Origin of the sequence: Pseudomonas medicaginis, assembly GCF_965119365.1 — a bacterium.
GTDB lineage: Bacteria > Pseudomonadota > Gammaproteobacteria > Pseudomonadales > Pseudomonadaceae > Aquipseudomonas.
Genome location: NZ_OZ221631.1, coordinates 2,916,264 through 2,973,934, shown reverse-complemented (window position 1 = coordinate 2,973,934; position 57,671 = coordinate 2,916,264). Strand labels below are relative to the sequence as shown.

Here is a 57,671-nt window from a genome sequence, read left to right as displayed (position 1 = left end):
TGTGCCCGCGCAACATCACGCAGCGCACGAGCATTTCGCAAGCTAACTTCAGGATAGGTACCGAGCGAAATACGGGGTTGCTTATCCGCCCAGGAAAAGCGGAAGTGCCAGCACTTGGCGCCTTTGGTATTTACGAAAAGGGCAAGGCCGTTGTAGTCAGGGAGGGTGTAGTCCTTTGCACGGGGTTTGGCATGCCGGACTGCAGAGTCGGTGAGAGCCATCTTACAATCTCCGTCTCGTTTGAATAGAGGAGATTTGTACGGTTTCCAGTGAGGTGAGTATCACGAAAAAGCGATTTATCAAATGCCGAATTGATGTACTAAATAACGTACTGAAAAATTGTGGCTATTGATGTATCCGAATGGACTTTACTGGAATAAAAAAAGAGGCCGAAGCCTCTTTTTTGGGCTTCTACATACTTCAATAGAAGTCTATAGAAAAATAATTGGAGCGGGAAACGAGACTCGTATCTGGTGTCCGACCCATTGAAATCTAAGGGGTTTCTTTTCTTGCCAGAGCAGGAAAAGACTTGATTCTGGACTTGTTCTTGGGGCGTATCAAGGGCCAAGAACAGGTGGCTTTGGACTATGCGATTTGGTTCGTCCCCACAGGTAATTGGACGTAAGCGGCCCGAAGCCCATCACAGTCAATCAGCCGTACGCCTGCCGTGCCGGCCAGCTCTTTTTCTGCGAGCTGACTACTGAGCTAAGCCTTAACTCCTTGTGCCTTTACAGACAGGAAATTTGGAGCACCCCCAGAACGAGAGTGTCAGATTTTTTATGTGCGAGCGGTGATGGCGTACCGTGAGGCAGGCCTTCATTCGATAGTCGACACATCCCCTTTCCCGGGACTGATGAGCAAACCTCATGAAGCCTTGCCGATTTACCCGTCTAGTCCTCAGTCGTTAGCGCGCTTACTGTTCCCCAACGCAAGCTTGGGAGAACGAAATGCACAAGCGCACACTTGGCAACAGCACACTTGAAGTGTCGGCACTCGGCTTTGGCTGCATGGGTTTGAGCCATGGTTACGGCCCGGCGACGGACACTGCGCAAGCGATCGCGCTGATTCGTTCGGCGGTCGATCTTGGCGTGACTTTTTTCGACACCGCCGAGGTCTACGGGCCGTACTTGAACGAGCAAGTGGTGGGCGAAGCCCTGGCACCAGTGCGCGATCAAGTGGTGATCGCCACCAAGTTCGGCTTCACCTTCGGCGACGACAATAAACAGCAGATTCTCAACAGCCGCCCCGAGCACATCCGGGTTGCTGTCGAGGGTTCATTGCGTCGACTCAAGACTGATTACATCGATCTGCTGTATCAGCACCGCGTCGATCCGGACGTGCCCATCGAAGACGTCGCTGGGGCGGTGAAAGATCTGATCAGCGAAGGCAAGGTCAAGCACTTCGGCCTGTCGGAGGCTGGCGCGCAGACCATTCGCCGTGCGCATGCGGTGCAGCCGGTCACAGCGCTGCAAAGCGAATACTCGCTGTGGTGGCGCGAGCCCGAGCAGGAGATCCTGCCCACGCTTTGGGAGCTGGGCATCGGCTTCGTACCGTTCAGTCCATTGGGCAAAGGGTTTCTCACCGGCACGGTGTCGGCGGAGGCCACTTACGGCAGCGACGACTTCCGCAGCATCGTCCCGCGTTTCAGCCAGTCGGCGCTGCAGGCCAATCAGGGTCTGGTGGTGTTGATCCGTCAGATTGCTGCGCAGAAACAAGCGACACCGGCCCAGATCGCGCTGGCCTGGCTGCTCGCGCAGGCACCGTGGATTGTGCCGATTCCGGGCACGACCAAACTGCATCGCCTGGAAGAAAACCTCGGCGGCGCGGACATCACCCTCGACGCCGCCGAACTCAAGGCCATTGATACGGCGCTGGCGCGGATCCGCATCGAAGGCGAGCGCTATCCCGAGGCCCTCAAGGCGCGCGTCGGCCGATGAGCAACGATCACGATCCGCTACGGCGCACGGTGATCGCCGCACTGGCCAGCGCCCCGCTGCTGTCGCTCGCCGACACGCAAGGCGCCCGTGAAACGCCGCGTTCCGGCTCGCGGATTCTGGTCGCGTATTTCTCGCGCTCGGGCAATACCCGCGTGGTCGCTGGTCTGATCCAGCGTGGACTGGGTGCCGATCTGTTCGAGATTCGCCCCGCCCACGCCTACCCCGAGGACTATCTGCAAACCGTGGAACAAGCGCGCCAAGAACGTGGCAGTGGCTTCGAACCCGACCTGCAAAACACGGTTCACGCCCTCAGCGACTACGACACGATCTATCTCGGCTTTCCGATCTGGGGTGAAACCGCCCCGCCGATCGTGCGCGCATTCCTCAGCGCCCATGACCTGACCGGCAAGACCCTCATCCCCTTCAACACCCATGGTGGATATGGCCTGGGCAACAGCCGCCGTGTGCTGGTCAAGCACGCGCCGAAGGCCAAAGTGCTGGAAGGTTTTGTGATGGAGGGTGAGCAGGAGCGCAAGACCATGGAACGCGTGAACGGCTGGCTGAAAGATCACCCTCTCACGCATTAATCGAATTCTGTACGGGGTAACTCCATGAAAATCCGCACGTTGGGCAATGGCCTGGAAGTGTCCGCCTTGGGTCTTGGCTGCATGAGCATGACGTCGGCCTACGGGCCGGCTGCCGACCAAGCCAGCATGATCACGCTGATTCGATCGGCCCACGAGCAAGGCGTCACCTTGTTCGACACCGCCGAAGCGTATGGCCCGTTCGCCAATGAAGAGCTGCTGGGCGAGGCCTTGCAGCCGATCCGCGAGCAGGTCGTCATCGCCACCAAGTTCGGCTTCGATATCGACCTGATCACCGGCGCACGTGGTGGCGGCACCAACAGCCACCCGGAGCATATACGCGCCGTGGCCGAAGCGGCGTTGAAGCGTCTGCGTACCGATTGCATCGACCTGTTTTATCAGCACCGCGTTGATCCCCAGGTGCCCATCGAAGACGTGGCCGGCACCGTCAAGGATCTGATCGCCGAGGGCAAGGTCAAGCATTTCGGCCTTTCTGAAGCGGGTGTGGAAACCATTCGCAGGGCCCACGCGGTGCAACCGGTCACGGCGGTGCAAAGCGAATATTCGCTGTTCTGGCGTGGCCCGGAGCTGGAACTGCTAGCCGTGCTGGAAGAACTGGGGATCGGCTTCGTACCGTTCAGCCCGCTGGGCGCCGGTTTCCTCACCGGTCAGATCGACGAGAACACGCAGTTCGACGCCAGCGATTTCCGCAATTTCGTCCCGCGCTTTTCCCCTGAAGCGCGCAGGGCCAATCTGGCGTTGGTCGATGTGGTGAAAGCCGTCGCGCAACGCAAACACGCCACGCCGGCCCAAGTGGCACTGGCCTGGTTGCTCGCACAAAAACCGTGGATTGTGCCGATCCCGGGCACGACCAAACAGCATCGCCTGGAAGAAAACCTGGGCGCGGTCGAGTTGCAATTGACCGGCGACGATCTGCGCGTGATCAACGAACAGATGGCGCAGATTCAGGTGCACGGTGAACGTCTGCCGGAGCCGGCTCTGAAAATGACCGGACTCTGAGTCTGCCCAACGCGGCGCCATGTGCGACGTCGCTTTCCCTGTCTGACCGGAGAACCAATCCGATGAACCGATTGATTGCGCCACTCGTTGCTTTGTCACTGATGGCTGCAGAGTCCCAGGCCGCCAGCGAAATCCGCATTACGCCAAACGGCACTCAGCCCTTGATCAAGGGCGCGGCGCAAAACTTTACCGGCACGGTGCGCGTTGATGGTCTGTTCAAAGGAGATGCGCCCGCGCGTATTGGCGGCGGCACGGTGACCTTCGAACCCGGTGCACGCACGGCGTGGCATACCCACCCGCTGGGACAGACGCTGATCGTCACCGCTGGCGTCGGCTACGTGCAGCAAGAGGGCGGGCAGCGTCAGGAGATCCGTCCGGGCGATGTTGTCTGGATCCCGCCGCACACCCGTCACTGGCACGGCGCTACGGCAGGCAACGGCATGACCCATATCGCCATCGCAGAGGCTGAGGATGGTAAGACCGTCATCTGGGCGGAACAGGTCTCGGATGGGCAATACGCCGGTAAATGAAGTTACCTAATGTGTCGAAGCTGCCCGACCGGCACGATCGCGGCAAAACCGCCACGCAACCTCGAGGCCCCGTAACAACAGGCCCGCACCGGGATTCCAGCGGTTATTGCAACGTCGACTCATGAGTTCTGCTCAGGAGTCCATGCGCAATTTCGGGGTTAATCGCCACAACCTTCCTCCTTACGATCCAGCGACGCCGCAGCCCCCGCAATGGATGGAGCCCTTCACGATGATCACTGACACCCGCAACAGCACTGCTCTCCCCACACTCATGGCGCTCTGCCTGAGCGTCGGGGCGATGTTCAGCGTCACCACTCAAGCAGCCGAGGCTTCGTCCACCATGACCAGCACACCCGCCAGCGCAGCCAGCTTGTCGAGCCAGCAACAAGCCATTCCACTGATCGCGGCGTTCATGGCGAGCAGCGACATGCCCAGCCTCAACACGGCGCTCAACCAAGGGCTTGATGCCGGCCTGACCATTAGCGAAACCCGCGAAGTTCTCGTGCAGCTCTACGCCTACGTCGGCTTCCCGCGCAGCCTCAACGCCTTGAATGAATTGATGACCGTGGTGCAGGCGCGCAAACAGCGCGGCCTTGACGATGCGCCGGGGCGTGAGCCGAGCCGGGCGATTCCGGTCGGGGATGAGCTATTGGCAGCGGGTGCGGCGAATCAAACGAAAATCTCCGGCGCCCCGGTCAAAGGCCCGGTGTTCGAGTTCGCCCCAGTGATCAACCAGTTCCTGCAAACGCACCTGTTCGGCGACATCTTCGAGCGCGACAACCTCGACTGGCAAAGTCGCGAACTGGCGACCGTCGGAGCGCTGGCGGCAACGCCGGGGGTCGAGCCTCAGTTGCGCTCGCACATGGCGGCGAGCCTGCGCGTCGGTCTCAGCGCGGCACAGTTGCGCGAAGTCACTGAGCTGCTGAAAAAACATGGCGATGCGCAGACTGCCGAGCGGGCCAATGTTGCGCTGACCCAAGCCCTCGCGGCCTCGGGGAAATAACATGAAATCTGCAAAGCATTTGCTTAGCGTCACGCTGTTGAGCCTGTTGGCGGCCTGCGCGAACCACTCCGAAGGCCCGCTGCTGATCCAGAAACAAGGCAGCTTCGCCGCCGGTGGAACGATGACCACGGCACCGGGCACCTTCAACCCGCGCCAACCGATGACGCCCAACGGCCAGACCTACCACGGTGACCACGCCTACGCCTTCTATCAAATCCCGGTGGACGCGCGAAAACTGCCCATCGTCATGTGGCACGGCGCGGGTCAGTTTTCCAAGACCTGGGAAACCACCGCCGATGGTCGCGAGGGTTTTCAGAACATCTTTCTGCGCCGCCACTACGGCGTCTATCTGATCGATCAGCCCCGGCGTGGTGATGCCGGGCGCAGCATGGTCGAGACCACCATCAGGCCTGTGCCGGACGAACAACTGTGGTTCAACCAGTTCCGCATCGGCCTGTGGCCCCGCTACTTCAACGGCGTGCAAGTGGCACAGGACGCCCAGACCCGCGAGCAGTTTTTCAGGACAATGACGCCGAACACCGGGCCGTTTGACATGGGCGTGGTCTCCAATGGTGTGTCGGCGCTGTTCGACAAAATCGGCCCCGGCATCCTGTTTACGCATTCTCAGGGTGGCGGGCCGGGCTGGTTGACGGCGATCAAGAACGACAAGGTCAAAGCCATCGTGGCGTTCGAACCGGGCAGCAGCTTCGTGTTTGCTGACGGTGAAGTGCCGGCGCCGATCCCCAGCGCGTTCGACACGGTGCAAGGCGCAGCGGTGCCGATGGAGCGATTCATGGCTCTGACGCGCATTCCGATTCTGATCCTGTACGGCGACAACATCCCGGAACAGGCAGTCGATCTGCCCGCCCAGGACAGTTGGCGCGCACGCCTGGAAATGGCCCGACTGTGGCGTGACGCGGTCAATCGCCACGGCGGTGATGTGCGACTGATCCACCTGCCGGAGATTGGCATTCACGGCAACACCCATTTCCCTATGTCGGATTTGAACAACGTGCAGATCGCTGACCTGGTCGCGCAATTCCTCAAAGAAAAACAGCTCGACTGACCCAAATACTTTTGCAACTGCCGCCCTTTTTTTGCTCAGGAGCTTCACGTGAAGAACACCCTCAAAGCCACGTTCATGTCGGCATTGGTCGGCCTCTCGGCAGGCGAAGCCTTGGCCGCCGACTACAAGAAGAACCCGTTCACCCTCGTTTACGACGGCGCCATCAGCAAAAACGAACCGGGCAAGGTCAACATCCATCCGGTGAGCTACAAGCTCAACGGCCTGGACATTGCTGCCAACGTCTACACCCCGGCCAACTATGACGCGAAAAAGACCTACCCGACCGTGGTCGTCGCGCATCCCAACGGCGGTGTGAAAGAGCAAGTCGCCGGTCTGTATGCCCAGCGCCTCGCCGAGCAGGGCTACATCACCATCACGGCCGATGCGGCCTATCAGGGTGCCAGCGGTGGTCAGCCGCGCAGCATCGATAAACCGGCGTATCGCATCGAAGACATTCACGGCATGGCCGATTTCGTCAGCCAGTTCGCTGGCGTGGATGACAAGCGTCTGGGCCTGCTCGGCATTTGTGGCGGCGGTGGTTATTCGTTGGCGGCGGCGCAAACCGACAAACGCTTCAAATCCCTGGCGACGGTGAGCATGTTCAACTCGGGTCGAGTACGCCGCAACGGCTACAACGACTCGCAAATGGACAGCGTCCAGCAACGTTTGCAACAGGCATCAGCAGCCCGCGCGCAAGAAGCAGCGGGGGGCGCGGTGCTGTATTCGGGGGATGCCAACCTCACCGACGAGCAGATTGCCAAACTGCCCTTCGAACTGTATCGCCAAGGTTATGAGTACTACTGGAAAACCCACGCGCACCCGAACTCGACCTTCAAATACACCACCAGCAGCCTTATCGACCTGATGCGTTTCGACGCCACCGACCATATCGAGTTGATCAATCAACCGTTGCTGATGATCGCCGGCAGCAAGGCCGACAGCCTGTACATGACTCAGGATGCGTTCCCCAAAGCCACCGGCACCACCGACAAGGAGGTGTTCATCATCGATGGCGCCACCCACATTGAAACCTACTGGGTGCCGCGTTATGTCGATGCGGCGATCGGCAAACTGACGGATTTTTACGCACGCACCTTGTGATCAGCGCGCCAAGGGTCGCGCATCCGTGCGCGACCTGCTTTCATGGAATAATCACGCGCTCCTCATGAGAGGCTCTCATCAATGTCCCGCCCCAATCTCAACGACCTGCAAGCCTTCGTGGTCATCACCCGCGAAGGGAGTTTTACCCGTGCTGCCGCGCAACTGGGCGTTTCGCAGTCAGCGCTGAGCCACACTCTGCGGGCACTGGAAACCCGGCTGGGCGTGCGCTTGCTGACGCGGACTACGCGCAGTGTTTCACCAACGGAGGCGGGCCAACGCCTGTATCAAGCGATGGCGCCGCGCTTTGAAGAAATTGAACTGGAACTGGCTGCAGTCAGCGAGTTTCGCGACACCCCCGCCGGCAATGTGCGGATTCAGGCGTCCGAGCATGCGGCGAACAATATTCTCTGGCCAAAGCTGCTGAAGGTGCTGCCCGACTACCCGGACATCAAGGTCGAAATCACCGTCGATTACGCCCTCGCCGACATCGTCGCGCAGCGCTATGACGCGGGTGTGCGACTGGGTGATCAGGTGGCCAAGGACATGATCGCCGTGCCGATCGGGCCATCGTTACGCATCGCAGTTGTCGGCTCACCCCAGTATTTCCAGCATCGGCCTTACCCGATAGAACCGGGAGATCTGGCGGCGCACAACTGCATCAACCTGCGCCTGCCGACTCACGGCAGCCTGATGCAATGGGATTTCGAAAAGGATGGCCACGAACTCAAGGCCCGCGTCGAAGGCCAATGGACATTCAACAGCAGCGTGCCAATTCTGCGTGCGGCCGTGGCGGGATGTGGCTTGGCTTTCCTGCCAGAGGACATGGTGGCGAAGGAGCTTACCGACGGTAGCCTTGTGCGGGTGTTGGAAGATTGGTGCCAACCCTTTGCCGGTTACCATCTCTACTACCCCAATCGCCGTGAACATTCGTCAGCGTTTGGCGTTGTAGTTGAGGCGTTACTCTACAAGAGCTGAGTCATCGACCTTCAAGGCGTCTGAATTTTTCCCGCCCCCTCAAACCCAGAATCAGCAGATAATTTTGATCGACTGCGTCGGGCGCGACCGGCTGCAATGGGTGGTTTACTGTTGATTATGAGTGGCAGCTATAGGCCCAGAGTGTGTTAAAACGCGCTCTCAAACCCTTGCTATGATTTCTGAGCATTTTTGTCGCGAGGATCGCCTATTAAACGCTTTATCCAAGGTGAACATCGAGGCCAAAGTACCTTCCCCCCGAGACCCTCGACGGCTACGTCAGCAATACCAATCCGGTGCGCGCAGTCGATGTCTTTGTTGACGAACTTGACCTGATATCGTTGGGTTTTGATGGCGCTTTTCCAGCTGATACAGGCCGGCCTGCTTACCATCCTGCAATCCTGCTGAAAATCTATATATACGGCTATGTCAACCGTAATCAGTCTAGCCGGCGCCTGGAGCGAGAGGCCCAGCGCAACGTCGAACTGATGTGGCTGACTGGCCGCTTAAGGTCCGATTTCCAGACCATTGCCAACTTACGAAATGGCAACAGCAAGGCCATCCGAGGCGTCTGCCACCAGTTCATGGTGCTGTGCCAGCAACTGAGATTATTCGGAAAAAATCTGGTTGCCATTGATGACAGTAAATTCAAGGCCGTCAACAACCGCGACCGCAATTTCACCAGCGCCAAACTGAAGCGGCGAATGGAAGAAATTGAATCGAGTATCAATCGGTATCTGAGTTGCGCTCGACGAAGCCGATCGGCAAGAACCACCGATCGCACAGCCCAAGGCTGCTCGTCTTCAAGAGAAAATCGACAAGCTCAAAACTCAGATGAAAGAGTTACAGGTCATTGAAACTCAGCTCAACGAATCGCCGGATAAACAGGTCTCACTGACCGATCCAGACGCCCGTTCCATGATGACGCGCGGCACGGGAATCGTCGGTTACAACGTTTCCTGACCATAAACGAGTACGTTGCGGTTGGAAAGCGGAGAACGCGCGGAACGCAGCTCGTCAGACGCAAATCCCAAACATGGGCTCGCAGGCAAAACGGCATAATATGCCAATAATCGAAAGAACCTGTTTTTATCCAAAGCTGGAAAACGTTGTTCTGACCCTCACCAGGAACAGGTCATCCATGATCTGGTTCAGTCCGGCCGCTATCAGAATGTCAGCGAAGTGATGCGAGAAGGTTTGCGGCTATTGGAACAGCCTGTCGCCGAAGACGCCGCCAAAATCGAGGCCCTGCGTCAGGCGACCTCGATCGGCATAATGGATCTCGATCGCGGACATTCACTCAATTAAATGAAGGGGATCTGGAGCAATACCTTGGGGGGTTGAGCCAGGAGGCCAGCGTCCCCGCGAGGGAGAAACTCTGAAGATGCCGCAGTATCGGATTTCCGATGCAGCACGCGCCGATATTGTCGATATTCTCAGGCTCTCCCAAACGCAATTCGGCGACCAAGCACGTCAGCGCTATCAGGCGCTGATCCTCGCCGCGCTGCAAGTTATCGCCGGCAAGAATTTGTTCATGAGTCGCGCTCAAGGTGTTTGCGTTGTTTGCCTGGCCCCGAGCGAATGAACGTTGTCCTGGTGAAGATCATCCAGGACTGACTACCGGAAAAGCCCGCCAAAAAAACTAATCAATTTTGATGCGTTGCTCATTTTTGATTTATGTGTCATTAATCCTCCACGCACCGCTTTTCCCTTTTCTCCAACAGCAAGAAGCCGAGATGAACAAGAACAATAATCATCGACTACCGGAATCAGTGGACGTGTTGGTCGTGGGCAATGGCCCCGTGGGAGCAACCATGGCTGCGCTGCTTGGGCGCCACGCAATACAGACCCTGGTGATCGACAAGGTGCATGACATCCTGCTGATGCCCCGTGCCATCGCCCTGGACAACGAAGCTCTGCGGATCCTGCAGTTGGCCGGCCTGGCCGAGGATGCCTTCGAGAAGATCGTGATTCCCGAGGTGCGCATGCATTGCCCGATGCTCGGGCAGTTCGGCCGCGCCAATACCGCGGGCAGCCTCGATGGTCATCCGAAGCTGGTCACCTTCTATCAGCCGGATCTGGAGCGCTCTATGCGCGACCAGTACCGACGCTTCTCCAACGTAGAAAGCCTGGGCGGGCTGCAACTGGATCACTTGAGTCAGGATGGCGACGGCGTGCTCGCTCAGTTGAGCGACGAAGCGGGCCAGTCCCACTCCGTGCGCGCCCGTTATCTGGTCGGTGCCGATGGCGCCAGCTCAAAAGTGCGCAGCCTCATCGGCCAGGACTTCGGCGGACACAGCTACACGGAAGACTGGTTGATCGTCGACGTCTGTGGCCGGGAGCGCAAAGCCATCGACCATGTCGAATTCCTCTGCGATCACCGACGCCCCACACCGCACATGCCAGCTCCGGGCGGCCGGGAGCGTTGGGAGTTCATGCTGCGCAAGAACGAAACCCGTGAACAGGCGGAAAATGCCGAACACATCGCCAAGCTCCTCGCCCCCTGGATCGACCCCGACCAGCTCACCATTGAACGCAAGGCGGTGTACCGCTTCCATGCGCGCTGCTGTAGGAGTTTTTACAGTGGGCGAGTATTTCTGATTGGCGACGCGGCTCACATTACGCCGCCTTTCGTCGGTCAGGGCCTAGTGGCTGGCCTACGCGATGCCGCCAACCTGGCCTGGAAACTCGCCTGGGTGCTGCGCGGCCAGGCAGCTCCGACAATCCTCGCCAGCTACGACAATGAACGTCGACCGCATGCCCAGGAGATGATCGATCTGGCGAAGTACATGGGCCGCCTGATCATGCCGCGCAACGTGGTCCTGGCCGCGCTCGGTCATGGCCTGATGCGCGCGCTCAACCTGATTCCTCCCGTCCGACGCCATTTCGAAGAACTCGATATCAAGCCAAAGAATATCTTCAAGAACGGTTTGTTCATTCGTCAGGCCCGCAAAGGTCCGGTCCAGCGCGGCGGGCTTTTCCCCCAAGGCCTGATACGCAGCGCCGACGGTCTTATCCAGCCGAGTGACGAGGTCCTGGGTGACAGCCTGACCCTCGTCGGCCTGGGCACCGATCCACGCAGGCATCTGACAGCCAAGACACACCGCCGCTGGACGGCCGTTGGAGGTCGCTATCTGCAAATTGGCCTACATGGCCAACGCAGTGACACTGACACCCCCTTCGTCGAGGACATCGGTCAACGCCTGATGTCGATGGCGCCACCACACACGTTGCTGGTGGTACGTCCCGACCGCATCATCATGCATGACGGCCCGGCTCGACACGCCGAGGCCCTGGTCGCCGACTGTATCGAGCTGCTTGGACAATGAATGGCTCTGCCACTCGGGGTGACAGTCCTCTATCATCGGCGTCATTGTTCAGGTGAGCCAGACGATGAATAACACAGACGACGCCGAAATCACTCCACCCCCGCTCACCCGCGGGCACAAGAAACGCGAGCGTACGCGGCGAGAATTGATCGATGCCGCCGTGCGCCTGTTCGCGCGCAAGGAAGTTGGCGAAATAGCCCTGCTCGATGTCGCCGCCGAAGCGGAGATGGCCAGCGGGACCATCTATAACTATTTCCGCTCTCGCGACGAAGTCGTCGAGGCGGTCGGACTCGCGCTGGCTGACGAGTTCTCCGAAACGATCTCTCGGCGCAGCATGGGCATTCGCAGTGGCGCCCAGCGCCTGGTGACTGGCGTGCGCATGTTCATTCGCCGAGCCATCGACGATCCGCAATGGGCCAGCGCGGTGATTCGCGTGGTGCATTTCGATCAGGCGATGCGCTCGAAGATCGCCGGCTATGTGCTCGCCGATCTACGCGCCGGAGGGGAAGAAGGCTCGTTCACCTACAGCGACGAAGGCGTTGCCCTCGACTTGGTGGTGTCCTGCACCCTCGGCGCCATGCGCAGTGCCGTCGAAGGCCGTAGCGTAGCCGAGCACGACAGTCTAGTGAGCGAGATGGTGCTCAGAGCGCTCGGTGCCACCACGGCCAAAGCCCGCAAGCTCGCCCGGCAGGAACTGCCGGGCTGAGCGTCGCTCAGTCGCCAGCCACCCACTGCCGGTAGCGGCGCGTTTGTCGCCGCAGCTTGAGCTGGCTGCCGATAAGCGCTAGCAACGGTGAAATCCGCGGATCGGTGCGCCGGCCTCTGCCAAGCAAGAGCAATTGTTTTTTCACTACTGCTTGGGCGGCCGCTGCGGCGAACGCCTTGTTCTTCCAGTTCACCGTCACAGGCTGCACCACGATATCCTCACCCGCCTTCCAGTATTTGGGCAGCGTCGGATCGACCGCCAGCGCAGTCGCCAGGCCAACCATCGACACCGCCCCCTCCACAGCCTGTTCGGCCACCGCCCGGCGACGGATCCCACCGGTGACCATGACAGGCATACGCGCGACGGCCGCGATGCGCTCGGCGAATTCGAGAAAATACGCCTCTCGTCTCAATGTGCTGCCGTCGCGGGTCTGCCCCTGCATTGCCGGACTTTCATAACTGCCGCCGGAAAGCTCCACCAGATCCACCGCGCACTCGTTGAGCATCCGCACCACGGCATCAGCATCCTCGACATCGAAGCCACCGCGCTGGAAGTCCGCCGAGTTGAGCTTGACCGCCAAACAGAATCCAGGGGCGACCCGGGCACGTACGGCCTCGACAGTGCGCAGCAGAATGCGCGCCCGATTTTGCAGACTGCCGCCCCAATGGTCCTTACGTTGGTTGGACAGCGGTGAAAGAAACTGACTGAACAAATAGCCATGGGCGGCGTGAATCTGCACCCCGGTAAACCCGGCACGCTCTGCCAGCACGGCCGTGGACACGTAGCGGCCAATCAGTTGCTCTATCTCTTGTTCTTGCAGCGCCAGCGGCCGGGCGAACAGCTTGGAAAAGCCTGGGATATCCACGGCGATGGCCGAGGGACCTCGGGCCGGTTGCCCCATACTGGCCATCAATTGCCGGCCCGGATGATTGATCTGCAACCAGGCCTGAGCCCCGCGACTGCGACAGGCGGACGCCCAGGCAGTGAAACGGTCGAGATGGCGTTCATCTTCCAAGACCACCCCCGCCGGTCCGGTCAAGGCATGGCGATCGACCATCACGTTACCCGTGATGATCAAACCTGCGCCGCCCTCCGCCCAGGTGCGATAGAGGCGAATCAGCGCCTGGCCCGGCGCATGGTCGGGATCGGCCAGGTTTTCCTCCATCGCCGCCTTGGCGATGCGGTTGGGAATGACCGCCCCGTTGGGCAGGCGCAGGGGTTGAAACAGCTTGCTCATGTCAATCAATCCTTCAATAGCGGCGACGGAGATGGCGGCGGACGAATCACTCAGCGAATGGCAACAGCACACCAGCAGCAACAATTGAACACAAATGTTCAATTATTGCAAAGATGTCAGGTATCAGCGAGCAAAAAAATAACAATTGACCAATTTTGAACACTGATGTTCAATTAGCACAACTTGATTATGGAGGCAGTCCCGTTGGCTCAGCTCAATCCCGCGCAGCGTCGCATTCAACAAGCCGCCCTGCGTCTGTTCGCCGAAAAGGGCGTTACTCAACTGAACATCAGCGATCTCGCCCAGGAGGCGGGTGTTGCCCGCGGCACTATTTACAACAACGTGGAGACGATGGAGCTGTTGTTCGAGCAGGTGGCCAGCCAACTGAGCATGGAAATGCATGAGCGCATCAGCAAGAGCTTCGTCAACCTGGAGGACCCTGCCGAACGTTTGGCCAACGGTATTCGTTTCTTCATTCGTCGTACCCACGAAGAGCCGCAGTGGGGAGCTTTCCTCAACCGCTTCGCCCTGAGCAATGCTTCGCTGCGCGAGATGTTCTACAGCCAGGCGACATCCGATGTACTGATGGGTTTGCATAAAGAGCGCTATCGATTTCGTCAGGAACAGTTGGCCACCGTTATCTCGCTGATCGCCAGCGCCACGCTGGGCTCGATGTTCCTGGTGATCGAGGGCATCAAGACCTGGCGCGACGCGGGCAGCCACACTGCTGAACTGGTCCTGCGAGCACTGGGAATACCTGAAGAGGAAGCACGGCAACTGGCGACCGCCGAACTGCCGCCCCTGCCCGCCCAGGACTGATTGTTTACCTGACACCCCACGATCCCGCCTTACGGGATCGATGGCCCGGCTTTGCCTGAAAAAAGCCACGGAGAACAACAATAATGGCACCACCAAGCGTTCCACCCGTGCTCGTTACCGCACAGCCGGCACGGCATCCACAGCCGACAGTGAAGGCCCAGGCCCTGGGTTACTTGATCTTCGAGCGTCCAGATCTGGACCTGGCCGAGCGCTTCCTGCGTGACTTTGGGTTGCGCCCCGTTCAACGCGGACCTAAAACACTCTATTTGCGCGGCACCGGAACAGCCCCTTACTGCTACCGCGTGCACCAGGCCGAGCGGACGCGCTTCCTCGGTTTCGGCTTGGCACTCGCCTCACGCGCCGATCTTGAGCGCATTGCGCGCCTACCGGGCGCCTCGGCGATAGAGGCGCTAGACGGCCCCGGTGGCGGTAAGCGGGTACGCCTGACCGATCCGTCCGGTTTCCTGGTGGAGGCCACTCATGGCCAGCAACCCGTCGAGAGCCTGTCGCACCGTGCGGCGCTGCCATTCAATCTGGTCGACGAACAACCGCGCATCAATGCCACCCAACGCCCACCGATAACTCCGCCCGAGATCATCAAACTGGGTCACGTCGTGCTCGAGGTCGCCGATTTTCAAGCCACCTGCACTTGGTATACCCAGCACTTTGGCTTCATTCCCAGCGATGTGCAGGTACTGCCGGATGGCTCACCGGCGGTGGCCTTCCTGCGCCTGGACCTAGGCGAAACGCCCGCCGACCACCACACCTTGGCGCTTGCTCAAGGCTTCATGGCGACCTATAGCCATAGCGCCTATGAAGTGGTCGATACCGACGCCGTCGGCATGGGGCAGCGCGTGCTGCGCGAATGCGGCTGGAAACACGCCTGGGGCATCGGTCGGCACATTCTCGGCAGCCAGATTTTCGATTACTGGCAAGACCCCTGGGGCGACAAGCACGAGCACTACTGCGACGGCGATCTGTTCACTGCGGATCGACCCGCCGGGTTACATGCGATCAGTGCCGAGGCAATGTCGCAATGGGGCCAGCGGATGCCCAGAAGCTTCACCAAACCCGCCATCAGCCTGTCCAGCTTGTGGGCGCTGATGCGCAACCTGCGACGCAGCCCCGACTTGACCCTGCGCAAGCTGATCACGCTTGCGCGAATGTTCGGCTAGGGCCACCAGCATGCGCCACTGGAGCCGCCGCCCCCTGCTCAAGACCGGCCTCATCCTGGCCGGTGGCGCAATGTTGCCAACCTGTGTCGCTGCAAAAGAACAACAAAGAATCTTTGCTTGTGTGCATTCAACTGCTTCACCGGGAGTCCCTATCATGCCTGTTCATATCGTCCACTTCGAACACCAGAATGAAACCCAATGGGGCGTGATTCGCCAGGGACGCATCACGCGTATTCCCGGCGAATATGCCAGCACCGGTGAACTGATCCGCCAGACCCGAGTCGAGGAACTGGCCCGGTTGCAGGGCGGTGAACTGGCACTCGAAGGCGTGCGGTTGCTTTCGCCCATCACCCGCAACCAGCAGTTTATCTGCCAGGGCGCCAACTATCGGCAACACATGATCGAATCCGGCATGGACCCCGACGTGAAGAACTTCAATATGATCTTCACCAAGGCGACCAGTTGCATCGTCCCGGCGGACAGCGAACTGATCAAGCCGGGCGAAGTACGTTTCCTCGACTACGAGATCGAGCTGGGCCTGGTGCTCAAGCGCGAAGTCAGCAACAAGGAAACCGTCACTGACGCCAACCTGCACGAATTCATCGCCGGGGTGGTGATCGTCAACGATTATTCGGCACGCGACATCCAGATACCACAGATGCAATTCTACAAGGGGAAAAGCTATCGCACCTTCGGCCCGGTCGGTCCTTACTTGTGCCTGCTCGAAGAGAAGGACATGCCGCTGCTCAAGAAACTCGAACTGCGTCTGACGGTGAACGGTCAGGTACGCCAGCGCGACAACACCGGCAACCTGGTCTACGAGCCGGCGCAAACATTAACGGAGTTGGCCGGTGTGCAGGATCTAGCCGCTGGCGACCTGATCGCCACCGGTACGCCGGCGGGCTGCGCGTTGTCCGTTCCGTCCCAGGCCAAACAACGCATCGGCGCGCTGTTGCCGGAGGCGCTGAAGTGGAAAGCCTTCATGAAGACCCAGGAAGGACGCAGCAGCTATTACCTCAAAAAAGGTGACATGGTCGAGGCCAGTATCTGGAGCAGCGACGGCGAGATTGACCTCGGCGTACAGCGCAACCTGGTCGTGGAGCAGAACTGATGGCCGTGAAATCTCTGGCGGATATCCACGCCATCGAACGCATCCCATTGGAACAACAGGGCCTCGCCTCCAGCACGTATGCGGCCCTGCAACGTTGCGCGCAGGAGCATGCGCAAGCGCCGGCCCTGAGCTTTGTCCTCGATGCCAAGGCATTCGAGCGCACCCACGACTGGAGCTATGCGCAGTTATTTGCCGACATCACCCGCACGGCAAACGCCTTCCACGATCTCGGTATCAGCCCGAAGGACGTGGTGGCCTTCCTGCTACCCAACCTGCCGGAAACCCACTTCACCATCTGGGGTGGCGAGGCAGCCGGTATCGTCATGGCGATCAACCCATTGTTGGAAGCGGCGCAGATCGCCGAACTGTTGCGAGCGGCCAATGCCAAGCTGGTGGTGACGCTGGCGCCAACGCCGGGTGCCGATTTGTGGCCAAAGCTGGCCAGTCAACTGGAGCGGTTGCCCAGCGTGCAAGACATCGTATGGGTCGGCATGACGCCCTATGTCGGCACCCTGCCCGGCCTGGCGCTACGCTGGATGGCGAGGCGTGAGAAAGGCCGTCATCGCGGCCGGCGTATCCATGATTTGCGCACGCTGATGCGCCGCCAGCCCGCGGATTATCTCAAGAGCGGCCGGCAGATCCACGCCCACGAAGCCTCGTCCTATTTCTGCACCGGCGGCACTACCGGCTTGCCGAAGATCGCCATCCGTACCCATGGTTCCGAGATCTTCAATGCCTGGTCGATGGCCGCCAACCTGCAGCCGCACGATAGCAACCGGGTCATTTTCTGCGGTTTGCCGCTGTTTCATGTAAACGGCCAACTGGTGACCGGCCTAATGCCCTGGACCCATGGCGACCGCGTGATTATCGGCACACCCCAAGGCTATCGCGGCGAAGGTGTCATTTCGAATTTCTGGGCCATGGTCGAGCATTTCGGCATCAATTTCTTTTCCGGTGTGCCCACCGTTTATTCGGCGTTGCTCCAGCAGCCAAGCGCAGGCTACGACTTGTCCAGCCTGAAATACGCCCTGTGCGGTGCGGCGCCCATGCCGGTCGAACTGTTCCGCGAGTTCGAACAGCGTATCGGCGTACACATCCTCGAAGGCTACGGCCTGACCGAAGGCGCCTGCGTGTCTTCCACCAACCCGCCGGATGGCGAACGGCGGATCGGCTCCGTCGGCCTGCGCCTGGCCTACCAGGACATGCGCGCCGTGATACTTGGTTACCACGGTGAATACCTGCGCGATGCCGCACCGGACGAGGTCGGCGTTATCGCCATCCATGGCCCCAATGTGTTCGCCGGTTACCTGAAAGACAGTCACAACAACGGTGTCTGGATCGAGATCGGCGCAAACCGCTGGCTCAATACCGGAGACCTGGGACGCCAGGATGCCGAGGGTTATTTCTGGCTCACCGGGCGCAAGAAGGAACTGATCATTCGCGGCGGCCACAATATCGACCCGAAGCAGATCGAAGAGGTGCTGCAAGCACACCCTGCTGTGGCCTTGGTCGCGGCGATCGGCAGCCCCGATGCTCATTCCGGAGAAGTCCCGGTCGCCTATGTGCAACTGACCGCAGGGAAAAGCGTGGACAGTACCCACTTGCTGGCTTTTGCCAGCGGCAACATCGCCGAGCGCGCCGCCATTCCCAAGCGCATCGAGATTCTTGAGGCGCTGCCCCTGACACCGGTGGGAAAAATTTTCAAGCCAGCCTTGCAACGACTCGAGATCGCACGAGCCGTGCAGCAGGCAGCAGAGGAAATCGGTGTGACCGACTTCGACCTGAACGTCGTCCAGGACGCCCGGCGCGGACTCGTCGCGCGCATTACCGTCGGCGCCCAGCGCCAACCATTGGAGCAGGCCTTGGGACGCTACAGCTTCCAGGTTGAATGGCTCGACGCGCCGCACTGGAGGACAGCGATCTCCGAATCGACGTCTCTGACCTGATCGACTGATCACCACGACAAACCCAGACTGGCCAACCTTCATGAATCGGCCAGCGGGACCTGCTGTGCCTGAGAAACGCACCACCTGTATCAAGCGCCCCAACAATAACAAGAGGTAGTAAATACACATGAACGATAGACAACTCCCACGGCACCACGCTCGCCTTGCTCTTGCCCTCACGCTTGGTACACTCGCCGCCAATACCGCCTCGGCGATGACCTTCCAATTGGGCGACATCGAAGGTCAGTTCGATTCGAACCTGTCGATAGGCGCAAGCTGGGCGCTGCGTAATCCCGACCCCGACCTGCTTCACGACGCAGCCTCCGATGATGGACGGCGCAACTTCGAGAAAGGCAAAACCTTCTCCAAGGTATTCAAGGGCGTCCACGACCTCGATCTCAAATATGGCGACAGCGGCGTATTCATGCGCGGCAAGTACTGGTACGACTTCGAGCTGAAGGATGAGAGCCGGCCATTCACCGACATCGACGACCACAATCGCAAGGCTGCCGCCCAGGCATCCGGCGCGGAGTTGCTCGACGCCTTTTTCTACCACAACTACCTGATCGACGACCTGCCCGGCACGGTGCGGGTGGGCAAGCAGGTAGTGAGCTGGGGGGAAAGCACTTTTATCCAGGGCGGCATCAACACCATCAACCCTGTCGATGTGTCGGCATTTCGCAGGCCCGGCTCCGAAATCAAGGAAGCGCTGATCCCCGTCAACCTGCTCTATCTGTCGCAGAACCTCAACGAGCAAGTCTCCATCGAGGGTTTCTATCAGTTGGAATGGGACCAGACAGTGCTCGACAATTGCGGCACCTTCTTCTCGCAGACCGATGTGATGGCCGATGGCTGTACCCGACTGGAAAACCCCTTGGGCACAGTGACCCGGACGGGCGATCGCGATGCACGCGATGGAGGGCAATGGGGCACGGCCCTGCGTTGGTTCGCTCCTGAGCTGAACAGTGAGTTCGCCGCCTATTACATCAACTACCACAGTCGTTCACCCTATTTCAGCAGCATCGCCGCTACCACGCCCGGCGTCCTGAGCACCTCGCGGTATTATGTCGATTACCCCGAGGATATTCGCCTCTACGGCTTGAGCTTCAGCACCATGCTGCCCACCGGCACGACGCTGGCGGGCGAGATCAGCTACCGGCCGAACATGCCATTGCAGATCAACTCGGTCGACCTGGTCGCAGCCGCGAGCGGGCTGTCCGTGCTTTCGCCATTGCTGACTTCCGGTGCCGTGCAAGCGAACGCGGGCGAAGATATCAGCGGCTACCGGCGCAAGGAGGTGACCCAGGCCCAGATGACCGCCACGCACTTCTTCGATCAGGTAATGGGCGCCGATCGCCTGACCCTGGTCGCCGAACTGGGCGTCACCTTCATTGGCGGGCTGGAAGGTAAAGACAGCATCCGCTACGGCCGCAACAGCATCTACGGTCAAGGCGAGCGGTATCCAAACAACAGCTTGTGTACCGCGCTGACAAACACCGCCACCCCCAGCAACTGCGATGATGACGGCTTCGCCACCCGAACATCCTGGGGTTACCGCGCGCGTGCCATCTGGGAATACACCAACGTCATTCCCGGTGTAGAGCTGCGCCCCAGTCTGGCCTGGTCCCACGATGTCAGCGGCTACGGTCCGGAACCGGGATTCAACGAAGGCTCCAAATCCATCGGCGTGGGTATCGACGCGACCTACCTGAATACCTACACCGCCAGCCTTTCCTACACCGACTACTTCGCAGGCCAATACAACACGAACATTGACCGCGACTTCGTTGCCTTGAGCTTCGGCGTTTCCTTCTAATCGAGTGGTACCCTAATGAAAAACACCATCCTGCTCCTTGCGACCCTGACATTCACCTCCTTTCACGGCACGCTCCAGGCGGCGGTGCCTGCCAGCGAAGCCAGCCAACTCGGTACGACATTAACGCCTGTCGGTGCGCAAAAGGAGGGTAATACCGACGGCAGCATCCCCGCGTGGAACGGCGGCCTGGACAAGGCGGCTGGAAAGATCGATCCCACCAATGGTCGGCTGAACAATCCTTACGCCAACGAACAGCCACTGTTCGTCATCACCGCTCAAAACATGGATAAATACGCCGACAAGCTGACGCCTGGACAGCAGGCCATGCTCAAGCGCTACCCGGACAGTTACCGACTGCGAGTTTTCCCGTCGCACCGTAGTGCCAACTACCCCGACGTCATCTACCAGGCCGCCGCCCGCAACGCAGTCAATACGACACTGCTGCCCGGCGGCAACGGTCTTGAGCATTTCGAGACGGCCATCCCTTTTCCAATGCCGCAGAGCGCCCTGGAAGTGCTATGGAATCATTTCACCCGCTATCGCGGAGGCAGCGCCAAGCGCACCTACGTCCAGGCGACCCCGCTGGCAGATGGCACCTTTACGCCGGTCTACTTCAAACAGCAATTCAGCTACCGCGACCAGTTAAACGACTTTAATCCGCAGGATCCGGGAAACGTATTGTTCTATTACAAGGAGCTGGTCACCGCCCCGGCGCGACTGGCCGGTGATGTGGTGCTGGTCCACGAAACTCTCGATCAAGTGAAAGAACCGCGTATGGCCTGGATCTACAACGCCGGCCAGCGCCGTGTCCGACGTGCCCCACAGATTTCCTACGATGGCCCGTTTCCCGCATCCGATGGCCAGCGCGTGGCCGACAACCTCGACATGTACAACGGGGCGCCTGACTTCTACGACTGGAAGCTGCTCGGCAAGAAAGAAATCTACATCCCCTACAACAATTTCGAGCTCGAATCAGCCGACCTCAAATACACCGACATCGTGAAACCCGGGCATCTGAACGCCGACCTTCCCCGTTACGAGCGGCATCGTGTATGGGTGATCGAGGGAACACTCAAATCGGCCCAGCGCCATATCTACTCCAAGCGCGTAGCCTACCTTGATGAAGACACCTGGCAAATTGTGCTGGCCGATCACTTCGACTCCCGGGGCACGCTCTGGCGCACCGCCGAAGGCTTCATGACCCCGCTCTATGACAAACAGATTCCCTGGCTGGGCGTCGAGACCCTGTACGACCTCGTCAACGGGCGCTACATCGTCTCCGGCATGCGCAACGAAGAGAAAGACCAAATGGAGTTCGGCTTCAAGGCCTCCAGCGCCGAATACACCCCCACAGCACTGCGCAACGCAGGGGTCCGCTAGTTATCGCTACCGTTTCATCGACCTTTACCGCCCTTCGGGGCGGTCTTTTTCCGTCAAGCCATGACGAGCAATTATCGGGTTAAAAGTGCCCTGCCATCGGCACCGCAATCAGCCAGATCGCCGTCCCATGCGTCACCGTCGATGCCCCCCCATAACGCATGCGAACAAGCCAACAGGCCGAGCCCTCTATCAGCGTGAAGAGCAGAATCATGATCCGCAACGCTGTCTGGGTCTGGGGCGTCAAGGCGAACCAGAGGCCGAAGAGTGTGACGCCCGGCAGCAGATACAGTATGTAGTCCAGCAGTACTGCGAGTCCCTCGGCGATCATCACACGCATGCCTGGGCAGCAACCGGCGCATGCTGCGCCATCAGCTCCACCACCCAGAAATATCGCTGCCCAGCCGACAATCAATAACAGGTATGCAAGCGTGCGCTGGTAAGTCAGCCGGTCGGCGCGTGCTTGGCAGTCACTTCGGCTTCGAGGATGGTAGTGGCGTTGTTGGCTGGAGGGCCCGCAGGGCAAAACAGAGCGTAAACGCTTTGATACTGAGCAGCGCGTCTCGTCTATCAGGCCAGACATGCCCTGATTTTCGGTCGCATCGGTTGAGTCGCGGTAATCACTGGTGCTTGAGTTTCAGGGCATTTCATCAGCACGCAGCTGACGCCGTAGAGTTCCTCGACCAGATCAGTCGTCACCACAGCATGGGGCGCGCCTGCGGGCTGGAATCAACCGCGTTCATATCCGCGCCAGTGGCGTTAGGTAGCATCAGCGCTGCGATGAAACCGATGCTGTACGACACAATGGCGAACGCACCCATGGCGTAACCAAGCGGAACATAAATCGAAGCGAAGCCCACCGCCGCAGGCATGATGGCGCCGAACCCTCGGCCGAAACTGGCGCAGAAACCGGCGCCATTTGCACGGATGTGGGTCGGGTAAAGTTCGGAGAAGCTTGGCGTCAACCCCGATGCCAATCCGCCTTGGAACGTGCCCAGCAGAAGGCCGAGCGCCAGTGTCATATCAAGACCGATGGGCAGGTACATGTAGCAAGCCACTACAATTGCCTGGAAGCATAAAAACATCATGAAAGTCCGACCGCGCCCAATGCGGTCACTGATGATGCCGTATAGGAATGGACCTATTAACGACCCGACGATGTTCACTGCCAGATAGCCCGACATTGATGCAATAGGCAGCCCCAAGGTCATGCGCAAATACGTCGGCAGCCACGTAATCATGATATAGGCCCCCCCGAATATCCCGGTGGCAAGGACCGTAGAGATGACAGTGATACGCCGATAGTTTCCGTTGAAAATCTGCAGGAATTCACTTTTGTCGCGACTGCGTTTCACCGCTTTAGTGAACGTATCGGACTCCGGAACGATTCGACGAATAAACCAGACGAGTACAGCCGGTAAGATCCCAATCGCGAAGAACCAGCGCCAGGCGACATCTTCGGGCAACAGAGAAAAAACAATAGGCATTGTACACAACGATATGGCGTACCCCAGCGCGTATCCACTCTGGATAGAGGCAGCCACACGACCCCGGAGGGCGGGTTTAATGACCTCGCTGATCAGAACGGCCCCGACAACTGCTTCCCCGCCGTAACCAATGCCTTGCAGAAAGCGCACGATGAAGAACGCCCAGAAATCGGTGCAAAAGGCGGCCGTCAAGGTGAACCCGGCCACCCAACAAACCGTTATCTGCATGATCCGGATTCGCCCGAAGCGATCGGCCAGCAAACCTGCGCCCCAGCCGCCAATGGCACTGCCAATCAGCGCCACTGAACTCAATATCCCTGCGTCGGCTTTGGTCAGTGCCAAAACGGTCAACAACACCGGCATAACCAATGAATAGATAGTGGAGTCCATCGAATCCAATGTATATCCGGCCAGGCATGCCCAATACGTGCGTCTTTCTGTACGAGAAAGTTTCGAGTACCAACCCAGTTTCATTGTCAGTGACCTTTTTGTATTTATTAGAAAATTGATGACCGCGCCCGGCAAAAAACTGCGGACGAAACCCCTTACTTCGGACGTTACGTACGTCCAATCAGGGCATCAACGACTGTATTTAGCCGTGTCCAGGCCAGAGACGGCTGGGTACACAAACAGCGCCATCAAAAAGAAGCCTGGCCGTACGTACGAGTCCGCAGCCGGCCATCTGCCCTTCATGCAAGCGCAGTTCGACGGTGAACTCTCCGGTCGGATGTTCGATCGACAATCGCATCACATCATCCTTGAGCACTTGAGCGACGTTAGCCACTACGGTGTCGTCGATCAGGCACGCGGCCGCCACGCTAACGGCACCGAAGACGCCGATGCTGGTATGGCAACGATGTGGAATGAACGTACGGGTCGAGAGCGCGCCCCCCGCCTGCGCCGGTGCGACCAGACACATCTTGGGAACGTTACGCTCGGTCACGTCCCCCAGATTCATACGTGGGCCAGCCTGCAGCCGAATGGATTCAATCCGTGCCTTGAGCGCGTCGTTGGCATCGAGCTGTGCGGGGCTTTCATCGCCACGACACGCCAAATCCTCGGCCCGTATGATCACGACCGGCATGCCATTATCGATGCAAGTAACATGAACGCCGTCGATCACATCCAGCGCATTTCCGGTCGGCAAGAGCGCGCCACAACTGGAGCCGGCAATGTCCTCGAATTCCACGAGCAAGGGAGCGGCGGTTCCGGGTACGCCATCAATCCGAATGTCGCCATCATAGGCAACGCTGCCGTTGGGCGTTGGCACATGGGCAACCGCTACCTGACCGGTGTTTTCCATATAGATGCGCACGGGGGTCACACTGCCCTTCGCGGCGATTAACCCTCGCTCTATGGCAAACGGTCCCACGCCGGCGAGTATGTTTCCGCAATTCTGGCCATAATCGACACGAGGCTCGTCCACTATCACTTGGGCAAACAGGTAATCGACATCCGCATCAGCGCGTTCGGACGGCCTTACAATCGCCACTTTGCTGGTCAAGGAATCGCCGCCGCCAATGCCGTCGATTTGCCGCTTGTCCGGCGACCCCATGGCCGCCAGCAATACCTGACCTCTCAATGCCTGCTCTGTGGGCAAATCCTTGGCCAGGAAATAAGCGCCTTTTGACGTGCCCCCGCGAATCAATAAACAAGGTACGCGAACTTGAGTCATGTTCAGTCTCCAAGCTCGTCCAGCGTATCGACGTACCTCAAACCCTTTTCGGCCAGGCGGCCACGCATGTTGTAGATGTCCAGCCCCAACTCGCCCTTGGCCAGACGCAGCGCTTTCTGTTCTTCCAGATCAGCGCGAGCACGGCTGGCTTCGACCACCTGCAGGATTTCGCTGCGACGCACGATGACCACGCCATCGTCATCGGCCACAACCACATCACCCGGATTGACCAGTTGACCGCCGCATACCAGCGGCAGGTTGACCGAGCCTAGGGTTTCTTTGATCGTGCCCTGGGCATTGACGGCGCGAGACCAGACCGGGAAGCCCATTTCGCGCAGGGTGTGGGTGTCGCGCACGCCGGCATCGATCACCAGGGCGCGCACGCCGTGAGCCTTGAGCGAGGTCGCCAGCAAATCACCAAAGTAACCGTCAGTGCACGGCGAACTGGGGGCAACCACCAGGATATCGCCGGGGCGGCACTGCTCCACGGCCACGTGGAACATCCAGTTATCACCCGGGGCGACCAGCACCGTCACGGCCGACCCGCTGATCACGGTGCCCCGTTGAATGGGTTGGATCGAAGACGCCAGCAACCCTTTTCGCCCCTGCGCTTCATGAATCGTCGCAACGCCGTAGCGTTGTAGCTCATCCACCAGCGCGCGTTCGGCGCGGGCGATAGTGCGCACGACGATACCGGTTTTTCCGATCAACTCGCTCATGCCAGGTTCTCCGTGACACGCGGGAAGATGCTCTGGTAACCCTCACCATAGACAATGTCGCGTTTGGAGGTAATGCCGACATTGCGCTTGGCTTGCACCCCGCGCTGCAACGCGACTCGTGTGTAGTATTCCCACAGGTGTTCCTGACCGGCCATGCACTGGATGGCCGCGTACTTCTTGTCCCACACCGAGGTGATGTCCAGCAGGACGTCGGGACGCCATTCGCATTGCTCTGGCTGGTGTGGTTCGAAACTGTAGACCGGCGGCGCCCCAACGATCTTCTCACCCGGTTTGTAGCCTTCGGCCTGAGCAATGATGCGCGCCTCCTGGGCCAGGTTCATCGCCAACGGGTGATCGTAGTTGTAAGGGTCTTTCAACGAGTGGCTGAGGACGAATTCGGGCTGGACGCGGCGAAACACATCCGCCAGGCGAAACAGCGTTTCCTTGTCGGCCCGCATCGGATAGTCGCCGATGTCGAAGAACTCAACGCTGGCACCCAGGATGTCGGCGGCGGCTTGTGCTTCCTGGCGCCGAGCGGATTTGACTTTTTCTTCGCTCATCTCGCCTTTGCGCCACAGTTTGGCGGACTCACCGCGTTCCCCGAACGACAAGCAGACGATGTGTACGGCATAACCTTGTTGCGCATGCAGCGCGATGGCACCGCCTGCGCGCCAGACGAAATCGGCTGAATGAGCACTGACCACCAGCGCGCTTCTCGTTGACTCGATCATTGCGGATCCTCCCTCTGATTCAGCAAGAGCATCGCATCGCGCCTCACCGGTGGATAATGCATTGCACTTTTTCAGGTATACGTTTTTTTTATTGATTCCAAATAGGAGTAGATGCACAGTCGAGCTTCAATTGATTCCGCAGAGCCCGCTGCCCCATGGAAACCGGTGACCTTCTCAGCCTGATGCAGGTGCGCGCTTTCGTTCGGGTCGCCGACCATGGCAGCGTTTCCAAAGCTGCCGTGGCCTTGTACCGGGCGCAATCGGTAGTGACGCGATCAATTTCCGAACTAGAGATACGACTCGACGTGTCGTTATTCGAACGTCATGCCAACGGCATGCGTTTGACTGATTATGGTGATCGGCTGTTACCTCGGGCGCGGCGAGTACTGACCGAGCTTGACAGTGTGCCGCGCCTGTTAGGAGGCTCGGACAAACGCGCGGTCGAACCGCTATATCTGTTCCAGACGCGCCGTCTGCAAGTGTTCGTGAAGCTGTGCGAAACCCACCATATGCGAACCGTCGCCAGTCTTCTCGGCCTCAGCCAGCCCGGCGTCAGTTCGACGATCAAAGTCATGGAAGACGGCTGCGGCCAGACCCTGTTTGAGCGTACGCCGAAAGGATTGCAGCCAACCCGAGTTAGCCTGGAAATTCTGTTTCCGATTCGTCGAGCGTTAAACGAGTTGCGCCACCTGGAGACAGATGTCACCGCCTTGCGCGGAACGCTGCATGGCGTCGTGCATGTCGGCGCCTTGCCCCTAGGCCGCACTCGCATATTGCCCGAAGCCGTCGTGCGCTTGCTGGCTGAGCACCCCGGAGTCCGAGTGCTCACCAATGAAAGCCCTTTCGATTTGCTGGCGACCGAACTTCGCGCCGGCGATGTCGATTTCATTTTCGGCGCGTTGCGCTCGCAGGCTTACGCCAGTGACCTCACAGGTGAAGCGCTGCTGACCGAGGAAATGGTGGTCTTGGCCAGGCGTGATCATCCGCTGTGTGTGAGCGCCGTAGGGCCACATGACCTTAGCGGCGCCCGCTGGATTCTGCCCCGCGCAGGGTCGCCGGCCCGGCAGATGCTCGACGCCTGTTTTGCCAGGTTCGGCATCGCCCCGCCTCAACCGATGGTGGAAAGCGCCGACATGGCAATCATCCGTGGCCTGCTGTTGCGTTCGGATATGCTCGCCGCCGTGTCCGCTCACCAGCTTGAACAGGAAATTGCCAGCGGCGAGCTATGCATCCTCCCGCTGGAACTGAAACAGACCACCCGCGCCATCGGCCTGACTTATCGCAGTGTCAGCCTTCATTCCCCGGTGGCTGAGGCGCTAATGGACATGATTCGCCAGGTAATCCGTGAGCAGGCAGCCGTTTCACCTTGAGCTAGAGCAACTTGAAAGGATAGCTGACAATCAAACGGTTCTCATCGAATTCGTTGCTGCTGTAATCCCGACGAATACTGGAGTTACGCAGCCGCACATTGAGGTTTCTCAAGGTGCCACTTTGCACCGTGTAGGCCAGTTCTGACTCCCGGCCCCACTCCTTGCCGTCGCTGACTGTAGCGGTGTGCACGTTATCGCCGCTGATGTAACGGTTCATTAATGTCAGCCCAGGAATACCCAGAGCAACGAAGTTGTAGTCATGGCGCAACTGCCAGGACTTTTCGCGAGCGTTGTCGAAGCTGTTGTTGTAACTGTCATTGGCCAGCGTACCGCCGCTGGTACCGTTGACCCGCATCCATGCGTCATCACCAGTGAGTTTTTGCAGGCCAACATGGAAGGTATGACCGCCATAGCGCGCGTACAACAATGCCGAAAGGGTACGGTTGTCCAGATCTCCGGCACGTGCACTGCCATCCTCGCGCCCCCAGAAATAGCCCAGGTTCGCGCCCAACGTCCAGGCACCGAGTGGTTGACTGTGAACCAGTTGCAGATATTGCTGCTGATAGATGTCCTTGAGTTCGGCATTCCACAGACCGATCAACGTGCGCTTGTCGTTGAAGCTGTATTCGCCGCCGACGAAATTGAAGCGATCGCTTGTGATGGCCGGTCGGCCGTGCATGAACATGTCCTCCATGCTCGAATCATTGCGCGGGCTGTTCTGTCGAAATTGGCCGCCATACAGGCTCAGGCCTTCGAGATCCTGCGAAACGACTTGGGCACCGCGGAAGGTTTGCGGCAATGACCGGCCATCGTCGGAACGCAGAATCGGCAGCACCGGCATCCACTCACCTACCTTCACTTCGGTTTTCCCGAGTTGCATTTTCCCGGCGACCGCCAAGCGTCCAAAGTCATCAGCTGGATGCCCATCGCTACCGAGTGGCAACAGTTGCGTGCCACCGGTGCCCTGCCCGCCATCCAGCTTTACCGAGTAGAGCCCGAGCACATCCACGCCGAAGCCCACCGGCCCTTGGGTGAAACCGGAACGAGCATCGAGGATAAAGTTCTGCGTCCACTCTTCGGCTTTGCCTTGCGGGTAAGCCGGATCGGTGAAGTTGCGGTTGATGTAAAAATTTCGCAGGTTGAGGTTCGCACTGGCGTCTTCGACAAAACCGGCTGCCTGGATGTGCAGAGGTACCGTGCAAATAACGGCCAGCGAGCAAGTCATTTGACGATTGACGGCAATTTTCATTGTTATTGTTTTCCGATTTTTGGGTGAACAAATGCCCTGCGCCCTTAATTGCCGGACACACTGAAATGAAGCGAAAACGGCTGGGGCGACCCAGGCAGGGTCGCCGAGAATCAATGGATTGACCGACCCTTAGGGTCAGCGTGTGGCTTTGCCCGCCACCGAATAGAGCACCTGCTGGTTTCGGGTTTTCATGAACTCGTCCAGACTTTGCCCACGCATCGCCGCGTAGATCTGCAGGTTGGGAATACCGAGAACCGCCGCAAGTTTCTCAAGGACGAAAAATATCGCCCCGTACTGGATCAACCCGCGCCAGTCACGCCGGCGCAGCATTTCGCGTTCCTCCTCGCTCAGCTCGCCTTCTTCGAACAGCGCTTCCGGAGCATCGAGAAAACGTTGACGCCATTGCGGCTCGATCATGCGATGGAGGAATTTGTTCAGTCGATAACCCTTTGCGCTGCGTTCGAGTGTGAATGGATACGTCCCCTCCAGCTTCTCGATGCCGGCTAACTGGTGCTGCATATGCTGCAGATGACGCGCCGTGACGTCGACGGGCACTTCCCTGTCCTGGTTCTCCAGCAACAGCGTCGCGATACCGGTCATGGAGGGAAGGTAGTAGTCCTGATGCAGGTTTTTCACCGTGGCCGACAACGCGCCACGCATGATCAACCAGGTGATCACTTCCGAACCTTCCATACCGCCCAGGGTGGCGTATTCGGCATGGGTCATTTCGGTCAGGCGCACCGGGTCGTTGACCAGCAGACCAACGAATTGCTCATCCCACTGCGTGTTATTGAAGCCGCAACGCTCGCCATGCACCTGATGGGACACGCCACCGGTCGCGACAATGGCGACCTTCAGGTCCTCGGGATAGCTTTCAATCGCCCGCCGCAAAGCCTGGCCCAGCTTGTAGCAGCGCAAAGCGCTGGGAATCGGGAACTGCAAGACGCCCACCTGCAACGGCACGATATCTAGCGGCCAGTCAGGTTCGCAAGGCAACAGTGCCGACATCGGGGAGAAGAAACCATGGTCAAGTGGCTTGTCACGGAAGAAGCTCATGTCGAACTCATCGGCCATCAGACTTTGGCCGATGTGCCGCGACAGCGCCGCATGGCCGCCAATTGCAGGAAGCAAGCGCGGATTACCGCCCTCGTCCGCCACCTCGTAACGCTCATCGACCCCGAGCGAGAAGCCGCCGTAGTGATCGAAGAAAAACGACGTCACATGGTCGTTGAAGATGTAGAACAACACATCCGGTTGTTGCTCCTTCAACCACACCTTGATCGGTTCGAAGCCTTCGAAAATCGGCGCCCACGCGGCCTCATTCTGTTTTTCGTGATCGACGGCAAAGCCGATTGTGGGGGTGTGAGAGACAGCGAGACCACCAATGATGCGTGCCATGACAAGTTCCTGTGTTGGAAAAAATTACTGCGCCAGCGCGGCCCGGCTGACCCGGCGTCGTGCGTGACCGTTGGCCAGGATCGCCAATGCCGCGATGAAGGCCGGCACGCTGAGCATGGTGAACAGTAGCGGCAGACCCAGGCCGAGGCTGAGGACGGCACCGCCGATGAGAGAACCAAAGATAGCCCCGAAACGACCGATACCAAGCATCCAGCTGACACCCGTGGCGCGGAAATCCGTTGGGTAGTAACCAGGGGCGAAAGCATTGAGGCCAGTTTGTGCACCACTCATGCAAAAGCCTGCGGCAATGACGCCAACCGCCAGCAGGCTTGACTCAAGACTGAAAGCTCCCAGCAGCAGAATAAAGATGCCGCCAAATGCATACGAAGTGGCGATGACACCGTTCGGATTACGCCGGTCCATGATCCAACCCACTGCGATCGCCCCGACCGTACCGCCGATCTGGAACAGGCCCGTGATGGTGGCTGCACGCTCGATGGACAAACCGCCGTCACGCAGCAAGGTCGGCATCCAGCCCATCGTCAGATAAATAACCAGCAGGCCCATGAAATAGGTCAACCAAAGCGTCAGCGTGCCGGCGCGATAGCGTTCTGTGAACAGCATGCGCACCGGCGCCCTCTGCTCAGTTTTGGGTTCGGCGACAACGAAGTTTGTAGCACTTGAAAACGTCCCGCCGAGCTTGTTCAGCACTTTGGCGATCTGTGCAGCTGGCGCCTTCCTAGCCGCCAGGAAGCTCGCGGATTCCGGCAGCAGCAACCAAAGGAAAGGCAGCAACATCAGAGGCAGGATCCCGCCGGCCAACAACACCGACTGCCAGCCGAACAGAGGGATCAACCAGGCTGCCAACAAACCACCCAGCCCCGAGCCCATATTGAAACCGGTGAACATGATCGTAATGAACAGCGACCGGTTGCGTTCAGGCAGGTACTCGGACAGCAACGTGGTGGTATTGGGCATCGCGGCACCCAGGGCCACACCAGTCAACAAACGCAAAACTGCGAGTTCATAGGGATTACGGGCGAAAGCGCAAGCCAGGCTCAGCACGCTGAACCCCGTCACGGCAATCAGCAGCACCTTTTTGCGCCCCAGACGGTCGGCATAGGGGCCGGCAGTCAAGGCGCCAATAGCCAAGCCAACCATGCCTGCACTCATTACCGGACCAAACGCCGCCTTGGACAACCCCCAATCCTGAATCAGTGACGGCGCGATAAAGCCCATGACCGCGACATCGAGGCCATCGAACAGCACAATGAAGAAACACAAGCTCATGATGAGCCACTGATAGCCGGCAACCGGACGGTTGTCGATCCACGCTTTGACATCGACTGTTTCATGACTCATCGCTTTTACCTTCTTGTTTTTATAAAAAAACCGGCAGGCGCAAGACAGCCGCAAGCCCTTTTGTCTTCGAGAACTGGCGTGACTATAGGGCTGCGAATGTCTACTCCGCCTCTGGGAAATCTTGAAGCGGGTATCGTTTTTTCTTATCAGGATAGAAGATGGGTGAATGCCATCGTTGCGATGAGCATTCGGTCGAGCGTGCTGGCGGCTGGGGTGGACGGCATGGTCGGGATGCCTATGGCGCCTGATCGAGCAGGTATCAGCTGCACTCGCTACTATTCGGAACTGATCAAGAAGCTGATGTTTATCATGGAGGCCGTGACCTCCGATGCGAGACAGCTTGAACGGGAATAACGCTTGCCTGCTACGCTGTCCTCTTCCACGGAGGGATCACGTTGTCGAACGCAGATCTACTCGCGCCCCTGCTGTCCAAGATCAACCAAAACCAGCTTGCCCTCGAAGCCGCGATATGAAGGCGACTTTGTGGGCCGAGCAGCGCGGTGCATCAGAGATCGCCGGCAACATTCGTGGCACTTTGGGACACAATTGGTAAGAACGAGGAATTCATCAGCATGGCGTTAGCGGTAATGAAGACACCGGAAGAACAGACGTTAATCAGGCTGTAGGTATGGCTGCCGAAACCGTGCATATGACGGTAGCCATCAGGGATGCCACGGTCCGAGAACAGAATGGTGATCTGGTGCAGTGCTTCAGGCGAGTGCGACCAGAAATCCCACATCATCTGGGCGCTTTCAGGGCGCCTTCGACTCGGTCGTTGACGGTAGATGGGAACCTAGTTGGAAGAGATGAAGAAATTTTTTCAACAAAAATCTCCGATTCCCCTGCTAGATATCTCGGCAAATTTGATGTCAAAAAGCCTCATCACGCTTCCCCCACCCTCCCCGCCAGAAACCCCGAACTCCGCGGCTCAGAGATGACCAACCGGTCACGGAAAACCTTTTTAGCTGGTATTTACAGGCACTTGCTCAGCACGAAAAGCTATTTAGCACTCTAAAAACCGCTGAAATATTCATTTGCGGTTTCCTACCCCCCTGCTATGTTTCGAGCATCCGGCGCTCACATGGAATTGGCATCCGGTGCCAGTGAGCCGCTAGCCACCACCTCAGGGAAGACATCATGGCGACTCGCGATTTCGTTCGAGCTATGCGTCACGCTTTTCTCACTCTTGCCGTGCTCGCTCCCGTGGCGACCGCTCCGGTCCAAGCCGCCTACAAGGCCCCTGACAGCAAGGCACTGAGTGCAGAAACCATGGCCGACATCAAGGCCATGGATGCAGAAGTCAGCCCTGGCATTCCGCATCGCCTCGACCTGGCCAATCCGCTGCACTACCGTTACATCACCGAAACCTTCCAGCGCGCCGGGAAAACCCCAGAGAACTCGCCGCAGTTGTTCCGCAGCCTAGAACAGGGCCGGGATATCGGTATCGCAGAGCTGAAGAAAAACGCCACCCGCCCCAACCCCGCACTGGCAGTCAATGCCTCCGCCACGGACGGCATCCAGAACCTCAATTTCATCGCCACTTTCTCCCAGGACAACGGTGCCAGCTCCAACAAGGCCCAGGCGACTCTCGCGGCAGCTCAGCCCGGCTACCAGGCCACGGGGATTTCCTCGGTGGTGGGCGGGACCACCTCCACCTCTATCGTCATGGAGTTGTACGAGGTGGAAACCGGCAAGGTCTACGCCACCCAGTCCAACACCCAGTTCGGCCAGGGCACGGATTTCCGTGTGCAGGTCGCCAACCAAGTACCTGCTGCGGACGGTAACCCGACCACACAGGCCAAGGGCTTGTTCTACTACTACCCGGCCAACGCCGGTCCGATCGATCCGCCGGTGGTCTTCGTGCAGACCTTCCAGGACACCCTGAACCCCACCAGCGCCTGCCTCAACCAGCCGAACTACTGCGTGCGCAACAACGGCAACTGCACCGGAACCTACGAAACCACCTGCACCAACACCAAGGCCAACACTACGCAGATCAAATTGTGCTGGGCCCGTGGCAGCCAGCAGGAGTGCGACTACTGGAACTCCACCGCACACCCGACCAACTTCGTCTTCCCGCTGTCGGGCTCGGCCACCTTCGCCAACACCGTGGTTTCGCCACCGGCCGGGGTGACTTCAATCTATATCCAGAACCCCGCCGGCGGTGGCTGCAATGTGTATTTCCAGCAGGGCACCGTGCTCGAGCAGCAGTATTGGACAGCGAAGGACCAGACCATCTCGTGGAACTACCCGGCCTCGGCCTTCCCCAACACCGGCAACTGCATCAACTACTACGACGGCACCGCCGCCAACCTGTGGATTACCGCCTATGTCTCGCTCAACGGCAGCCAGGGCCAGGAGCCGCCGTTCGGCACCCTAAACTTCACCAGCGACCGCACCTACCTCGGCACGCCGGGAGTCAATATCATTCCGCCGCTGTACATCATGCAGGGCTGTCTGGCAGAAGGCACCGAGATCACCCTGGCCGACGGCAGCAAGCGCCCGGTGGAAGCCTTTACCGGCAAGGGCGGCGAGTCGGTGAAGAGCGCCGACGGCAAAACCAGCGAAGTGTACGGCGCGACCCTGGGCACCGAACCCCATCCGATGATCCGGATCAAGACCGCTGGCGGGCAGAACGTCCTGGTCACCCGCACCCACCCGATGATCCTCGCCAACGGCCTGCCGGTGCAGGCCCGCTACCTGCGGGTCGGTGACGAGCTGAGCAGCATCGACGGCAAGGTCATGGTCACCGAACTGGACCTGGAGCAGTACACCGGCAAAGTACATAACCTGCTGACCCAGCCCTACCCGACCGCAGGCACTTACTACGCCGGCGGCCTGCTCACCGGCGACGCCAATATGCAGCAGTCGCTGGCCTCGGTGGGCGAACGCACGCCAATGCGCAGCCGCGCCGAAATCCGCGCCACCCTGCCCAAGGAATGGCTGCAGGACTTCGACAATACCCCCGACCAGTGACGCCAGCGGGGATGCGCCAGTGCGCATCCCCTGACGCCCCTCTATTCCGGCTTTCCTTTTTCCAGCCCTTCTTCCGGAGGCTCGCATGGCCGTCCACGCACAAGCGCAGAACAACAACGACCCGGTTATCCAGTCCGCCATCTACGACGGCAGCAGCGTTCGGGTAATCTGGAGCCCCTCGAGCGACACCGGCGTCACCGGCTATATCATCCAGCTCGCCTGGCTGGGCGGCGGAGCCCCGGTGGTCGCCTACCAGAGCCAGGTGTTCCAGGGCCAGAACACCGCGATCGGCAACCTGCCCCTGAGCCAACCACTGAACACCGACGTCACCTACCAGGTGGTGGTCCAGGCGCAGTGGGGCAGCAGCTCGGGGCAGAACAGCGCGCCGGTGATCCTGCCCACCGCGCGACCCACCCTGGACGAGGCGCTGTACGACGGCCAAGGTCTGCGAGTGACATGGCAACCCTCGTGGCAGGCTGCGGTCGGCTATGAAATCGTAGTGGTGTCGCAGAGCATCGGCACCACCTACAACATCCCGGTCATCGGCACCCAGACCCGCTTCGTCGTGGTCGACAACGACAAGCTAGGCGGCGGCCTGGGTGACAATTCGGAATGGCAGGTGTACGTCGCCGCAGTCGGCGAGAACAGCGCCAGCGCACGCTCTAACGCAGCGAGTTTTCCGCCAGCATCGATGATCCGCCCGGTGCTGGGCAAGACCAACCTGTACCGCGATGGCAATCGCATCGTCGCCCGCTGGACCGGCAGCGGTGCTACCGGAATCATCGGTTACCGCCTGAGTGCCAGCAATCCGGCCAGCGCCATCTGCTACAGCGTCGACGTCCCCGGCGGAAACGCCAGCAGCGCCACCCTGGCCCTGCCCGCAACCCTGGCCGACAGCGAAAGCTTCCAGCTCTCGGTCACCGCCCTTACCACCAGCGGCGCCGGCCTGGTCAGCCCGCTGTCCCCCATCGTCTCGACCCGCCCAGTGTTGGCTGCGGTGGACTATAACGGCAGTACACTGAAGCTCGACTGGACAATGCCCTATAACCCGGCCGTGAGCGGCTACACCCTGCAGGCGGTGTCCCTGTCCAGCGGACAGAGTTTTGCCGCGACGGTCAGCGATGCCAGCGCCACCTCGGGCAGCATCCCCCTGAACACAGCGCTGGACAGCGCCCAAGCCTGGGTCGCGCAGATCATCGCCACCAACACCGACGGCGGTGTCGGTGCCGAGGGCGAATGGCTGCCGATCATCACCGGCAGCGCCAGCTTCACCAGCCTGGTGGTCAGCGCCGATGGCGGCAGCATCGATGTTACTTGGCAACCGCCAGCGTCGCTGACCAATCCTGAGTTCACCACGGTCAGTTTGCTGCTCAACGGCATTGCCACCAGCAGCCTCGGCGTCAACGGCAATACCGCACGCCTGGCCCTGCCGGTCAACGCCAACGGCGCGACCCTCACAGTCGGCCTGGTGCCCGCCAGAGGTGTGACGCGCAACACTAGCACCACGGCCCTCGGTGTGCCGCTGACGATCCCACAGATCAGCGGCTGGGACACCGATGCGGTGAGTGGCAGCGGCACCCTGAGCTGGGCCGTCCTGAGCGGCGCCCCCGGCTACCGTCTGAGCCTGCCCGGCGGCCAGCACCTCGACCTGACCGGTACCAGCACCCCGCTTACTCCCGCCCAGTTAGCCAGCGGCGGCAATCCGGCGCTAGTCACCCTGCGCAGCGCCGGTGTGGTCAATGGCTGCACCCTTGTCGGCCCTGCCAGCGCGCCTTTCGCCCTGGCCACCATCCCTGTGCGGGATGTCGTGGTGGACTATGACGGCGCCACCCTCAGCGCCCGCTGGAGCGCCGTGAGCGATGGGCAGGATTACCGGATTTCGGTACTGAAAACCGTGACCGGCACGACCAGTGTGGACCAAGCCTTCACCTCCAGCGCCGGGGTACTCGAGCAAAGCTGGGCCTACACCCCGAGCAACGCCGAGGCCAGCCTGAGCGTGGTGGTCCAAGCCAACCAGCCGGTGCTCGGCACCAGCAATTTCGGCCCGCCCAGCCACGCCCCGGTCCTGTACCGCAGCGCCTTCATTCCATCGGCGCAAGCCGCTTCGACCAGCTTCCCGCACCTGATCCCGGCGCAGGCCCTGGGCACCGCCCTCAGTGGCAACGCACCAACCGCGGCGCTGACCCTTTACCTGCCGCAGATCGGCAAGACCGGCAGTCTCAGCGGCCTGCCTATCAACAACGGCCCATTCACCCTGGCGGCGGCCCCGGGTACCACCTACCCCTACAGTCTCGCCATCGCCTCCAGCGGCACCGACTCGCCCTGGACCTTCGACAGCCAACCCCTGCGCAGCGGCCTGCTGAAAGCCTACGTGGCCTTTCTCCAGGCCCTGGAAAGCGCCGGTGCCGCAGCCTGGGGCATCATCGCCGTGCAGGACGCCCTGGCCCGGGTGATGCCGCAAACCTTCGAGGAATCGCTGTACTACGGCTTCGGCCTGTCGTTCCCCTCCCCCGATACCGGGGCCACACTCGGCTCGGTGGACCTGCGTCCCGGGATGATCCTGCGGGTTGCCGCCAGCCCCTTCCAGACGATCTCTTCGAGTTCCTCGGACCTGAAGTGGAGCAACGGCTATGTCGCCGGGCCGACGGTGGACTACCAGGTCGGCCAGTTCGTCGACAGCTCGGGCAGCATCACCACCGGCTGGGATTGCTTTATCGGTCAGCTGGTCAGCGGCGGTGCACTCTCGGTCAACCCACCGCCGTCCCATGACAGCACTCAGCAGATGGGCGGGGTCGCCGATGCCGCCGACCTGTATTTCCCGGCCTTCATCGTCCCGTTCTACCGCCTGTTCTCGCCGTCTGCCCTGGCCAGCGCCAGCGACCCGGCAATCACCACCACGACCAACAACTTCACCCTCGCCGCAGCCGCCAGCTTCACCGCCCTGAACAGCGCCAGCAATGTGCCCGGCGGCACCGTGCCGGTTGCCTATTTCCGTGGTCGCGCGGTGCCCAAGGCCTGCCTGCGGGTCACCCTCGACGGCACACCACTGGTGGTGCCAGTGGGCACCACGGTGGCCAACCTGCTGGCCCAGGCCGGGCGCATGCCGGTGCCTGCGGCGCTGCCGGTGCACGGCGTGCGGGTGCTACGCGGGCTGGGTGCCGCCGTGCTGGATCCGACAGCTGCCCTGGGCATCGGCGCCTGGCCGTTACGCCTGGACTGGAGCGGGCTGGGCAACTATGCCCCGGGCTGGACACCGCTGGCCATACCGCTGCTGCCGGGTGATGCCGTCTCCACCACCCAGCCCTGATCCATCACCGTCTCGCGACAGGGAGCCGCCATGAGCCTACCGGTGTTCGAGCAAGTCACGGCGGGCCTATACCGCCTTTCCACCCTCGCAGAGAGTGGCCTGGAGAGCTATTGGGCAGGCTATCTGGCCAGTCCCGGTAGCGACCTCGGCGCCAGCGCCAGCCTGGCCCAGACCTGGGCCGACCAGGGTGGCGCTTATCTGTTCTGTGCTAGTGCACCCGCCGATCCGGCGACGTTCGTTGCCGACCTGCGTACGCTGTGGCCGCGCCTGTCACCCAAGGGCTGGCTGCGCCTGCTGTGGATCGCCAACCCGACGGACAGCGCCAGCCAGTGGCAGACCCAGGGCATCGACGCCCTGCCCGTTGGCGAGCCGAGCGGTGGCTGGCGGGTGGTGCGCGATATGCGCTTCGCCCTCGGCCAGTATGCGGTGGCGATAAAAGGCGGCAACGCCTTGGTCGCCGGCAGCGACAGCCTGCTGTTCGATGGCGCCGGCCTGTCCTTCTTCGCCCAGGGGGGCGTCTATGCCGCAACCCAGCCCCAGTGCCCGCTGCCCCTGAGCGGTACGCAACTGGGTTGCCTGACTTTCGGCATCCGCGCCGGCAACGGCCTCGACAAGGAGGCCGACGACATGCAGCGCCTCGGCGTCATGCTGCGCTATGGCGAAGCCGATACCGACAGCCCGGTGGGCGAAGTCAACCTGATCGACATGCCGCTGTTCCGCCAACTGGACACCACGCCCTTCGACCTGGCCCTGACCTTCGATCCGCTGAACCCCGAACGGCCGCAACGCAGCGCTCTGGTCTTCGCCACTGGCCAAGGCAGCGTGCCGACTTTTGGATTTGCCCAGCTCAGCAATACCGGACATGCCACCCTGGCCACTCCACGCGCCGGCAGCGGCGACCTGCCGGGGGCACGCCTGAGCTTCGGACGTACCCCGTTGTTCGATGCCGCGGATGTCGCCAGTGCCAACCTGGTCTGGCACCTGGCGCCGGATGGCCTGTTCGACCTCGGCACACCACAACAGGCCCGCAGCAGCGATGGCAACACCCGCCTGATCCTCGGAGTCAGCGGTACCGAGACCGTGGTGCTGCCGCAGGTCAGCGCGTCACTGCTGCTGTTCCAGGCCAATGGCGCAGCCTATCTGCCGCCCGCCAGCGAGGAGGCGAACGGCGCAGCCCTGAGCAACCTCGGCACCACCGCCTGGGCCACCGTGCTGTCCGATGGTGGCAGTGGCCGCAGCTACGAAGCACAGCCGCCGCGCTCGCCGCTATTCAATGCGGCCAGCGTGCCGGTGGCGGGCTTCCTCTCCTACCTGAACATGAACGCCGCCACCCTGCCGACCTTGCAGGCGAGCCAGCAAAGTGCGCCGGTGGGTTGGCCCATGGGCGTCTATGGACGAATTGCCCCGGGGGCGATCGACCAGGCCGCCCATCTGGAGGACGCGGCCCTGGCGCCCACCCGACGCAAGCTGATCGGCCTGCCGCCATTGGAGGCAACGCGCAGCGCGCCCACCGGACGCCTGCGCCTCGGCATGCAGGCCGATGCCGCAGATGCCGACACCCGGCCTCTGGGCGTTACCCCCAGCGGCCTGATCGCCGTGCTCAACCCGGCGCAATCGGCGTGGGCCGGGGTGCTGTTCGCCAACATGCCGCAGTCGGATACCGGGCAGTTGATCTTCACCGAGGTCAAGCCGCCCTTCCAGGCCGCGCTGCAATCCAACCAGCTGTTCATGGTGGTGGCCGACGTCGATACCTTCATGAGCCAAGGCAGCTCGGTGGCCTATCAACTGACCGCCACCAACGCCGTCTCGCGCCTGCTCGCCGCCGGGGTACCGGTCGCCCAGGCCCAGGCGATCAACAATGCCCTGAAGGCACTCGACTACCCGGAATTCCCCAACGAAACCACGTTCGATGCCGCGGTGTCGTCCAGCGCTGGCGACTACCTGGCCGAGGCCCAGGCGGCGGCAGGCTTGCTGCGCGCCGATATAGAAGGTTGGACTTTCCAGCTCTCGCCGCGCTCCTGGCGCAACGGCACCCTGACCCCGACCCTGATGCTGTTCAAGTACTGCGGCCGGGCCATCACCGAACTCGCGGCGGACACCGGCGCCTGGTGCTGGCCGCAAGTCGCGCAGGCTGCGGACGGTTCACTGGCTCCGACTCAAGCCGCCCTCAATGCGGTGATCAGCAAAGCGCGCCTCGCCGCCCTCGACCCGGATATCGGCGACAGCGATCCGCTGGTGCTGTTCTATCACGAGGTGCTGCACAACCCGCGCTGGAACGGTGTGCTGTTCCTCAATGCGCCGATCGACTTCCAGGACATGCCCTCGGCCCTGCGCTTCATGGCCGCCGGGGTCGACCGATCGCGCTTCTACGCCCATCACATCGGCTTTTCGCTGACCCCCTACACGCCCCATGACGGCATTATCGACCTGGGCCAGACGGCGGCGTTCGGCCTGATTGACTACAACGACCCCGACGATCTGGTGGCCTCCACCACCATCCCCTTCGGTTACAAGACCCTCTCCATGCGCGTGCGCTTCGACAATGCGCGAGTGGTGGACTTCTCCGCCGAAGCCGAGCTGATGGTCAACCGCCTGTTCGCCTCATGGCTGGCGAAGGTTGATCGGGCCCGCGGCAACAACCTTATCCTCACCGGCAGCTATCAGCGTATCGGTGGCCAGCCGAGCTACTCCTTCAGCCTGCTGGGCAACAACGTATTCCAAAGCAACGGCGCGGCCCTGGCCTCCATCGATATCCGCGACTGCCGCCTGGAAACCGCCGCCGCCCCGGTGGACAGCCTGCTCACCGCCAACTTCGTGCTGTCGGGACGACTGGCCTTCGTCGAGATTCCCGAGTTCGACCTGTTTGGCTATGGCCCCGGCGAGGCGGTCAACGGCTACCTGGGTTTTCAGGGGCTGGTGGTGGCCATGTCCTTTGCCATGGAGAATCCGTCGCAGCAACGCTTCACCTCCGGCGAAGCCGGAGTCGGTTTCAACACCGGCCCCGGCGCCTCGCTGGCGCGTCCGGCTTCGCTGGTGGAGAACTTTCCGTTGCGCCTCGACGGTCTGGTCGCCGCTCCCGACCTGGCCCCCACCGGCCAGCAGCCGCAAGGGGCAACCCCGGAAAGCCTCGGTTTCACCTCCATCGGCGCGCCCCTGGACCAGCAACCCCTGGCGGCGCCTTGGTTCGGTCTCAGCTTGGCCCTGGACATGGGCACCCTTGGCGCCCTCAGCGGCGCCATTGGCCTGAAGATCACGCTGCTCGCCGCCTGGGGCCCGGAGCCGGTGGCGGGGGATCCGCCGGTCTATCTGGGAATCAAGCTGGGCATGTCCAACGCCATCAGCGGCAGCCTGCCGTTGCAGGGCGTGCTCAAGCTGGGTTTTCGCAACTTCCTGTTCGAGACCTGGCGCGACAGTGACCACCGCCTCAACTACCTGCTGCGCATGCGCCGCTTCGCCCTCTCGGTGCTGGCCTGGAGCTTCCCGCCGGGCAATGCCGACCTGAAGTTGTTCGGCGCTCCCGGCAGCCCGAAGACCTCGCTGGGCTGGTATGCGGCGTATCTCAAGGACGAGGAGAAGAAGAAGCAGCAGGCGTTGCTGGCTGGCCCTGCGCCGCGCCAGATAGCGCGGCGTACGCCGGACAGCAGGCGCCTCGCACGTTCCGGACGGCGTACGCCACCGGTTATCTGAACAGGACTCAAGGACAATCCCTATGAGCAGTCATTTCCGCCTCTATTCCCTGGATGTCGGGCAAGGTATGTCGACGCTATTCGTCGTCTATGACGCCAGCGGCGGGGTTACCGCTCTCGCCTTGTTCGATCTGGGCTCGCTTGGCAAACGCGACGTCGCCGGACCGTCCACGCTCGAGTTCCTGAAGAAAATGGCCCTGCTGCGGGAGTCGCCGAACGGGCGGATCGACGCCGTGTTCATCTCCCACAAGGATGGTGATCACATCAATATGTTCTTCGGCAGCGAGAGCGGCAAGGATCCCCTGCAGGGCCTGCTGCGTCTGCTCCCGGACATGACCATCGGACTTTGCCGCTATGGCGGTCGCTACAGTTGGTATGCTGACACCGCCACGGTCAGCAAGAAAAGCGAGAACCTGCTCACCCTGATCAAAGCGCGGACGGCCAAACCTGATGAGGACGTGAAAGGATTCCCGGTCGGCGCGAGCAGTATCTTGAGCTCCGGCGGCGTGGGCCCGCTCTGGGGCGCAGAGGACTACCTGGTGTTTCTGGTAGCGGCTAACGCGCCCTACAACGGCGAGAAGGTTGGCACTGCGGAAGACAAGATTTCCGAAAAACCCAACGGCGACCAGGCCAATTCCAAGAGCTTGGTGCTGGTGGTGGGCGTGCTGGCCGGAGGGCAGATGACTACCGCCATCATCGGCGGCGATGCCACGTTCCCCACTTTCCAGTACATCAACTGCCTTGCCAACGGTACGGGACAGAACGTCTACATGACGTTGCTGCCGCACCATGGCAGCCGCAAGACCACTTTCGGCCTGCCGTCGAAGACCAAGCCGATCAGCGTGGAAGCCCGTAGCGTGGTGGAGACCTACGCCCAACTGATGTCCGGTAAGACCGTAGTTGCCAGCGCGGACACCGGCAGCAACTACGGACACCCGTCCATGGAAACCAGCCAGCTGTTTCTCCAGTACGCCGACACCAGCAAGACCTGGTGGACCGACCCATTGGTCGGGAACAATCGCCACTTCACGACCGCCTATATCGACTACGCGCTGGACGCCACGAACTACAACCAGATCGGCATGCGAACCGTCCTGACGACCCAGAACCTCTACTCGACGCGCTATTACGATAGCTCGGTGGTGTCGTCGCCAATGGTCGCCTACGCCCCGTTCAGCACCTTTGACACGCTACCCTACAGCGACAAATTCGCCTTCGCCCCGGGCATGAACTGGATCTATACCCTGCTGCCCCAGGCCATGGGATTTCTCATCGACTTTCGCGGCGTATCCAGTAACCGTCTGCCCAAGGACAAATCGCTGGACCTGCTCACCCCCGAGCAACTGCTGGAGTCGTTTACCTTCGTTCATCGCGAAGGGCTGCCTGAGGTCGAGCCGGCAGTGCAGACCGTCGCGCCGCCCCTCTCTCCCCGCGTGGAGCCCCAGCCTGTCGCCCCTGGCAAGGCCCGGCCCTCCGCTCGGGCTCAGCGCCTAGCGCCGAGGCTAGGGACACCGGGTGCACAGACCGGAGGTCGCCGATAAATGTCCCTGTCCTCGACCTACGCGATTCTCAAGGCCGCCATCACCCCGGCGAACACCATTGACCTCTGGACGGTATCGGCCAACCCCGGACTGTCGGGACTGCGAGGCGTACTGGAACTCTTCGGGGTGTCCGCCAGCTACATCGTCAGCGCCGCCGCGATCAATCAGGGCCTGGACCGGGTGACGCTCAACGGCAACGGCCGCTATGGACAGCCCGGCGATCCGCAGGGCATGCGTTTCGCCGCCTGGCTGACCCTGCTGTACACCGAGCAGGACGGGACGGATGGGATCTTCCAGTTGTCCATGGCGCTGACCGAGCCGGGCTGGGCCTTCCAACGCTTCTTCAACCCGGCCTGCCTGCCGGCTAGCGAGAGGGTACAGACGGAAGACAGTGCGGTACTGTGGGGCCCCTCTTTCCTGTTATCGCTGGGGCTGATCGCTCCGGTGTTTCGTGCCGACAGCCGTCCGGACGCCAGCCTCACCCTGTCCGGTTCCCTGCCCGACTCACCGGTATTCGAGAGTTTCGCCGACATGCTGGCACCCTGGCCCCTGGCCTTGAATGGCACGCTGACGATGCCCGCAAGCTGGACCGACATACCGGTCATGACCTTGCGTGCAGTGGCCGCGAGTTCGTCCAGCGTTCCCATCACCGCCAACGGCGGCACCCTGGGCGGTCCCGGTGGATTGAACCTGCGCGAGCTCGGCCTGCAACTGCTGGTGCGCGACGATCTCGATGAAGCGATCTGGGATCGCACCAGCTTCTCGGTGGCCAACCTGACCGGTACCGTCATCCTCGGCAGCGGCCCCGATGCCTTGGTGGCCGCAGTCACAACGCAGATCCTCACCTCGGGCCCGCAGTGGCACATGACCGCGACCTTCGATCCGCAGCACGCCTCGGTCGTGCGCGGAATGGCGCAACTGACGACCATTTTCGGCCTGCCGGCGCTGCCCCTGCCGGACAATTTCCCGCTGCTGGAAACCTTCAAGTTCCGCTCAGTGGAGCTGTACTTCACGTCCCCCACCAAAGGCGTGCTGCCGACCCTGAATTTCCTCGTGGTGTCCATCGGCTCGGACCAGCAGTGGACGCCACCGGTACCCTTCGTCACCCTGCACAATGTCGGCACCCGCTGGACCTGGGGCTGGAGCAAGGACCGCGCGGGCAAAAGCGTCAGCAGTGTTTCCGGGTCGATCAGCGGCTCGCTGCGCTTCGGTGGCGCGGCCCCGCAGGACAAGGTCGATGTTGACATTGCCGTGGCGCTGCCAGACCTGTTCATCCAGGGCAACATGCGCGCGGGCGATTACATCCCCATCGGCCAGGCCTTCACCTACTACTTCGGCGCCCCCGGCCCCAGCGCCGGTGGCCTGAGCAGTGCGGTTGTCTCGGCGCTGGGGTTCTTCGCCGACCCGCTAAACCAGACCTACAACGCCAACACCACCGTGGTGTTCCTCGACCCTTCCACCGGTTTGCCAGATCTGCGCCAGGGTTGGACGGTCGACCTGATCGTGATCGATCTGGTCCTCGAGCAGGTCGATTTCTGGATCGCCGTACAGAACGGTCGCGTAGGCGGCGGTCTGTCTGGCGTATTTTCGTTCTACCCGGACGCGGCCGCCGACGATTACGAAAGTCCAAGGCTGATGCTGGCTGCCAGCTACCCCATCCAGGATCCGGCGACACCCCGGGGCTGGGTTTTCGAAGGCCATCTCTACCAGGGCACCAGCATCAATCTCACTGACCTGGTCACCCAGTTCCTCGGTCTCGGCAAGGCTCCCGCCTCGGTGCCGGTATTGATGGTTGACCGCCTGGACGTCAGCTTCGCCACCGGCGACAAGTCCTATGAACTGGGCGGTACCATCTCCATGCGCTGGACCCCACAATTGTTCGGCACACCGCTGAAAATCTCGGCGGCGGCGAGCATCGATATCGCCCGGGCCGGCAGTGCGCCGCAGGGCAAGCCGGCCTCGGGGCGCCTGAGCGGCGAATTCTCGATCAACCGCATCGGCGTCGAAGTGGGCATGGACGTGGGCGTCGACGAGCCGACTTACCTGCTCAAGGTCTATGTCGATACGATCTGGGTCCAGGCCATTACCGCCTGGCGCGGCGAGAAAGACAGCACCACCAATCCGCGTCACCAGGTGATCTCAGTGCAATTGGGCGGCACCACCCTGGGCGACATGCTCGAGTACCTGGTCAACCTGGCCGCGCCGACCCAGGGCTTTACCCTTGACTCGCCCTGGGATGTGCTCAAGCGCATCGAGCTGTCCAGCTTTGTCTTCACCCTCGACCCGACCAACAACGTGGTGGAGTTCGTCTACAAGGCCCAGGTCGACCTGGGCTTCGGCAGTCTCTCGGCGATCGGCGTGCGCTATACCCGCGCCGGGGCCGGTAAGGTGGAGCTGATCCTCGAAGGTTCGCTGCTGGGCAAGTCCTATACCGGCGACGATGCCCTGGCCTGGGATGTGGTCAACGACCCACCGCCCGCCGTGCCCGGCACCGGTTCTTCGCTGGTGGAGCTGCGCTACCTCGGCATCGGCCAGCGCATCCGATTGCAGAACCCGGTGGACACCGTGGCCGGCAACCTGGCCCTGCTCAAGGAATTCATGCTGCCGGTGGAGAATCCCGACAACCTGCCGAGCACCCGCAGCAGCGGAGTCGCCTTCTCCGCCGACAGCCAGTGGCTGATCGGCCTGGATATCGGCCTGATGGCCAATACCGTGGACCTCGCTTTCCTGTTCAACGACCCGATTCTCTACGGCCTGTCGGTAGGCCTCAACGGCGAGAAGGCCGGCAGCCTCGCCGGGCTGCGCTTCGAGATACTGTACAAGAAGATTTCCGATGACGTCGGCATGTTCCGCGTCGAGCTGCGCCTGCCCGATGCCTTCCGGACCTTCCAGATCGGCATCGCCTCGCTGACCCTGGGTACCGTGGTGATCGAGGTCTACACCAACGGCAATTTCAAGGTGGACCTGGGCTTTCCCTACAACCAGGACTTCAGCCGTTCGTTCTCGGTCCAGGCCTATGTCTTCATCGGCCGCGGCGGGGTCTATTTCGGCTTGCTCGACGGCGTTACCTCAAGTCAGGTGCCACGTATCAGCAACGGCACCTTCTCGCCGGTACTGGAGCTGGGTATCGGCCTGGCGGTGGGGGTGGGCAAGGAGATCCGCGCCGGGATCCTCGGCGGCGGTGCCTATGTCGAAGTGCAAGTGATCTTCCAGGGCGTGCTCGGCTGGTTCAACCCCTCCAGCGCCGGATTGCCGTCGGCCCAGTATTTCCGCGCCCAGGGCATCGCCGCCCTGCACGGCAAGGTCTACGGCTACGTCGATTTCAAGATCATCAAGGTGTCCGTGAGCCTTGAGGCCTATGCCCAGGTCAGCGCACTGTTCGAGTGCTACCGGCCGACCGAATTCACCCTCAAGGTCTCGGTGCGCGCCGAGGCCAAGGTGAAGATCCTGTTCATCAAGATCTCGTTCAGTTTCCACGTATCCCTGGAGCTGTCCTTCACCCTCGGTTCGGTGCAGCAGACACCCTGGATCGTCGCACCAGGCGGCGACCCCAAGGGTTTCCAGAGCAGCCGCCTGCTGGCCATGCCGGGACGTGCCGGCAGCCTGGCTGGCGGTTCCGGCCCACGGGCGCGGCGCAATCGCGCGCAACGGGTGGCGGTGCTCAGCGCCCAGCATCTGCACCGGGTACTGTTGCGCAAACGGGCCAGCAGCCCCCTGGCGCAAGTGGAGGATAGCGATTGGAGCTGGGACCCGAGCCGCAGCCAGTGGCCCGACGGCCAGCCGCGCAGCGCCCTGCTGTATCTGCTGCCGAGCATTTCCATCGGCGAACTGCCGGTGTCGTGGAGCGGCCCGGCCCAGGCCGATGCGACGCCCAACTATCGCGCTGCGTTCATTCTCTGCGCCAACTCCGGGGTCGACCCACTGGCACCTACCGCCCGTGCCGAAGCCCGACGTTCAGCGCTGCACCACGCCCTCGCCACCAGTGCCGAGGACACGGCGAGTCTGACTCCGGACCTTTGGGTACGCACGGTGCTGCTCTATGCGCTGTACGCCATTCCCGATGGTCCGCGGACCGAGACCGATCCGCTCACCGCCGGCCAGTTGGCCCTGCTCGCCACCGTTCTCGACGATCCGCAAAGCGCCGATGTGGCCTTTGCCTGGACCAAATTGGATACCCTGTTCGCCACCAACCTGCACCTGCTACTGGGTGCCGATCCGGGGGCGGTCACCGAAGTCGGTGGCATGGTCGCACCGCTGCCACCAGGCTTGACCCGCAGCGGCACGCCGGGCGGAACCCTGAGTTTCGCCGAGGCCAATCCGGTCGGCCCCTGGTACGAATGGCAACTGGCGCAGTACATGGGCCAGTACCTGCCGGTGGGCGGTGCCAGCGGGCCGCGTCCGGAACAGGACGATCCAGCGACCTACGAGTCCTTCCCGACCTTCATCTTCCGCGACTACTGCCTGATGCTGGCCAAGGCCGCCGTGGAGGAAGCCAGGGATCTGTTGGCCAGCACCACGGTCAGCGTCGCCGACGATGGCAGCGGCCAGGGCCAGTCCCTGGCGCAACTGGCGGCATGCTTCGCCAGCGCCACCATCGACTACCCGGTACGCGCCGGGGATACCGTGGAAAGTGTGGCCCAGGCCCTTGGCGCCAGCAGCGCCGAGCTGCTGTTCCTCAATCCCGATCTGGAGCGTCAGTTGGCCAGCGCGCCGGTGGGGAGCCGCCTGCCGGTGAATCTCGGCATCGCGCCAGAGGTGCTGGCCGAGGACAACGCCAATGAAACCTTCGCACTAAACAGCGTCGAGCTGGGCACCCTGATTCACCAGGCCGCCCGCAGCGAAACCCTGGACGCCATCGCCAGCCTGTTCAACCTGGCCAACAGCAGCCTGCTGTTCGAGGCCGACGGCAGCGGCCTTGGCGAATCCGCCGAACTGCTGGATCCGGCGGTGCCCTTCGACCTACCGGTGCGAACCTGGAGCAATGGCCCAGCCGACGAGTTGTTGGCCGCCGCCACGGCCTATGTACGCTATCGCCGGCCACAGCTACTCCCGGCAGACTGGTACGCCCAGGCGGTATTCAACGGCAATGCCGAACTGATCGCGAAACTGACCCGCAATGACCTCACCCGGGACAGCCTGGAACTGCCGCCGGGCGAGACCCTCCGGGTGCCCCAGGGGTTCAATGCGCTGGAGCCGCTCAGCGACTACATCACCCAGCCCGGCGACACCCTCGAGCGTATCGCCGCGACTCTGGCACTGGTCCAGGTCTATCCCACGCAGTCGCCGTCGGAAGCGCCGGACTGGCAGGCGTTCCTCGGCGCCGTGACCAACCTTGGCAACAACACCTATGTGCTGCCACTCATCCATGACCTGTATGCCGTCGCCGGGGAAAGCCTCAATGACCTGGCCCGGCGCTTGCTGCTGGATGTCAGTTGGACCGCCAGCAGCGACCCGGCGGTGGGCACCTGGCAGTACGCCTGGACGAACATCCTCGCCTGGGCCGGCCCGGCCACCTTCCTCGCGCCCCTCGCCCTGGTCCCTGTGCCGAACGCCGTGGCCAAGGTCGACGAAGGCCAGGCCCTGAGCTTCACCCTGCTGGCCAACACCTATGGACTGAGCATTGCCGATGCCGCCGTGCGCCTGGAAAATCTCGCCGGCCTTTACCCCATCGACACCGTTCTGAACGTGACTCAGGTGCCGGTGATCACCATCGACCAACTGCTTGACCAACTGCTCGGCGGCGAAGCCCTGCCACGTATCGTCAACCAGGGCTCGCGCTCGCTGATGGCCGGCCTGCGCGCGCCAACGCCGGTGACCGACGCCCTGGGGCATGCGGTCGCCGACCCGCAACAACCCACCCCGCTCTACGACCTCACCGGCCAGCAGTTCGACCTGGCGGTGGACACTTCACCGGACAAGGCCGACGACCCGGCACTGGACATGACCCTGACCGCCCAGAGCAGTTGGATCAGCCTGGTGGACAGCACAGTCGCCGGTGCCAACGCCATGTCAGACAGCCGCTTCCTCGCCCGCAGCGATATCCCTGTCGGCATGGCGGTGCCCACCGAGGTGGTGCAGAGCCTGAACTACCACTACAACAACGCGCAGATCATCGCCATGGGCCCGGCCACCAGCCTGACCCTGCCGGTCGTCAAGCCGCCAGCGGCCATGGCCCTGGCCGGACGTTCGCCGAAAGCCTACGGCCTGACCCAGCGGATCGAACTGCAAACCCCGGTGGTCCTGCCGATTCCCGGCATGGACGCCCCGCCCGTTGGGGCCCAACCGACCCTCTGGCCGCTGCCGGCGGATCTGCGAGCCAAGGCCCTGGCCGGTTCCCGCGTAGCCTACGACCTGCTGACCACCGCCGAAGGCGCCAGCGCCGGCCGCGATGCAGTCGCCGTCGAGAGCGCCACTTGGGCCTGCCGCATTCCCGTGGCGATCAAGCAGATCAACGACGCCCTGACCTTGTTCACCCTGCAAGGCGTGGACGAGGCCGAGCGCCCGACCTTGTTGGCTTTACGCGCTTGGCTGGCGGCCGGCGAAGGCGCCGGCACGGTGGTCAAGGTGCTGACCCTGCCGGCGCCGAATGCCGGCAATGCCGCCGGGATCAGCGTGCTCGACGGCACGCCAGAGCAGACCTGGCTGATCCAGGCCAACCTGTCCACGGAAAGCGTACCGCGCTCCCCCGACGTAACCCTCGGTCGGGTCAACAGCCTGGACCGGGATGGCGATCCGACCCCGACCGCGTCGCTGAATGAGCTGGAGCGCTTCGTCACCCTGCTCTGGGAGGGTAGCGTAGTCGGCGGCACCGGCTACACCCTGGGGTTGGAAAAAGGCCTGCCGGCCAGTGCCCTGGATGCCAATGGCGCGGCCAGCATTGATCTGCTGGTGATCGCCGGGACCCAGCAGGCCGCCGCGCCGCAAGGCCGCAGTCTGCTGCCGTTCAATACCTGCGCGCTGGTAGCGCCGGGGCTGGATGCGACCATCGGTACCCTCTATGCCGAGGACCATAATGAAGAGGACACGATTCTCCAGGCCCTGGTACCGGCAGGCAGCGTCGGCTTCAACCTGACCCTGGACGCACCGCCGGAAGAAGCCGAGAACACTGCCCAATTGCAGGCCCGCAGACTCTTCAGCCTGCTCGGCACGCAGATTCCCGCCAGCCAGGATTCGCCGTTCGCCATGGCCGCCTCGGGCATGCCGGCGCCTCCCACCCCGGTGGAAAGGGACGCCCCCCCGGCGTGGAAACGCGAACGCCTCATCCGTCGCGGCGTGCTGCGCGACAAGCGCCTAGCCGAAGAGGCCGATCCGTACTGGCTGTACGAGCAGATCCTGCCGCTGTACCGCTTCGCCACACCGTCGCCACTACCACGAGTAGTCGGCCTGCCCAGTCCGGACAACGATCCGTACCGCGGCTTTGGCTGGGCCACGAGCCTGCCCTCGGCTCAGGTCGAGCTGAATTTCCAGGACATCCTCGGCAACCAGACCGGCACCAACCCCGCCGGCCAGGGCCAGATCAGCCTGCCCAGCGGCTATACCGATTCATTGCTGGGAGTCGGCGACTGGCCGGCGCTGGTCAGCGCCTGGGTGGTCAGCGTCAGCGATGCCAAGGTGACCCTGAGCATCAGTCTGGAGGCGCGCCCGGCCACGGTGATGCCGTCGCCAAGCCAGCCCGGCGATGCCGCCGCGCAAACCGCCGATCGCCAGGCCGAAGCCTACGCCAAGGCCTACTACCAGCTCGGCCAGCCGCTGAACGCGGCAGTGGAAACCAGCCTCGACATCAGCGCCGCCCACAGTATCGACCAGCAACCGCTATGGCGCTTCGCCGCTGCGTCCCAGGCCTTCAGCGCCAGTGCATCGCGCCTGGGGGCCGCCCGTGCCCCGGCCAATGCCACCCTCGCCTCGCTGGCCGAGGACTACAGCCTGCGGTACGCGGAAATGGCCCTGGCCAACGCGCAAGTGCCCATGCAGACACTGTTCGGCGTCGGCGCCCTGTTGAAGGTGCCGGCCTATGCCCTGTTTGCCGAAAACGACACGGCGCAGAGCATCGCCGGTATCACCCGCCCCAGCGGCTGGCCGAGCATCACTGCCGAGGCCCTGTTGGCCACCCCCAAGAACGGCGAGTTGCCGCTGCGCAGCGGCGCGGTACTCAAGGTGTCGCCTGCACTGACCCGCAATACCGCAGACGGCAGTGCCAACCTGGCGACGCTGGCCAATCTCCTCGGCACCCTGCCGGGGTTGCTGGCCGGTGATAATGCCAGCCTGACCATTCTCACCCCCGGGATTACCTTCTCGGTAGCGGTGTCCGAGGCCGAGCAGGTGTCGGTCACGGTGACCGAGGCCGATGCGCCGACGCCGATCCGCTCGCTGGAGCAGGTCTGCACAGCGTTCTCGGCCCTCGGGGTGAATATCAGCGTCACCGACCTGGGCCAGAGCCATCAAGCGCTGCCCGCGATCTTCCAGGCCAACCAGCTGATTTCCAGCACGGTCTGGGTCGCGGGCAGCAACGACAGCCTGGGGCACAACGGCAGCGGTCTGGGGCAGACGGCCCTGGCAGCGCTGAATACCACCTCGGTCAATCTGTTCGAGATGGGCGCACTGCTGTATTTGGGTGACTTCAACGACGGTGCCGGGATCAGCGCCGACGGCGCGCAAACCCTGCACCAGTTCGCCGATGCCCATGCCTGCCCGGCGGAACTCCTGCTGGGCGCCAACCCGGATCTCGCGGTGCCGGCCGACGGCGCCTTCGCCCTGCCCGGCCGGGTGAGCTGGCCGAGCGACGATCCACAGTTGAGGGTGCCCTACTCGATCCAGAGCGGCGATAGCCTCGACACTATCGCCCCGCGTTTCACCCAGAGCACGTTGGACCTGGCCACAACCAACCTGGAGATGCCAACAGTGGTGGCCGGTGGTGTGACCCTGAGCATCAGCGTCGGCGGCCAGTCCTACAGCTTGACCACCGCCGCCAGCGGGCAAAGCCTGGCCGCTACCCTGAGTCAGTTGCAGCAGCAGGCGCCTGCGGCGACCCTGACGGATCTGCTGGCAAGCATTGGCGACGATAGCCAGGCGCTGAACCCAGGCACGCTGCTGATCTGCGCCCCCGCACAATTCACCAACGCCACCGCGCCGTCGGCGATTGCCGGTCTGCTGGGGGTCAGCGCCGGGGCCTTCGCCCTGGCCAACGTCGGTACGCCGAACCTGATCGCCAGTGGTATCCATCTGGATGCCCCGCAGGGCCAGGCCAGCGTGGTCACCCAGGCCAACGACTGCCTGAATAGCTTGATCGTGCGTTTCGCCGAAGTCGGGGTGCAGGTCAACGCCCAGGAAATCGTCGAAACCCCGACGAACGCCGACAAGCCGCTGTTCGCCGCCGCCACACCTGCCCTGGTACCGCCAGCCGGGGTCCGTATCAGTCTGCCGATCGGTGCCAGCGGGCCTTATCCCGGGCCGGCCTTCCCGCTCAATGTGAGCCTGATCTTGAGCCGCCCGACGGCGCTGATCAACCCGGACTTCGCCGTCGACAACGACGGGGGCGTGTCACGCAGCAGCAGCCCGATCCCGGCCCCGCAAACGCCAGCGGCCGAGGACCAGGGTGGCGGCCTGGCCTTCAACGCCTTTATCGCCGCCATGCATGCTGCCCTGCCCGACCTGCGTGTCGCCACCGGCCGCGCCCTGGAGGACAGTCGCGATCTATGGGCGGTGAACTTCGGCGACGCAGGGATCCGTTCCCTGAGCATCGCCGGGGCCACCACGGTGCCCGGTGCTGCGGGACCGCAGCCGCGCTTCTTTGCCCTGACCCCGCTATACAAGAGCCTGGTCAGCCGCCAGGGTGTCGGCATCAGCGCCTTGCTGCCTGATGGCACGCTGTCGCAAGCCAGCAGCCAGCATGACTTCCAGGGCATCGACGTGGAGCCCTGGGCCGGGCGCTTTCTCTCGGACATCGACCGCATCCTCGGCGCCAGCAACGTCGCCGCGCTGTACCGTACCCCGGAAACCCGCCAGACCCTCAGAGATTTGGTGTCGGTCAAGCGCAAACTGGCCGGGGCCATTCCAGAGGGGCTGGAGCCAGTTCTGGAAATCAGCGACCCGGATGCAGCCGCCGGCCAGGCGGCTGCGGCCACCACCCTGCAGCAGCAACTGGGCATCAGCCTGTCCCGGGCCTGGAGTGCCTCGACCCTGGTGCAGCTGAACCGCGAGGTCGCTTCGGCCTGGCAAGACCCGGACAGTGCATTGCTGCCAGCGGACATGTACGGCGGCATCGAAGTCACCCGCGGCGGCGAGGAGCGGTCCTGGAGCATGAGCGCGGGCAAGTGCTGGCTGACCGACTTCTCGCCGTTCATCACCCTGCTGCTGACCGAATCCGATCCCGCCAGCCACCGCGCGGTCACCGCCAACATGGCCTTCGGCATCACCGACCTGGAGCGCAATATCACCAGCGCCGGCTTGCCCGACGGATATGCTGCCTCGCAATGGCTGACCTTCGTCCCGCCGCTGGGCGGCAGCAATCTGCCGGCGGCGTTGAGCGTCGACCTGGGCGAAGTCTCGGTACCGATTGCGCTGCGAGATTTCCCGGCGCTTCCGATGATCGTCGAGCAGCGCGCCAGTGCCACCGCGTTGGACGCAGAACTGCGCCAGAACCTGCGCAGCCGCCGCGCCCTCAGTACCCTGCGCGCGGACGGCGAGGCAAGCCTCGCCAGCCTGGCGCTGTGGGACCACCGCTTCACTTACTCCCACGAGCATGCTGAGCAGGACGATGTCAGCGTGACCCTGAGCTACAACCTGCGCCTCGGCCAGATGATGCGGCTGGCGACCAGCGATGTGGAACTATTCGTTCAGTTGGCGCGCTATATCGCCGTGGCCGACGGCCTCTGGGACATCCTTGGCGACCTGCCGGAAAGCGGCGCCCTGACGCCGGTGCAGAGCAATGCGGCCAATACGCTGCGCGACCTGGCCAGTGCGGTCGCCGACAGCTGGAACGTACGTCTGCTCGACAACAACCCGGATACACGCCTGCAGGCCCCGGCCACCGATCAGTTCAGCTTCAAGGCGAGGGTCACCGATCGGGGTGGGCCGCAGAGCAGCCGCGAAGTGGCCAGTCTCAGTATGACGGCGCTGAGCGCTGGCGTCGGTCCCAACGGGCATTGGCCGCAGGTCTGGGCACTGACCGCAGCGGGGTTGATGGTGCAACTGGAACGGACAAGCGTCTCGGCCAGCGAGTCCCGTTATGCAGTGGCGCCGGATGTCCATGTCCCGGCGTCGTGGCCAACCTTCAGCCTGGTCTTCGCGGGACTCAACGTCGGCCGCTGGCAGAACGCGACCGGCTCGATCCTGGTCCAGCGCAACCAGAAACTCTTGGGTGCCGATGGGCCCTCGACCAATCCGGCGTTCGTGTTCCAGACCGACCGGGTCGAAGCCGCCAGCGTGGCCACCCCGCTCAATGCCTGGGACCAGCGAGTGCCGCTGGCGACCTCCCCTACCACGGTCAGCGCGGCCTTGCAGGCAGCCTTCGACAGCCTATTCAACGACGCTGCGAAAAATGGCGGGCTAAGCATCACCGTCGGGGTCGCCTATGCCTACGAACTGGCCACCGACCCACTGGATCCGAACCATGGCCTGGTCGGGGAAACGCCGGTGTACCTGTATCCCAACCAGACGCTCGACAGCAGTACGGCGGGCGACCTGCAAACGGCAGTGGATACTTGGCGCGGGCAGGCCAATCCGCAGCGAAATGGCGGGGAATGGGTGTTTTCGTTGACCTTGTATTCGTCGCTTGAGGAGGACCAGCGGCCGTTGCTGGTGATCGGGAATATGTATTTGCCGATGGTGCTGGAGCAGAGTTAAAGCCGCTCAGCTCTTCGCCCGGCTTGGCGTGGTACAGCACCAGTATGGGAACAGCGCGTCGCCGAAGCGGCTGCCAAAATTGAGGCGCGGCGTCAGACGGCCTCAATCGGCATTCTCGATCTTGAGCAAGGTCGCTCTACTCAGTGAGTGGAAAAAACCTAAAGCAGTACTTGGAAGCTCTGAGTTTTGAAGCAACCCACGTTGCGAGAGAAGACCCTGAACATGTTGCGGTATCGAATTCTTGACGCGGCGCGCCCTGATATTCTCAGGGCATCCTGGACACAGTTCGGCGACATCACCGGCGCAACTCAAATTTCAGGCAAAAAAAAGCCACTCATCCGAGTGGCTTTTTTCTGATCCTTGAGCGGGAAAACGAGACTCGCATTTGGCCTCAGACCCATTGAAATCTAAGGGGTTTATTTTCTTGCCGGAGCAGTAAAAGACTTGTTTCTGGACTTGTTTTTGGGGTGTTTCAAGAGCGAAAAAGGGGTAGTTCTAAGCAAGGCTATTGGATTCTACCCATAGCCAATGGACGAATGATCATCAAGCTGGCAGTGTCACTTTCACAGGATCAATAGAGTATGAGCCCCCCGAAAAGACATCCCAACCTCCCCCCTCATGGAAACCTCCTCACCAGTTATCTACGCTATCTAATCCTAGCATAGTCTTGATAACCCTAGCTCTAGCCTAAGATCCATTCATCTGGATGCATAGGTAGGATTGAGGGGAGCAGGCCATGCCGTCGATCTGGAAATGCAGCCACAATCTGTCGATCCCGAGATGAGATAGTGGGATTTGGAAACCGCTCTAATCAACATCAGCGCATTCTTTCTTCGGCCATCTCCTGTAGTCCGATACCCGAACGAAACCTGCGATAGCCCGTATATCGTGTGGGTTGAGCACTTGCTCAGATAAATCCTGAGACCGGCCGCCAGCAGCGAAAAGGCCAGCTACAATCATTTTGACATCACGCCGCACTCGGCGGTTTCATGGAGAAAAATGATGCGTACAATTTGGCGATTTGCGGTGCCTGTTTTTGCCGCAGCGATATTGTCCCCCTTGATAAGTGGATGCATCTCAACCGAGCGAGTCATGACCCCGTATGAGAACGCGCTATCGCTGGATAGCAGCGACGCTGTGAAGTTTCACAGCATGCTCTACTTCCCTTCTGGCACGGCCCTGCACTTCCCAGGCTATGTGGTAGCGCTGGAGAAAAGCCCGCAAAAAATTATCGGCGGACCGAAGTTTAACGACAATGCGCGCTTCATCCATTCCAACGCTTCGTACTTTAAAGGAGAGGAAGACACTCGGTATAACACAGCCCATCATATCGAACGATTCCAGACGTTCGACAGCAAGGCCATGTTCATCTCGCATATTCTTCAAAATGGGGTATTGGAGGACAACAGCGTGAAGGGCGACCCGTATCTGGCCAAAACTCACTGTTTTGTCTACAACGCCTATGCTGCCGATGCTCTGGCAGGGATACGCAAAGACTACGATCTTAAGAAAATCAATGACTGGCATGCCTGCAACACTGCGCAAAACCTGGAGATCACCAACCCTGCCCTCACGGATCTGTATAGCGAAAGCGCGAAAGCTCTCGGTGCACTGAAAAGGAACCTGACCCAGGATCTGCGCAGCTCTCGATACACCCACGTAGTAATCGTGGTGATGGGCTGGAACACTGCTCAGGACGAAGCTATTCGCAACATCAATGATATAACGGGGAACATGATGGCTGCTGCGCAAGAAGCCCAAAGCGCTCAACTTGATGATCAGGCGACTCGCCCCAAGTCTCAGAATATCGTAAATAGTCAGTTCCGCCCGCTGGTGATTGGCGTGACGTGGCCGTCATTCTGGTCCAATTCCTTCACTAACTTTTTCAGCTACAGCAACAAGGCCAATGACGCTGATGAAATCGGCCTATCGTGGCTTAACAAACTCATCAACGAAACCGTGCCCGACGCTCTCGATGCTTCAGGAAGTGAAGCCAAAGTGGTCGCCATCGGCCACAGCTTCGGAGCCCGGGCTATGACCCGCGCATTGTTCAGTTCACCAGCTCTCAAGCCCAGCCAGACAATCCCAGTCAGTAGGGTGGATCTAGCGGTGGGTTTGCAAGGTGCGGTGAGCATCAATCGCTTCATGGTTGGCAAAGGGATTGAGGGTGCGCCATATCGTGACTTTGGCAAGTTGAGCAACACCCATATTGCACTCACCGCCTCAAAATACGATGGTGCCGCGGGCGGGCGAATGGTGGTGTGGTACGACCCTTCCGGCTCTATCAGTTCTTGGAAACTGGCCTGCCAGTCCCCTGACCCGGAAATGGCAGCAACCTTCGAATGCCTGAAAGCCAGTGATACATCTGCAACACCTGGAGGCAGTTTCAGCCTGTGCAAAGCCGATGGCAAAGACTGCTCGATGTCGCCCACCAACCCGAGCAAGATTAGTTTTATCGACGCCTCTGAAGGCATCACTCAATTCAACTCACCCGGGTCTGGCGGCGGTGCCCATAGCGATATTTACCGGCTCCCAATGGGCAGGCTGCTATGGCGTCTCGTTGAAGAGTACGCTCTACAGCGTTGAGTAATTATCGCTGG

At 61.4% G+C, this 57,671-nt stretch carries 33 protein-coding genes and 7 pseudogenes (1 of these 40 only partly in view); 29 read left to right on the top strand and 11 right to left on the bottom strand.

What is annotated here, in order from left to right; all coding sequences use genetic code 11:
- Positions 1-221, bottom strand: the 5' portion of a protein-coding gene (locus tag ACMTA2_RS13210; protein ID WP_413795187.1) for an Arm DNA-binding domain-containing protein. Its footprint begins 79 nt before the window's first position; only the first 221 of its 300 coding nucleotides appear in the window; its start codon is at positions 219-221; its stop codon lies off the left edge, out of view.
- Positions 222-947: 726 nt separating this feature from the next.
- Here ACMTA2_RS13210 and ACMTA2_RS13205 point away from each other — a divergent pair.
- From ACMTA2_RS13205 to ACMTA2_RS13145, 13 genes and pseudogenes are all read left to right on the top strand, one after another.
- A complete protein-coding gene (locus ACMTA2_RS13205) occupies positions 948-1,937 on the top strand; it encodes an aldo/keto reductase (protein WP_413795186.1) in 990 nt (329 codons plus the stop codon).
- Positions 1,934-2,524, top strand: a complete 591-nt coding sequence (locus tag ACMTA2_RS13200; RefSeq protein WP_413795185.1) for a flavodoxin — start codon at positions 1,934-1,936, stop codon at positions 2,522-2,524. Before ACMTA2_RS13205 ends, ACMTA2_RS13200 begins: the two co-directional genes overlap by 4 nt.
- 24 nt (positions 2,525-2,548) lie before the next feature.
- Complete coding sequence (locus tag ACMTA2_RS13195) at positions 2,549-3,541, top strand: aldo/keto reductase (RefSeq protein ID WP_413795184.1); 993 nt, start codon at positions 2,549-2,551, stop codon at positions 3,539-3,541.
- Positions 3,542-3,603: 62 nt separating this feature from the next.
- Positions 3,604-4,071: a (R)-mandelonitrile lyase gene (locus ACMTA2_RS13190; RefSeq protein WP_413795183.1), complete on the top strand. Its 468-nt coding sequence runs from the start codon at positions 3,604-3,606 to the stop codon at positions 4,069-4,071.
- A gap of 229 nt (positions 4,072-4,300) precedes the next feature.
- On the top strand, positions 4,301-5,074 hold the full coding sequence (locus tag ACMTA2_RS13185; RefSeq protein ID WP_413795182.1) for a carboxymuconolactone decarboxylase family protein: 774 nt from the start codon (positions 4,301-4,303) through the stop codon (positions 5,072-5,074).
- A 121-nt stretch (positions 5,075-5,195) separates the two neighbouring features.
- Positions 5,196-6,140, top strand: a complete 945-nt coding sequence (locus tag ACMTA2_RS13180; protein WP_413795644.1) for an alpha/beta hydrolase — start codon at positions 5,196-5,198, stop codon at positions 6,138-6,140.
- A 48-nt stretch (positions 6,141-6,188) separates the two neighbouring features.
- A complete protein-coding gene (locus tag ACMTA2_RS13175) occupies positions 6,189-7,241 on the top strand; it encodes an alpha/beta hydrolase (RefSeq protein WP_413795181.1) in 1,053 nt (350 codons plus the stop codon).
- Positions 7,242-7,322: 81 nt separating this feature from the next.
- On the top strand, positions 7,323-8,216 hold the full coding sequence (locus tag ACMTA2_RS13170; RefSeq protein WP_413795180.1) for a LysR family transcriptional regulator: 894 nt from the start codon (positions 7,323-7,325) through the stop codon (positions 8,214-8,216).
- Positions 8,217-8,423: 207 nt separating this feature from the next.
- Positions 8,424-9,170: pseudogene (locus ACMTA2_RS13165) on the top strand (transposase); the annotation flags it as partial.
- 126 nt (positions 9,171-9,296) lie between these two features.
- Positions 9,297-9,595: pseudogene (locus ACMTA2_RS13160) on the top strand (type II toxin-antitoxin system ParD family antitoxin).
- A gap of 2 nt (positions 9,596-9,597) precedes the next feature.
- Positions 9,598-9,735 (top strand): annotated as a pseudogene (locus tag ACMTA2_RS13155) (type II toxin-antitoxin system RelE/ParE family toxin); the annotation flags it as partial.
- 214 nt (positions 9,736-9,949) lie between these two features.
- Positions 9,950-11,542, top strand: a complete 1,593-nt coding sequence (locus tag ACMTA2_RS13150; RefSeq protein WP_413795179.1) for a bifunctional 3-(3-hydroxy-phenyl)propionate/3-hydroxycinnamic acid hydroxylase — start codon at positions 9,950-9,952, stop codon at positions 11,540-11,542.
- Positions 11,543-11,606: 64 nt separating this feature from the next.
- The gene (locus ACMTA2_RS13145; RefSeq protein ID WP_413795178.1) at positions 11,607-12,248 is read left to right on the top strand and encodes a TetR/AcrR family transcriptional regulator; all 642 of its coding nucleotides are present in this window, start codon (positions 11,607-11,609) and stop codon (positions 12,246-12,248) included.
- 7 nt (positions 12,249-12,255) lie between these two features.
- Here the strand turns inward: ACMTA2_RS13145 and ACMTA2_RS13140 are convergent, their stop codons facing one another.
- A complete protein-coding gene (locus tag ACMTA2_RS13140; RefSeq protein ID WP_413795177.1) occupies positions 12,256-13,485 on the bottom strand; it encodes an NADH:flavin oxidoreductase/NADH oxidase family protein in 1,230 nt (409 codons plus the stop codon).
- A gap of 204 nt (positions 13,486-13,689) precedes the next feature.
- Here ACMTA2_RS13140 and ACMTA2_RS13135 point away from each other — a divergent pair, with 204 nt between their 5' ends.
- The 6 genes from ACMTA2_RS13135 to ACMTA2_RS13110 all read left to right on the top strand — a co-directional run bounded on the left by ACMTA2_RS13135 (position 13,690) and on the right by ACMTA2_RS13110 (position 21,732).
- Positions 13,690-14,304, top strand: a complete 615-nt coding sequence (locus ACMTA2_RS13135) for a TetR/AcrR family transcriptional regulator (protein ID WP_413795176.1) — start codon at positions 13,690-13,692, stop codon at positions 14,302-14,304.
- Between the two features lie 83 nt (positions 14,305-14,387).
- Complete coding sequence (locus ACMTA2_RS13130; RefSeq protein WP_413795175.1) at positions 14,388-15,479, top strand: VOC family protein; 1,092 nt, start codon at positions 14,388-14,390, stop codon at positions 15,477-15,479.
- A gap of 151 nt (positions 15,480-15,630) precedes the next feature.
- Positions 15,631-16,590, top strand: coding sequence for a fumarylacetoacetate hydrolase family protein (locus ACMTA2_RS13125; RefSeq protein ID WP_413795643.1), 960 nt, complete (start codon positions 15,631-15,633; stop codon positions 16,588-16,590).
- Positions 16,590-18,536 (top strand): acyl-CoA synthetase, encoded by a 1,947-nt coding sequence (locus tag ACMTA2_RS13120; protein ID WP_413795174.1) that lies wholly within the window; start codon positions 16,590-16,592, stop codon positions 18,534-18,536. The genes ACMTA2_RS13125 and ACMTA2_RS13120 overlap by 1 nt, the downstream gene beginning before the upstream one ends.
- Before the next feature lie 127 nt (positions 18,537-18,663).
- Complete coding sequence (locus ACMTA2_RS13115) at positions 18,664-20,352, top strand: DUF1302 domain-containing protein (protein WP_413795173.1); 1,689 nt, start codon at positions 18,664-18,666, stop codon at positions 20,350-20,352.
- A gap of 15 nt (positions 20,353-20,367) precedes the next feature.
- Entirely contained in the window at positions 20,368-21,732 is a 1,365-nt protein-coding gene (locus ACMTA2_RS13110; protein ID WP_413795172.1) for a DUF1329 domain-containing protein, read from the top strand.
- Positions 21,733-21,811: 79 nt separating this feature from the next.
- Here ACMTA2_RS13110 and ACMTA2_RS13105 read toward each other — a convergent pair.
- The 5 genes and pseudogenes from ACMTA2_RS13105 to galB all read right to left on the bottom strand — a co-directional run.
- Positions 21,812-21,940, bottom strand: a pseudogene (locus ACMTA2_RS13105) (CPBP family intramembrane glutamate endopeptidase); the annotation flags it as partial.
- Positions 21,941-22,424: 484 nt separating this feature from the next.
- Entirely contained in the window at positions 22,425-23,690 is a 1,266-nt protein-coding gene (locus ACMTA2_RS13100) for an MFS transporter (RefSeq protein ID WP_413795171.1), read from the bottom strand.
- A gap of 118 nt (positions 23,691-23,808) precedes the next feature.
- Complete coding sequence (locus ACMTA2_RS13095; RefSeq protein WP_413795170.1) at positions 23,809-24,891, bottom strand: 4-oxalomesaconate tautomerase; 1,083 nt, start codon at positions 24,889-24,891, stop codon at positions 23,809-23,811.
- Between the two features lie 2 nt (positions 24,892-24,893).
- Positions 24,894-25,610, bottom strand: coding sequence for a 4-carboxy-4-hydroxy-2-oxoadipate aldolase/oxaloacetate decarboxylase (locus tag ACMTA2_RS13090; protein ID WP_413795169.1), 717 nt, complete (start codon positions 25,608-25,610; stop codon positions 24,894-24,896).
- Positions 25,607-26,341 (bottom strand): 4-oxalmesaconate hydratase, encoded by a 735-nt coding sequence (gene galB, locus ACMTA2_RS13085; protein WP_413795168.1) that lies wholly within the window; start codon positions 26,339-26,341, stop codon positions 25,607-25,609. Before galB ends, ACMTA2_RS13090 begins: the two co-directional genes overlap by 4 nt.
- Positions 26,342-26,496: 155 nt before the next feature.
- Here galB and ACMTA2_RS13080 point away from each other — a divergent pair, with 155 nt between their 5' ends.
- On the top strand, positions 26,497-27,711 hold the full coding sequence (locus ACMTA2_RS13080) for a LysR family transcriptional regulator (RefSeq protein ID WP_413795167.1): 1,215 nt from the start codon (positions 26,497-26,499) through the stop codon (positions 27,709-27,711).
- Between the two features lies 1 nt (position 27,712).
- Here the strand turns inward: ACMTA2_RS13080 and ACMTA2_RS13075 are convergent, their stop codons facing one another.
- The 3 genes from ACMTA2_RS13075 to ACMTA2_RS13065 all read right to left on the bottom strand — a co-directional run bounded on the left by ACMTA2_RS13075 (position 27,713) and on the right by ACMTA2_RS13065 (position 31,720).
- Positions 27,713-28,960: an OprD family porin gene (locus ACMTA2_RS13075; protein WP_413795166.1), complete on the bottom strand. Its 1,248-nt coding sequence runs from the start codon at positions 28,958-28,960 to the stop codon at positions 27,713-27,715.
- A gap of 135 nt (positions 28,961-29,095) precedes the next feature.
- On the bottom strand, positions 29,096-30,358 hold the full coding sequence (locus ACMTA2_RS13070; protein ID WP_413795165.1) for a gallate dioxygenase: 1,263 nt from the start codon (positions 30,356-30,358) through the stop codon (positions 29,096-29,098).
- Between the two features lie 24 nt (positions 30,359-30,382).
- Entirely contained in the window at positions 30,383-31,720 is a 1,338-nt protein-coding gene (locus ACMTA2_RS13065; RefSeq protein ID WP_413795164.1) for an MFS transporter, read from the bottom strand.
- On the opposite strand from ACMTA2_RS13065, the gene ACMTA2_RS13060 reads away from it, so the two are divergent.
- Together ACMTA2_RS13060 and ACMTA2_RS13055 are read left to right on the top strand one after the other, a co-directional pair.
- Positions 31,712-32,074, top strand: a complete 363-nt coding sequence (locus ACMTA2_RS13060; RefSeq protein WP_413795163.1) for a hypothetical protein — start codon at positions 31,712-31,714, stop codon at positions 32,072-32,074. The genes ACMTA2_RS13065 and ACMTA2_RS13060 overlap by 9 nt on opposite strands.
- Before the next feature lie 41 nt (positions 32,075-32,115).
- Positions 32,116-32,346 (top strand): annotated as a pseudogene (locus ACMTA2_RS13055) (hypothetical protein).
- On the opposite strand, the pseudogene ACMTA2_RS13050 reads toward ACMTA2_RS13055, so the two are convergent.
- Positions 32,331-32,474 (bottom strand): annotated as a pseudogene (locus ACMTA2_RS13050) (catalase); the annotation flags it as partial. The pseudogenes ACMTA2_RS13055 and ACMTA2_RS13050 sit on opposite strands and share 16 nt — an antisense overlap.
- Positions 32,475-32,857: 383 nt before the next feature.
- Between ACMTA2_RS13050 and ACMTA2_RS13045 the strand changes: the two are divergent.
- The 7 genes and pseudogenes from ACMTA2_RS13045 to ACMTA2_RS13015 all read left to right on the top strand — a co-directional run bounded on the left by ACMTA2_RS13045 (position 32,858) and on the right by ACMTA2_RS13015 (position 57,657).
- Entirely contained in the window at positions 32,858-34,696 is a 1,839-nt protein-coding gene (locus ACMTA2_RS13045) for a Hint domain-containing protein (protein ID WP_413795162.1), read from the top strand.
- An 85-nt stretch (positions 34,697-34,781) separates the two neighbouring features.
- Positions 34,782-38,003, top strand: a complete 3,222-nt coding sequence (locus ACMTA2_RS13040) for a hypothetical protein (protein WP_003200345.1) — start codon at positions 34,782-34,784, stop codon at positions 38,001-38,003.
- A 30-nt stretch (positions 38,004-38,033) separates the two neighbouring features.
- Positions 38,034-41,690, top strand: a complete 3,657-nt coding sequence (locus ACMTA2_RS13035) for a hemagglutinin protein (protein ID WP_413795161.1) — start codon at positions 38,034-38,036, stop codon at positions 41,688-41,690.
- Between the two features lie 22 nt (positions 41,691-41,712).
- Positions 41,713-43,230 carry a ComEC/Rec2 family competence protein gene (locus tag ACMTA2_RS13030; protein WP_003200339.1) on the top strand — a complete coding sequence of 506 codons (1,518 nt, stop codon included), beginning with the start codon at positions 41,713-41,715 and terminating at the stop codon, positions 43,228-43,230.
- On the top strand, positions 43,231-55,071 hold the full coding sequence (locus tag ACMTA2_RS13025; protein WP_413795160.1) for a hypothetical protein: 11,841 nt from the start codon (positions 43,231-43,233) through the stop codon (positions 55,069-55,071).
- Between the two features lie 48 nt (positions 55,072-55,119).
- Positions 55,120-55,316, top strand: a pseudogene (locus ACMTA2_RS13020) (hypothetical protein); the annotation flags it as partial.
- An 847-nt stretch (positions 55,317-56,163) separates the two neighbouring features.
- Entirely contained in the window at positions 56,164-57,657 is a 1,494-nt protein-coding gene (locus ACMTA2_RS13015; protein ID WP_157280291.1) for an alpha/beta hydrolase, read from the top strand.
- Positions 57,658-57,671 lie beyond the last annotated feature (14 nt).

Bases quoted from the DNA above. Each gene is read 5' to 3' on its own strand.
- ACMTA2_RS13180 (WP_413795644.1), top strand. From the start codon at position 5,196: ATGACCACGGCACCGGGCACCTTCAACCCGCGCCAACCGATGACGCCC.
- ACMTA2_RS13195 (WP_413795184.1), top strand. From the start codon at position 2,549: ATGAAAATCCGCACGTTGGGCAATGGCCTGGAAGTGTCCGCCTTGGGT.
- ACMTA2_RS13040 (WP_003200345.1), top strand. From the start codon at position 34,782: ATGGCCGTCCACGCACAAGCGCAGAACAACAACGACCCGGTTATCCAG.
- galB (WP_413795168.1), bottom strand. From the start codon at position 26,341: ATGATCGAGTCAACGAGAAGCGCGCTGGTGGTCAGTGCTCATTCAGCC.
- ACMTA2_RS13170 (WP_413795180.1), top strand. From the start codon at position 7,323: ATGTCCCGCCCCAATCTCAACGACCTGCAAGCCTTCGTGGTCATCACC.
- ACMTA2_RS13190 (WP_413795183.1), top strand. From the start codon at position 3,604: ATGAACCGATTGATTGCGCCACTCGTTGCTTTGTCACTGATGGCTGCA.
- ACMTA2_RS13145 (WP_413795178.1), top strand. From the start codon at position 11,607: ATGAATAACACAGACGACGCCGAAATCACTCCACCCCCGCTCACCCGC.
- ACMTA2_RS13060 (WP_413795163.1), top strand. From the start codon at position 31,712: ATGACTCATCGCTTTTACCTTCTTGTTTTTATAAAAAAACCGGCAGGC.
- ACMTA2_RS13150 (WP_413795179.1), top strand. From the start codon at position 9,950: ATGAACAAGAACAATAATCATCGACTACCGGAATCAGTGGACGTGTTG.
- ACMTA2_RS13065 (WP_413795164.1), bottom strand. From the start codon at position 31,720: ATGAGTCATGAAACAGTCGATGTCAAAGCGTGGATCGACAACCGTCCG.
- ACMTA2_RS13115 (WP_413795173.1), top strand. From the start codon at position 18,664: ATGAACGATAGACAACTCCCACGGCACCACGCTCGCCTTGCTCTTGCC.
- ACMTA2_RS13100 (WP_413795171.1), bottom strand. From the start codon at position 23,690: ATGAAACTGGGTTGGTACTCGAAACTTTCTCGTACAGAAAGACGCACG.
- ACMTA2_RS13120 (WP_413795174.1), top strand. From the start codon at position 16,590: ATGGCCGTGAAATCTCTGGCGGATATCCACGCCATCGAACGCATCCCA.
- ACMTA2_RS13070 (WP_413795165.1), bottom strand. From the start codon at position 30,358: ATGGCACGCATCATTGGTGGTCTCGCTGTCTCTCACACCCCCACAATC.
- ACMTA2_RS13095 (WP_413795170.1), bottom strand. From the start codon at position 24,891: ATGACTCAAGTTCGCGTACCTTGTTTATTGATTCGCGGGGGCACGTCA.
- ACMTA2_RS13130 (WP_413795175.1), top strand. From the start codon at position 14,388: ATGGCACCACCAAGCGTTCCACCCGTGCTCGTTACCGCACAGCCGGCA.
- ACMTA2_RS13140 (WP_413795177.1), bottom strand. From the start codon at position 13,485: ATGAGCAAGCTGTTTCAACCCCTGCGCCTGCCCAACGGGGCGGTCATT.
- ACMTA2_RS13200 (WP_413795185.1), top strand. From the start codon at position 1,934: ATGAGCAACGATCACGATCCGCTACGGCGCACGGTGATCGCCGCACTG.
- ACMTA2_RS13090 (WP_413795169.1), bottom strand. From the start codon at position 25,610: ATGAGCGAGTTGATCGGAAAAACCGGTATCGTCGTGCGCACTATCGCC.
- ACMTA2_RS13075 (WP_413795166.1), bottom strand. From the start codon at position 28,960: ATGAAAATTGCCGTCAATCGTCAAATGACTTGCTCGCTGGCCGTTATT.
- ACMTA2_RS13015 (WP_157280291.1), top strand. From the start codon at position 56,164: ATGACCCCGTATGAGAACGCGCTATCGCTGGATAGCAGCGACGCTGTG.
- ACMTA2_RS13030 (WP_003200339.1), top strand. From the start codon at position 41,713: ATGAGCAGTCATTTCCGCCTCTATTCCCTGGATGTCGGGCAAGGTATG.
- ACMTA2_RS13185 (WP_413795182.1), top strand. From the start codon at position 4,301: ATGATCACTGACACCCGCAACAGCACTGCTCTCCCCACACTCATGGCG.
- ACMTA2_RS13205 (WP_413795186.1), top strand. From the start codon at position 948: ATGCACAAGCGCACACTTGGCAACAGCACACTTGAAGTGTCGGCACTC.
- ACMTA2_RS13025 (WP_413795160.1), top strand. From the start codon at position 43,231: ATGTCCCTGTCCTCGACCTACGCGATTCTCAAGGCCGCCATCACCCCG.
- ACMTA2_RS13045 (WP_413795162.1), top strand. From the start codon at position 32,858: ATGGCGACTCGCGATTTCGTTCGAGCTATGCGTCACGCTTTTCTCACT.
- ACMTA2_RS13110 (WP_413795172.1), top strand. From the start codon at position 20,368: ATGAAAAACACCATCCTGCTCCTTGCGACCCTGACATTCACCTCCTTT.
- ACMTA2_RS13035 (WP_413795161.1), top strand. From the start codon at position 38,034: ATGAGCCTACCGGTGTTCGAGCAAGTCACGGCGGGCCTATACCGCCTT.
- ACMTA2_RS13080 (WP_413795167.1), top strand. From the start codon at position 26,497: ATGGAAACCGGTGACCTTCTCAGCCTGATGCAGGTGCGCGCTTTCGTT.